The organism is Corallococcus sp. AB030 (assembly GCF_003668965.1).
Lineage (GTDB): Bacteria > Myxococcota > Myxococcia > Myxococcales > Myxococcaceae > Corallococcus > Corallococcus exiguus.
The window spans coordinates 1-46,008 of the sequence record NZ_RAWQ01000059.1 but is presented as its reverse complement, the minus strand read 5'-3'; the positions used below and the strand labels follow the sequence as shown (position 1 = coordinate 46,008).

Below are 46,008 nucleotides of genomic sequence, written 5' to 3'. Positions count from 1 at the left end.
CCCGGCGTCCGTGCGCTTCCAGGGGCTGTGGCTCTTCTCGCCCCGGGCGGACCTGAGCATCCTCGTGCTGCCCACGCTGCTGATGCTCGCCTCCGTGTGGCTCGCGAGCCTCACCGGCGAGGGCTCGCAGGGGTTCGCCCAATCCATTGGCCGGTGGACGTCGCAGTACGTCTTCCTCAACGGCACGCACGTCATCCTCACCTTCCTGTTGGTGGGCACCCGGCGCGAGTTACTGCACACCACGCCCCACCAATCCCGGCTGCTCGTGGGCGGCGCTTCGGCGGTGTTCGCGCTCACCTTCGCGCTGCTCTGGTACGGGGACAGGTACGCGCCGCTGCTCGCGCTGCTGCTGGGCGCGGGCATCCACGGCCTGGAGTACTTCTTCCTCACCGGCCGCATGCTCCAGCCCACGCCAGGGGAGACCACGACCCGCCTGCGCGGCCCGCGCGTGTGGGCGGCGATGCTGGCCGTGATGGCCCCCATCATCCTGGTGGGCGTGGTCAACAGCCCCTTCGTCACCCTGGCGGACGGCGTCACGCAGGGCGCGGCGACGGCCTTCTTCCTGCGGCAGCAGCCCCTGTGGTCGCTGGGGGTCCTCGCCACCAACGCGGTGGTGCTGGCGCACTACTTCGCGGACGCGTTCCTCTACCGCTTCCGCATCCCCCGCGTGCGCGAGGTGACGCTCCCCCGCCTGGGCCTGGGCTGAAACCGGGGCCCGGCTGCTCGCCCTCCAGGCCCGCTCAAGTCGCACCTTTCCCTGGCGCGCCCGGGAGGGTAAGCACCAGGGCGTGAAGAACCTGGCCGTCGAGAACCTCCCGCCGTCGTCCCCTGAACCTGACTCGGCCCCGCCCTCCGATGTCTCCGTCGAGGACGTGCGCCGCGCCACGGCGCTGCTCAACACGCTCGCCAAGCACCGCGTGCTCTTGCACCGACTCCCAGACGAGGACCACCACTCCCTGCTGGCCGCCGCGAGCCGGCTCGTCTACCCGGACAAGGCCTCGAAGAACCGGCTCCAGAGCGCGCTCAAGAAGGAGCGCAAGGACGCGCAGCGCGCCAACGACCGGGCCGTGCGCTCCAGCACGGAGATCCGCATGCTGCGCAAGGCGCCGGTGCTCAGCCTGCCCGCGCTGCCCGCGCCGCCGCCGGAAGCGACCCCGGAGCGCCTGCTGGAGGTGCCGCGCAAGTGCTACGTGTGCAAGGCGGAGTACCGCAAGCTCCACTTCTTCTACGACGCCATGTGCATCCCGTGCGGGGACCTGAACTACGCCCGGCGCACGCAGCGCGCGGACCTCACCGGCCAGGTGGCGCTCATCACCGGCGCGCGGGTGAAGATTGGCTTCCAGGCGTCGCTGATGCTGCTGCGCTCGGGCGCGACCGTCATCGCCACCACGCGCTTCCCCCAGGACGCGGTGCACCGCTACGCGCGCGAGCCGGACTTCGCGGACTGGGCCCACCGGCTCCAGGTGCACGGCCTGGACCTGCGGCACGCGCCCAGCGTGGAGCTGTTCGCGCGCCACATCGAACAGACGCACGAGCGGCTGGACATCCTCATCAACAACGCCGCGCAGACCGTGCGCCGGCCCCCGGGCTTCTACCAGCACCTGCTGGAGGGCGAGCTGAGCGACGCCGGCACCCTGGAGCCCCAGCTGCGCGCGCTGCTCGCGGGCCATGAGGCCTGCATCTCCGCGCTCCGTCCCGCGCTGGGCCCGGGCGATATGGGCAACACGTCACTGCCCGTGGCGACCTGGCGCAGCGGCGACCCGGCATTGGGCATCCACTCCTCCGCGGCGCTGTCCCTGATGCCCTACGCCATGGAGCAGGAGGGCGACACGCGCGCCCTCTTCCCGGAAGGCCGGCTGGACGCGGACCTCCAGCAGGTGGACCTGAGGGCCACGAACTCCTGGCGCCTGCGGCTGGGGGAGGTGCGCACCGCGGAGATGCTGGAGGTCCACCTGGTGAACGCGGTGGCGCCCTTCATCCTGTGCGGGAAGTTGAGGCCGCTGATGCTGAAGGACCGCTCGCGGCCGGGCCACATCGTCAACGTGTCCGCGATGGAGGGCAGCTTCTCCCGAGGGACGAAGACGGACAAGCACCCGCACACCAACATGGCCAAGGCCGCGCTGAACATGATGACGCTGACGTCCGCGCCGGACTACGCGCGCGACAACATCTTCATGAACGCGGCGGACACCGGCTGGGTCACCGACGAGGACCCCGCTCATCATGCCGAGCGCAAGGTGCAGGAGCTGGACTTCCAGCCCCCACTGGACATCCTGGACGGGGCCGCGCGCATCGTGGACCCCGTCATCACCGCCGTGAACACCGGCGAGTACGTCTGGGGCAACTTCTTCAAGGACTACCGCCCCACGAACTGGTGAGCCCCGGCCCTCAGCGCAACGCGCCCCAGTTGTAGGTCGCGTTGCTCCCGCCGGTCAGCACGCGCCAGTACGTGCCTTGATAGCCATACGTGTCCTTGATGGCCTTGTAGCCGCTGGACACGTTCCAGTCGTTGGGGCTCGTCGTGCCCAGGTTGTAGACAAGCGAGTCGCCCCAGATGGAGTAGATGGCCCACGGGCGCGCGTCCAACTCAGACACCGTGCCGTAACGGCTGTCACCCCAGCGCACCGGGAGCTTGTCCGTCTCCGCCAGCATGCGCGGTTTGTTGTAGCCCGCGAGCCCCGTGTAGAACTGGGCCGGGAAGTAGGGATTGCCGTGGTAGATGTCCACGCCCACCACGTCCACGCGGTCGTTGCCCGGGTAGTAGTTCCACGGGTCCCCGCCGTAGGTGCCGTCCCACTCGTACGGCGACCAGACGAAGAGGAGGTTCTTCAAACCGCGCGTCTTCACCAGGTAGTCGTGCGTGATGTTCCAGAGCTGCTTGTACTGGGCGGGGTCCTGGTTCGCCCACCAGAACGGCGACGCGCTCCCCTTCTTGTTCATCTCGTGGAAGGGGCGGTACAGCACCGGCACGCCCTGCTGCTGGAGGTACTCGAGCTTGTCCGCCGCGAAGGACAAGTCCCGCAGCAGCGCCTGGTACTCCGCCGTGTTGGCCTGCCAGTTGATGACCCGGCCGAACCAGTTGTAGTCCATCCATGACTGCCGGAAGTTGTTCGGCCAGCTCTTCACGGATGCGCCCGGATAGGACATGTGGAAGCTGAACCCCACGATGCCCTCGCCGTAGCTGAAGCGGTCTCGCGCGAAGCCCACCGCATAGTCCACGTAGGCTTCCGCGTACGTGTTGCGGTAATTGCCCGGCCCGAAGTCGAACTCCACAAAGCCTGGACGGCGGCCGGAGATGTCCCCCACCTTCACCCAGTACTCGCCCGCGTAGGCTTCCTTCTGGGCCTCGCAGTGCTGGCCCATGATGGTCTGCTTCGTCCCGCCGTCGCGGCTGTTGTTCTCCAGGTCCGTCAGCAGGTTGTAGACCTTCTGCGCCTGCGCCGTGGGGCCGGGCGTGCTCAACGTCCGGGACACCTGGGCGCTCGCGCGGCCCGCGCCCAGGCACAGCACCAGCGCGGCCAGAAGGAAGGAGAGGGATGGCTTCGGGGGGACGTGCGTCACGCGAGGACCTCCAGTGGCTGCCCGGGGAGCAGCCAGGGTGTCACCTCTCCTGCGCGAATTGCATGAATTTCAGCTTAGGCGCATCTATCCACCGGCGTGCGGGCGGGTTCGCAAGGGCCTGGATTCACTGCCAAAGGGCCGCTCCGGTGCTATCAAGCAGGCCACCATGCCTGAAACGCCTTCGCCCCTGTTCAACGCGGTCCCCGTGGAGATGGACTTCCCGGCCGAGGAGCGCCGCATCCTGGCCTTCTGGAAGGAGCGCGGCATCTTCGAGAAATCGCTCAAGGCGAACGAAGGCAAGCCCTCCTTCGTCTTCTACGAAGGCCCGCCCACCGCGAACGGCCTGCCCCACAACGGCCACGTCCTCACGCGCGTCATCAAGGACCTGTTCCCGCGCTACCAGACCATGCGAGGCCACTACGTGCCGCGCAAGGCGGGCTGGGACACGCACGGCCTGCCGGTGGAGGTGGAGGTGGAGAAGGAGCTCCGCATCCACGGCAAGGCGGAGATTGAGAAGTACGGCGTGGAGCCCTTCACGGAGCGCTGCATCGAGTCCGTGTTCCGCTACACGGGGGAGTGGGAGCGGCTGACCCAGCGCATCGGCTTCTGGGTGGACCTCAACGAGGCCTACGTCACCTATCACCGTGGCTTCGTGCAGAGCGTGTGGTGGGCGCTCTCCGAGCTCTACAAGAAGGGCCTGCTGTACCAGGGCCACAAGGTGGTGTGGTGGTGGCCGCGCGGCGGCACCGCGCTGTCCGCCGCCGAAGTAGGCCTGGGCTACAAGACGGTGGACGACCCCAGCGTCTACGTGGCCTTCCCCCTGCGCGATGCTCCGGACACGTCGCTGCTCATCTGGACGACGACGCCCTGGACGCTGCCGTCCAACATGTACGCGGCGGTGAACCCGTCCGTGGACTACGTCACGGTGGACGCGGGCGACCGCAAGCTCATCCTCGCCGCGGCGCTGCGCGAGGAGCTGGCCAAGAAGCTGAAGAAGGACCTGCCCGTGCTGTCCACGCAGAAGGGCAGCGACCTGGTGGGCAAGCGCTACACGCCGCCCTTCGACACGTACTTCGCGAAGGAGGCGGACGCCACGCTGCCCCTGAAGGACGGCGGACAGGACACGGTGGGCTGGCGCGTGATTCCGGCGGACTTCGTCACGCTGGACAGCGGCACGGGCATCGTCCACACGGCGCCCGCCTTCGGCGAGGACGACTACAAGGCCTACCGCAAGGACGCCACGCGCTTCCAGGACCCGGACGCGCTGGGCATGCGCTGCGCGGTGAAGCCGGACGGCACGTTCTCGGAAGAGGTGCCGCTCGTCGCCGGCCGCTTCGTGAAGGACGCGGACAAGGACCTGCAGCGCAACCTGAAGGAGCGCGGGCTGCTCATCCACACGGAGCAGTACCGCCACGAGTACCCCTTCTGCTGGCGCGCGGACGAAGACCCGCTCATCCAGTACGCCCGCCCCGCCTGGTACATCCGCACCACCTCCGTCATCGAGCAGGCCAAGGCCAACAACCAGCAGGTCAACTGGGTCCCGGAGAACATCAAGGACGGCCGCTTCGGCGACTTCCTGGACAACAACGTGGACTGGGCCCTGTCGCGCGAGCGCTACTGGGGCACGCCGCTGCCGCTGTGGATCCACTCGGAGACGGGTGAGACGGAGGCCGTGGCCTCCATCGCGGAGCTGCGCCAGAAGCCGGGCAACAACGTGGCCGCCGTGGAGGCGGAGCTGAAGGCGTTCCTCGCCGGCAAGCCGCACGAGTCCAACGCGGAGCACCTGCTGGTCCACAAGCCGTGGATCGACAAGGTCACGTACGAGAAGGCTGGCTCCGGTGGGAAGTTCCAGCGCGTCCCGGAAGTGGTGGACGTGTGGTTCGACTCCGGCTGCATGCCCTTCGCGCAGTGGGGCTTCCCTCACGCGGAAGGCAGCAAGGAGACCTTCAACCGCGCGTTCCCGGCGGACTTCATCTCGGAGGCCATCGACCAGACGCGCGGCTGGTTCTACTCGCTGCTGATGGTGAGCACGCTCCTCTTCGACGAGGAGACGCAGAAGCGCATGGGCCTGACGCCCAAGCGTGAGTGGCCCATGCCGTACAAGAGCTGCATCGTGCTCGGCCATGTCTCCGACAAGGAGGGCAAGAAGGAGTCCAAGTCCAAGGGCAACTACACCCCGCCGGAGATCATCCTGGACGAGGTGCGCATGGACTTCGCGGTGCTCACCGCCACGGAGGCCGGCGTCCCGGCGGAGCCCGGCGTGGCGCTCATCGCGCGCGAGGACCTGGAGGGCCTGGACACGCAGGAGGGCGCGAAGGTGCTGCTCTTCCGCCCGGACCGGCCGGACGCGCCCGTCAGCGTCACCGTGAAGGTGCACAAGAAGCTCAAGCGCCGCGTGGTGCTGCTGGCGCCGCAGGAGCTTGAGCAGCTGGGCGTGAAGCCCACCGCGCGCGGCGTGGACGTGATGCCGGTGGAGGTGCCCCGGCTGGCGGCCACCGAGCGCGTGGTGCTCAAGGACCCCGCCACCAAGGCGCCGGGCGCGGACGCGTTCCGGTGGTTCTTCTACGCGGCCAGCCCCACCTGGTCCAACACGCGCCACTCGCTGGCGAACGTGCGGCTGTTGCAGAAGGACTTCCAGGTCAAGCTGCGCAACGTCTACTCGTTCTTCACCATCTACGCGAACATCGACGGGTTCAACCCGGCGAAGGGCACCGCGTCCAGCACGGAGGCCCCGTGGCTGGCCATCCGCAAGAGCCAGGGCTGGCGCGAGGTGAAGGCCCGGCCGGTGCTGGACCGGTGGATCCTCTCCGAGGTGCAGCTCACCCTGCGCGACGTGGCCAAGGCACTGGACACGTACCAGGTCTACGACGCGGCCCAGCGGATGGTGGCGCTGGTGGACGCGCTGTCCAACTGGTACCTGCGCCGCAGCCGCGAGCGCTTCTGGGCGCCGGGCTTCGAGCAGGACAAGCAGGACGCGTACTTCACGCTCTACGAAGCGCTGACGACCATCACCGCCATGTCCGCGCCCTTCATCCCGTTCTTCGCGGATGACATGTGGGGCAACCTGGTGGGCAAGCCGTGGGGCGCGGCGCAGCCGGAGAGCGTGCACCTGGCGAGCTTCCCGGACGTGGACGCGAGCCTCATCGACGAGGGGCTGGCCGCGGAGATGGGCGCGGTGCGCGAGCTGGTGTCGCTGGGTCTCAAGGTCCGCACGGACAACCGGCTCAAGGTGCGCCAGCCGCTGTCGCGCGCGGACGTCATCCTGTCGCGCCGCGAGCTGACGGAGCGCGTGGCGGTGTACCAGGCGCTCATCAGCGACGAGCTGAACGTGCACACCGTGAAGTGGGTGGAGCCGGGCAGCCCGGAGGCGGACGTGGTGCGCTACCGCGTGCGTCCCAACCTGCGCGCCATGGGCAGCCGGCTGGGCCCCAAGCTCGCGCCGGTGCGCAAGGCGTTCGACTCGGGGGATGGCCGCGCGCTGCACCAGGAGCTGCTCCAGACGGGCAAGGTCGCCCTGAACGTGGGCGGCGAGGACATGGTCTTCCCCGCCGAGGAGCTGGAGACGCTGGTGGAGGCACAGCCGGGCTACGCCGCCGCGGGCGGAGGCGTGGGCGTGGTGGTGATGCACACGCAGCTCACGGAAGCCCTGGTGGACGAAGGCCTGGTGCGCGAGCTGCTGGCGCGCGTGCAGGGCTCCCGCAAGGACATGAACCTGGGCTACACCGACCGGATCCGCCTGTGGGTGGACGGCGATGACCGCGTGAAGCGCGTCGTCGACGCCGCCCGCGACGAGATTGCCCGCGAGACGCTCGCCTCCGAAATCCACGTGGGCCCCGAGGGGCTCACCGGCACGGAGGAGGAGGCCAGCCTCAACGGCCTGCCCGCGAAGCTTCGCGTCGAGCGCGCCTGAAACCCGGACCTCCGGATAGCAGGGAAAGACAGCTCCGGGTAATCCCATACCCGGGGCCGTAAATACAGACATCCGGTGTGATGCGGCGAGGACCGGGAGGGCGTGGGCGACTCCCGGCTTGCCGCCTCAGGGGGCGCGTGTTACGCGACAGGGCGTCCCCCTGATTTCGCAAATCATTCTCAACATGCCCACTTTGTTCCGCAGCCGTCCGCGCAGCCTCGTCCCGGGGGCGCTGCTTGGCGCCTCCATCTCCCTCCTCGCCTCCCCTGCCCTGGCGCAGGAGCCCGCCGCGCCCCAGGAGGCCCCGGCTCCGGAGACCCCGGCGCCCGCGCAGGACTCGAACCCGGAACCCGGCGCCGCGCCCGCGGACGACGGCGTCTACGACCTGCCCACGGTGGTGGTGGAGAGCGAGCGCGCCAACGGCCCGGTGCAGGGCTACACCGCGCGCCGCAGCGGCAGCGGCACGAAGACGGACACCGCGATTGGCGACACGCCTCAGTCGGTGTCGGTGGTGGGCCGGGCGCAGATGGACGCGCAGCAGGTGCAGTCCGTGACGGAGGCCACGCGCTACACGCCGGGCGTGCGCTCGGACACGTTCGGCGCGGACCCTCGCAACGACTGGTTCCTGATTCGCGGCTTCACGTCCCAGGAGGGCGGCTACTTCCTGGACGGGCTCCAGCTGTACTCCAGCAGCTTCGCCACCTGGCGCATGGAGACCTTCGGCCTGGAGCGCGTGGAGACCGTGCACGGCCCCTCGTCCGTGCTGTACGGCGGCACGTCTCCGGGCGGTCTGCTCAACATGGTGGGCAAGCGTCCGCCGGTGGAAGGGCACATCCGGCACGTGGAGCTGAGCGTCAACGAGTTCGCCAACGGCTACGCGGCCGTGGACTTCGGCGGCGCCATCGACTCGGGCAATCACTGGCGCTACCGGGTGACGGCGCTGGCGCGCGGCGGCGGCACGCAGGTGGAGGAGACGGACAACAACCGGCTCTTCATCGCGCCGGCCCTCACCTGGGCACCGTCGGACAATACGGCGCTGACGCTGTACGGCAGCTTCATGGCGGACCGCACGCAGGGTCAGAACTTCCTGCCGTACGTGGGCACCGTGGTGGACGCGCCCTATGGCCGCATCCCCACCGACCTCTTCACCAGCGACAAGAGCCTGGACCACTTCCAGCGCAACCAGTCCTGGGCGGGCTACGAGTTCTCCCACCGCTTCAACGACACCTTCACGCTGCGGCAGAACCTGCGCTACGCGCACCTGGACCTGGACTTCCAGACGCTCTACGGCGTGGGCTACGTGGGTGAGCCGGCGGACGCGCAGCTGTCCCGCGGCAACTTCGTCACCCGGCCGACCGCGAACCTCTTCTCGGTGGACACGCAGGGCGACGTGCGGTTCAGCACCGGCCCCGTGCGCCACCTGGTGCTCGCGGGCGTGGACTTCAAGAACTACGTGCTGAACGACGAGCAGGGCTACGAGGCCGGCGCGCCGCTGGACCTGCTCAACCCCGTGCGTGGCGACTACACGCCCACGGAGTCGCGCTACACGCTGAACCAGTCCACGCAGAACCAGTTGGGCGTCTACCTCCAGGACCAGCTGCGCATCGGCGACCGGCTGAGCCTGGTGCTGAGCGGGCGTCATGACTGGGTAGGCATGGACGTGGACAACGAGCTCGCGCCCACGGCCAACTACGACGGCAGCGAGAGCGCCTTCAGCGGCCGCGCGGGTCTGCTCTACCGCTTCGACTTCGGCGTCGCGCCGTACGTCAGCTTCTCCAAGTCGTTCAATCCGGTGGCCGGGACGAAGTCGGACGGCTCGATCTTCGAGCCGGAGAAGGGCCAGCAGCTTGAAGCGGGCGTGAAGTACCAGCCGGATGCATTCCCGGTGCTGGTGGGTCTGTCGGTGTTCGAGCTGAAGCGTCAGAACTTCGTGACGACGGACGGCTCCTTCAACCAGCTGCAGATTGGCGAGGTCCGTTCGCGCGGCTTCGAGGTGGAGGCCAACGCCACGCTGATGCACGGGCTGAGCCTGATTGGCTCCGCGTCGCTGTACTCGCTGGAGATCACCGAGGGCGCGGACTTCGAGCTGGGCAAGCGCCCGGTGGGTGTGCCGGAGGTGCTGGCGTCGCTGTGGCTGGACTACACGTTCAAGGACGGAGCGCTGCGCGGCTTCGGCGCGGCGGCGGGCGTGCGCGGCGTGGGCAGCTCCTTCGCGGACCGCGAGAACACGCTGGACGTGCCGGGCTTCACGCTGGTGGACGCGAGCGTGCACTTCGAGCGCGGCCCGTGGCGCGCGGCCGTCAACGCCTCCAACCTGGGCGACAAGACCTACGTGTCCTCGTGCAGCTCCGCGACGGCCTGCTTCTACGGCGAGCGCCGCCGCGCGTCCGCCACTGTCGGCTACACCTGGTAGCCATCACGCAGGCCTGAAGGGTCCTTCCGGAAGCCTCACCGCCGGAAGGGCCTGAAGCCATCACACACTGCGGAACCCCTGGGGCCTTCGCCTGGCACGTCTCCGCCAGCGAGGGCCGCAGTCGTTCCCGGGTGCCGCGCCTCGAGATTCCGGAAGCGCCACGGTCGCGCGTTGACGGGACGGCTCCCGAGCGCCAGGCCCGCGCAACGAAGGTTGTCCCCCTGGGTGAGAAGGTAAGAACCCCGACGGGGCGCCCCGTCGGCGGCGCACCGAAAAAACCTGTCCGACAGTCGGACAAGTCTTGAAGCCCATGGCGCGGGGGCTCCGCTCCGCCCGGGCAGCGGAAACCTGTCCGACTGTCGGACAAGTTTTGAAGTCCGAGGCCCGGCGGCTCCGCTCCACCCGGGCAGCGAGAACCTGTCCGACTGTCGGACAAGTTTTGAAGTCCGAGGCCCGGCGGCTCCGCTCCACCCGGGCAGCGAGAACCTGTCCGACTGTCGGACAAGTCTTGGAACCGCATGTCCAGGGTGAGCCCCTGCCCCCCGCCGAGCAGCGGAAACCTGTCCGACTGTCGGACAAGTTCTGGAACCTCATGCCCAGGGCGGGCCCCTGCCCCCTCCGATGCAGCGGAAACCTGTCCGACTGTCCGACAGGCTTTGGAAGCCCACGTCCAGGGAGGGCCTCCGTCCCGGCCGATGCGCGGAAACCTGTCCGACTGTCCGACAGGTTTGGCGGACCGCGTCGGGCAGGGGACGGACTGCATGGGAGTCCGGGGCCCGGCGCGTCCCGCGCGCATGTCAGCCTCTGTGATTACGCTTTGACGAGGGGCCCTTCGGGCGCGGCGCCACCGGACACGGGCTCCGCCGTCTTGCGCCTGCGCACACCCCACGCGAGCCCGCCGCACCCCAGCGCCATCGCGGCCAGGAACGCTTCCGCAATGAACACCGGTGGCAGACCACGCGACAGCGCAGTGAACAGGTTCGCGTCCTGCGTCACCACGTCGCCCACCACCACCGCGCCGAACAGCACCGCGGCCGCGGCGCTCAGCACGCTGCCCACCCGGCGCGACGACCCTCGCGGCACGAGCGCGATGACCACCGCGAGCGCCCACGCGCCCAGGAACAGGCCGAACTCCCAGTCGCCCCGCCGCACCAGCGCCCACGGCAGCACGCGGTTCGCGGCGCAGTACACCGCCGTGCCGAATGCGAGCCCCGCGGAGACGCCCACCGTCAGCCGCTCCAGCACGCGGTTGCCCCTATGCGTGCGCAGCGGGTCCCGGCGCTCCAGCCAGATGAGGTTTCCCGTGACGAGCACCGCGCACATCGCCAGCGAGAGCAGCGCATAGAGCGGCTTCATCAGCGCCTCCGCGAACCGGCCCGCGTGCAGGTCGAAGAGCAGCCGCTCAAAGGAGAAATTCGGCGTGCGGGACTCCACGCTCGACCCGAACGTCTCTCCACTCACGCTGTCCACGTGCGCGAAGTGGTCCGGCCCCAGCGGGGACAACTGGAAGTACACGCCCGCCCAGCCGCGCGCGTCGCCGTAGTCGTGAAGCTCCACGTAGCGGGGCGTGCCCTCCGCGCCAGGCACCGACGCGCGCGCCCGGTCCACCACCGTGTCCAGCGACAACATGGGCGCGTCCTTCCCCGCCGCCTCCCGCACGGGCACGCTGTAGCCGCGCAGCTTCGTCACCCGGTCCGCCTGTCCCCGGTACACCACGCTCCCGAAACCCTGCGCCACCAGCCCCGCCAGGCACAACACCGCCCCCGTCCACGCCAGCATCGCGGTGAACGGCAGCCCGAAGATGCCCAGCACCTTGTGCGCGTCCGACGCGGAGAAGCGCGGCTTCGCCGTGGGCCGGAAGCGCCACCACTGCGCGCGCAGGTCCTTCAGGTGGATCCACAGGCCGCTGACCAGCGCCACCAGCAGCGCCACCGACACCAGCCCCGTGAACTCCATCCCCCAGGGCACCCGGTAGAAGAAGTGCATCCAGTACAGTTCGCTCGCCAGCCGGCTGCGCTCCGGCAGCGAGGTGCCGGTGACGGGGTCCAGCCACAGCACGCGCATCCCCGTGGGCTCGAAGAGGTACGCGGTGATGAACCGCGTCTCCTCGTGCGTGAGCATCCCCACGTGAGCGCCGCGCGGCAGCGGCCCCTGCTCGCGCACCCGGTCGAGCATCAGGTCGAACGACGGCGGTGACTCCGAGGGCGGCGCGACGTGGAGCGCGGGCTCCTGCCACACCTCCAGCTCCTCACGGAACATCGCGAAGACGCCACAGAAGAAGATGACGAACAGGAACAGGCTGGCGACGACGCCCGCCCACGCGTGCAGGTCGAACTGGATGCGGAACGTCCGGGGCGACAGCTTCATCGCGGCCCCCGCACGGCCAGCGCGACGGCCACCGGCACCACCACCGCCAGGCACACGCCCCACGCCACCCGGCCATTCCGCGCCAGCGGCAGCGCGCACGCGAATCCCACCCACACGGGCAGCACCACGTGGAAGCCCAGCGCGAAGGCCCACGGCCCCGACACCGGCAGGAACGCCATCACCGCCGCGCCCACCGCGAACGCCGCGAGCGGAGCCCCCATCACCGTCGCCAGCGTCCGCGCGACGGAGTGGTTCGCCGCATTGTTACCGCGACCCGCGCTCATCGCCCCACGCCCATCAGCGCCACCGGCACCAGTCCCGCCACGCCACTCGCCCACGCGAACGTGCGCGCCCGCGAAGGCCGGGGCGAGAGCACCAGCACCAGCACCGAGGCCGCCGTCATCGCGAGCACCAGCAGCACCAGCAGCCCCGCCACCCACCCGAAATCACCCACGCAGCACCCCAGCGACGCGAGCCCCGGCACGGCCGCGAGCCACCGCGCACGGCCACCCACGCCCATCCACGACACCGCCGACACGCAGAAACACAGCGCGGCGAGGCTCAACATCGCGTCCACCGCGCGACCCCGTCTCTTGACTCGAAGTTGATAATGACTTGCATCCTCACGAGTGCCCCCAGGCCTGTCAAGGCAGGCGGAAGGCACCCGTGCTCACGGTGCAAGCGTCGACGCACGAACACCGTGCGCGCACCGCGCTTCCAGGAAATGCGGCACTCCGGATGATGGCGGGATGAGCGAAGCCGCGACCTTGAAGGGCAGCTGTCACTGCGGTGCGACGCGGTTCAAGGTGACCGTGCACCCCAAGGACGTCACCCGCTGCAACTGCACGTTCTGCTCCAAGCGCGGCGTGCTCTGGGCCTACTACGAGCCCGAGCAGGTGACGTTCACGCGCCGCGAGAACGTGGCCACCTACGCGCGCAACGAGCCCGTGGCGCACCACCACTGCCAGCAGTGCGGCTGCGGCACGTGGACGGACACGCCCGTCTGGGAAGACAACGCGCCCGTGCCCGGCAGGTTCAAGGTGGGCCTCAACGCGCGCCTGTTCGACGACTTCAATCTGGACGCGGTGCGCGTGAGGTTCGTGGACGGCCGCAACCTCTGGTAGCCGTCAGAAGCGCGGGGCCGGAGCGCGGGCCTCCGGGAAGTCGGTGGACACGGAGAGGTCCTTCCACTTCTGGTCCTCCGCCTTGAGCGCATCCAGCTTCTGCTGTGACAACTCGAACGCGTCGCTGCCCAGCACCAGGTGCAGCGGCGGGGACTCCATCGAGGCCACCTGGAGCAGCACCTGCGCCGCGCGGTCCGGGTCCCCCGCCTCCTTGCCCGTTCGCGAACGCATGTGCTGGGCCACCACGCCCACCGTGGGCGCGTACTCCGGCCGGAACTCCGGGATGGTCATGGACGCTCCCGCCCAATCCGTGCGGAAGCCACCCGGCTCCAGCACCGTCACCTTCACGCCGAAGGGCGCGGTCTCCTTGGCCAGGACCTCGGAGAGGCCTCCCACTGCCCACTTCGCGGCCTGATACGCGCCCAGCCCCGGCGTGGACAGGCGGCCTCCCACGGAGGACACCTGGATGATGTGCCCGGAGCGCTGCTCGCGGAGCACCGGCAGCGCGGCCCTCGTGACGTTCAGGACGCCGAAGAGGTTGGTGTCGAGCTGCGAGCGGAAGTCCTCGTCCGTCACCTGCTCGATGGGCGCGAGGCTACCGTAGCCCGCGTTGTTCACCACCACGTCCAGGCGGCCGAACGCATCCACTGCTGCCTGTACGGCGGCCCTCGCCTGCTCGGGGTTCGTCACGTCCAGCGCCACCGCGCGGACCCGGTCCCCGTAACGCTCCACCAGGGAAGCCAGCTGCTCCGGCTTGCGCGCCGTGGCCACCAGGCGGTGCCCGGCCGCCAGCACGGCCTCCGCGAAGCTGCGTCCCAGGCCTCGGGAGGAACCGGTGATGAGCCAGACACGGGACGTCTCAGGGGTCGCACTCATGTCAGGAAATCCTTTCAACTAACCAGTTGGTTACATGGATATATTGGCCCTCCTGACAGGGTGCAACCCGGAATGGTCTGGGGCATGGTGGGCAGGCATGGCTGGAGACGCTCAGAAGACCCGGCAGCGCCTGCTGGAAGCGGCCGCGGAGGAGTTCTCGGAGAAGGGCATCGCGGGCGCGCGCGTGGACCGCATCGCGGCGGCGGCCGGCTGCAACAAGGCGCTCATCTATTCGTACTTCGGCAGCAAGGAGCAGCTGTTCGACGCGGTCTTCGAAGCGCACGTGGCGGAGGTGGCGCGCGAGACGCCCATCGACGCGGCGGACCTGCCCGCCTACGCGGGGCGGCTGTTCGACGGCTTCCAGACCCGGCCCCAGGTGCTGCGCCTGGCCACCTGGTACGAGCTGGAGCACGGCCCCTCCGTGGACATCCCGGAGCCTGTCGCGCGCAGCAACCAGCACAAGGCGGCCGCCATCGCGAAGGCACAGAAGGAGGGGCTGGTGTCGAAGCACTTCGCCGCGGACGAGCTGCTGGCGCTGGTGCTGGCCCTGTCCAAGACGTGGGCCTTCCCGCTGTCGTACTGCGCCACGGCCACCCCGCCCACACCCGCGGAGATCCGCCGGCGGCGCCGCTCCGTAGTGGAGGCGGTCCGGCTGCTGGTGTCGCCCGTCAGTCCCACCTCGTGAACCACGTCAGGGCGCGGGCTTGAACATGAACTTCCGCCTTCCCTCGAACGCTGGCCACAGCATGCTGGAAGGGAAGGTCCGCCGGGCCGTGTCCCTGGACTCGGAGCCCTGCCTGCTGATGGAGCTGCGAAGCACCGGCACCTGCTTCCGCAGGGACAATCATGACTTCATGGAGGTCGTGGAAGACTTCGACCTCCGGCTGCCACAGGTCGTGGTGCTCCGCTCCCACTTCGACGCGCTGCTGCGAGCACTCCGGCAATGGCAGGTCACCCAGGAGCCGTTCAGCCTGGACCTGGACCATGGACGGGACGTCACCTGCACCGTCGAGGTCCGTCCCCACTCGGATGCGGCCAGCGACCGGTGGAAGCCGGACTTCACCCTCGTCTACGCGAGCCCGAAGGCGCGCATCGAGGTCAACTTCAGCGTGGACGCTTCGTGCCTGCTGGAGTGGACCGAGGGCCTGGAGCAGGCCGTGGCCATTCCTCACTGAGGGCCGCCGGAGGACGCGTCGTTCAGGGGCTGTCAGGACATCATGTCAGGCGCAGTACTGACGTGCTGCGACACATTGCCCACATATTGAGACTCATCGCGAAGCGGTGTTAGCCTCGCAATGGCTTTCAACCCGGAGGGCACATGCGCGGAATTATTTCAGCGTTGATGTTTGGGCTGCTCATTGGCTGTGGTGGCGCCATGGAGCCCGCGGCCGTGGATGACACGGCGAACCAGACGGCTCCCGACGTCACCTCCTCGGTATTGCTTGAGTGCGAGGAGTTGGATGGCATGTCCTGTCCGTCTGCTGGGGCCAACCCGCGTCAGTGTATCCGCCCCGGGGGTGTGGGCCATGCCTTCTGCTATTGCGACGGGGAAGGGTACGATTACTGGCGCTGCTATTACTGAAACCGGGACCCGCGGCTCACGCTGAAGTCTGACGCGTGGCCGCACGCCGATACGCTCCGGGCCCCACGCCCCAGCGGCGCTTGAAGGCCTTGCTGAAGGCAGGCGCGCTTTCGTAGCCGGCGCGCTCAGCGATGGTGTCCAGGCTGTCGTTGGATTCATGCAGCCAGCGCGCGGCGCGGATCATCCGCCATTGGGCCAGGTAGTGCAGCGGTGTCTCCCCCACCAGCGAGTGGAAGCGCGCGGCGAACCCGGAGCGCGACACGCCCACGGACCGAGCCAGCCGCTCCACCGTCCATGGGGTGCCGGGCTGTTCGTGCATCAGCGCGAGTGCGTTTCCGATGGCGGGGTCGGCCAGCGCCTTCCACCCCGCCTGTTTCGTTCCCCCAAGTGACGTCTGGGCCCGCAGCGCGTGGACGAGCAGCACGTCCGCCAGCCGGCCCAGAACCAGCGCGCTGCCCGGCCCCGGCAGGGCGGTCTCCGCGGTGATGAGCTGCGCGCTCGCGGACGGGAAGTCGCACGACACCGCGCATGTCATCACCGGCCCCCAGGCGCTGAGCTACGACGACCTCGCGGCCATCCTGTCCCGGGTGTCGGGCCGCTCCATCCGGCACGTGCACGTGACACCCGACGAGGCACAGCGGCACCTTCAGGACTCCGGCATGCCGGAAACCTACGCGCGCTTCCTCACGATACTCGACACGCTCATCCGCGACGGGGCGGAGGACCGCGTGACGGACACCGTGCGGCGGGTCACCGGCCGCGCTCCACGCGACTTCGAATCATTCGCCCGGGCCCACCTGGACGTCTGGCGTTGAGTCCAGGGTCGAGCGCAGGGCATCCATGCCCACGGAGGCAATGACGATGAGGGCCGTGAACGCGAGGAAGGCCCCGAGGATCATCATCGGCAGCTTCACCCAGAAGGGCGTGCGGTCCCACGGGCGTCCCGTCACGAGGCCCGTGAGGCCCGCGATGAACCAGGCGGCGCCCAGGAAGAACGTGGGTATTGCCAGGAGCTGGGGCAATACACCGTTGCCGTCAAAGCCCAACCAGACCAGCACCCCGATGATGACGGCGCCTAGCAGCACCAGTCCCGCGCCCTTCGCCAGGGTCCGCAGCGCCCGAATCCGCACGGCGCCCGGCGTGAGCGGCGCCCCGGTGCTGCCCGTCTCGTAGGACAGCCGCCGCACCCCATCCAGCAGGAGCTGGCCTTCGAGGTCGGGCTCGCGCGACGGGGACTTCGTTTCGGGGTTCATTGCCCGCGAATCTATCGGTCTCCCCTCATTGTCCGCCATCGCACGCGCCGCGCCGCCGCCTGGAGAGGATGTCCGCTGGAGGGCAGCCGTCCTTCCCTCCGGGCGGGTTGAGGGCGGGTGCCCCCGGCCGCACGTTGGAGCCCCCACCCCTCCGGGCCTGTCCGGCGGTCCTTCGCATGAGCACGCCGCCTCCTTCCGCTCCGGACACCTCTCACGAGGCGCCGCCCCCTCGCCGCCGCATCCGCTGGGGATGGCTCCTGCTGCTCGCGGGCCTGGTCTTCGCGGCCATCGTCGCCGCGCGGCTTCACCGTCCCCACACCTCCAGAGCCACGGCCGCCGGCGGGCATGGCGGCGCGGATGGAGGCGCGGGTGCGCACGGCCCGAGGCCCGTGGTGACGGCGCAGGCGACGACGCGCGACGTGCCCGTGTCGCTCGTGGGCCTGGGCGCGGTGACCCCCACCGCTTCCGTGGCCGTGCACTCACGGGTGGATGGACAGCTCATGCGGGTGGCCTTCCAGGAGGGCCAGCACGTCGAAGAAGGCGACCTGCTGGCGGAGCTCGACCCGCGCCCCTATCAGAGCCAGTTGGAGCAGGCCCACGGCCAGCTCATCCGCGACGAGGCGCTCCTGGAGAACGCCCGGCTGGATCTGCGCCGCTACACCGTCCTCGTGGAGCAGGACTCCGTCGCGCGCCAGCAACTGGACACCCAGCGCGCCCTCGTGCGCCAGTACGAGGGCATCGTGAAGGCCGACAAGGGCGCGGTCGCCGCCGCCAAGGTCAACCTCCTCTACACGCGCATCACCTCGCCCGTCCCCGGCCGCGTCGGCCTCCGGCTCGTCGACCCCGGCAACATCGTCCATGCGTCGGACACGAACGGCATCGTCATCGTCAACACCCTGCAGCCCATCACGGTCATCTTCTCCATCCCCGAGGACCGCGTGCCGGAGCTCCTGGAAAAGCTCAACGCGCACCAGCCCCTCACCGTCCAGGCCTATGACCGCGGCGCCCAGCGCCTGCTGGCGACCGGGACGCTGCTCACGGTGGACAACCAGATCGACCCCAACACCGGCACCGTGCGGCTCAAGGCGACGTTCCCCAACCGCGACTCGCGGCTGTTCCCACAGCAGTTCGTCAACGCGCGGCTCATCATCGAAACCCTGCGCGGGGCCACCATCGTGCCCACCGCCGCGCTCCAGCACGGCGTGCATGGGACGTTCGTCTACGTCGTGCAGCCCAACGACACCGTCAGCCAGCGCGCGGTGGTGACCGGCCCGGCGGACGGCGACGACACCGTCATCACCCAGGGGCTGCGGCCTGGGGAGGCCGTGGTGGTGGAGGGCGCGGACAACCTCACCGACGGCGCGGCCATCCGGCGCCAGCACGCCCCGGGCACGGGCCCCGGAGTGGGTGGCAGCGGAGCCGGGGGAACCGACGGCGGCCCGGGTGCCGCGGACGGAGGGCGCTGATGTCCGAGCCCTTCATCCTGCGGCCCATCGCGACGTCCCTGCTGATGCTGGCCCTGCTGCTAGGCGGCGTGCTGTCGTACCGCCTGCTGCCCGTGTCCGCGCTGCCGGAGGTGGACTACCCCACCATCCAGGTCCTCACCTTCCAGCCGGGCGCGAGCCCGGACGTGGTGGCCTCGGGCGTCACCGCGCCCCTGGAGCGGCAGTTCGGGCAGATGCCCGGCCTCAACCAGATGACGTCGTCCAGCTCCAGCGGCGCGTCCGTCATCACGCTCCAGTTCACGCTCCAGATGAGCCTGGACATCGCGGAGCAGCAGGTCCAGGCCGCCATCAACGCCGCCAACAACCTGCTGCCCACCGACCTGCCCAACCCGCCCATCTACAACAAGGTCAACCCCGCCGACACGCCGGTCATCACCCTGGCCCTCACGTCCAACACCGTGCCGCTCACCCAGGTGGAGGACCTGGCGGACACGCGCATCGCGCAGAAGCTCTCCCAGCTGTCCGGCGTCGGACTCGTGAGCATCAGCGGCGGCCAGCGCCCCGCCGTCCGCATCCAGGCCAACGGGCTCGCGCTGGCCTCGCACGGGCTGACGCTGGAGGACGTCCGCAACGCCGTCGCCGCCGCCAACGTGAACAGCCCCAAGGGCGGCTTCGACGGTCCCCGCCAAGCCTACACCCTCAACTCCAACGACCAGCGCCTGTCGAGCAAGGAGTACGCCCCGCTCATCATCGCGTACCGCGACGGCGCCCCCCTGCGGCTGTCCGACGTGGCGCACGTCTTCGACGGCGCGGAGAACGTACGGCAGGCCGCCTGGGCGGGGACCACGCCCGCGGTCATCCTCAACGTGCAGCGCCAGCCGGGCGCCAATGTCATTGCCGTCGTGGACAGCGTCCGCCAGTTGCTGCCCCAGTTGCAGTCCACCCTGCCCGCGACGGTGAAGGTGTCCGTGCTCAGCGACCGCACCACCACCATCCGCGCCTCCGTGCGCGACGTGCAGCACGACCTGATGTTCTCCATCGCGCTCGTCGTGCTCGTCATCTTCCTCTTCCTGCGCAACGCCTCCGCCACCTTCATCCCCAGCATCGCCGTGCCGCTGTCCCTGGTGGGCACCTTCGCCGCCATGTCGTTGCTGGGCTTCTCGCTCAACAACCTGACCCTGATGGCGCTCACCATCGCCGCGGGCTTCGTCGTCGACGACGCCATCGTGATGATTGAGAACATCAGCCGCTACATCGAAGACGGCATGCCTCCCATGGAGGCCGCGCTCAAGGGCTCCAAGCAGATTGGCTTCACCATCGTCTCCCTCACGGTGTCGCTCATCGCCGTGCTCATCCCCCTGCTCTTCATGGGGGACGTGGTGGGCCGCCTGTTCCGCGAGTTCGCCATCACCCTGGCGGTGACCATCCTGCTGTCCGCGGTCGTGTCCCTGACCCTCACGCCCATGCTCTGCTCACGCCTGCTGCGCCGTCACCGGCCGGAAGAGGCCCACCGCTTCGAGCGCGTCGTGGGCGGTGCGTTCGACCGCCTGGTCGGCCACTACGACGTCGCGCTGACGTGGGTGCTGGGTCACCGCGCGCTGACGATGCTCGCCGCCGCGGTGACGCTCGTGCTCACGGGCCTGCTGCTCTACACCATCCCCAAGGGCTTCTTCCCCGTCCAGGACACCGGCGTGCTCCAGGGCATCTCCCTGGCGCCCCAGTCCATCTCCTTCCCCGCCATGTCCGAGCGCCAGCAGGCCCTGGCCCGGGTGGTGCTGGAGGACCCGGCCGTTGAGGGGCTGTCGTCCTTCATCGGCGTGGATGGCACCAACACCACGCCCAACAGCGGCCGGATGCTCGTCACCCTCAAGCCGCTGGCGGACCGCGACGCCTCCGCCACGGAGGTCATCCGCCGCCTCCAGCCAGCGCTGGACGGCGTGCCCGGCATCTCGCTGTCCCTGTCACCCGTGCAGGACCTCACGCTGGACAGCCGCGTGAGCCGCACCCAGTACCAGTACAGCCTCGGCTCCCCGGACGAAGCGGCGCTGGAGACCTGGACCCAGCGGCTCGTCGCCCACCTGCGCACGCAGCCCGAACTGACGGACGTCTCCAGCGACCTGCAGAACGGCGGCCTGCGGCTCAACGTCACCCTGGACCGGGACACCGCCGCGCGGCTGGGCATCACGCCCCAGCAGATCGACAATGCCCTCTACGACGCCTTTGGCCAGCGCCAGGTGTCCACCATCTTCACCCAGCTCAACCAGTACCGCGTGGTGCTGGAGGTGCATCCCTCGCTCCAGCGCGTGGACACCGCCCTGCGGTCCGTCTACCTGCAGTCCGCCACCGGCGGCGCCGTGCCCCTCGCGTCCATCGTCCGCGTGACGCCGGGAACGGGGCCGCTCAGCGTCAACCGGCAGGACCAGTTCCCCGTCGCCAACGTCTCCTTCAACCCCGCGAGGGACGTGTCCCTGTCCCAGGCGGTGAGCGCCTTCGATGGGGTGCGGGAGAAGCTCCAGATTCCCGCCTCCGTGCAGACCGCCTTCGCGGGCACCGCGCGCACGTTCCAGGACTCGCTCAAGAACGAGGGCTTCCTCGTGCTGGCGGCCGTGGTGGCCGTCTACCTGGTGCTGGGCGTGCTGTATGAATCCTACGTCCACCCGCTCACCATCCTGTCCACGCTGCCGTCCGCGGCCATGGGCGCGCTGCTGGCGTTGAGGGTGTGCGGGCTGGAGCTGGGGATGATCGCCCTCATCGGCATCATCCTGCTCATCGGCATCGTGATGAAGAACGCCATCATGATGATCGACTTCGCGCTGGAGGCCGAACGCCTGGAGGGCAAGGCCCCCCGGGACGCCATCCACGAGGCGTGCCTGCTGCGCTTCCGCCCCATCCTGATGACCACGATGGCGTCCATGCTGGGCGCCGTGCCCCTGGCCCTGGGCGGGGGCATTGGCGCGGAGCTGCGCCAGCCCCTGGGCATCGCCATCATCGGCGGGTTGATGGTCAGCCAGTTGCTGACGCTCTTCACCACCCCGGTCATCTACCTGGGCTTCGCGGGCCTGTCGCGCAGGGTCCAGCACCTGCGGCGGACCTCCGTCCCCGCGCCGCCGCGGAGCCCGGCATGAACCCCTCCGCGCTCTTCATCCGGCGCCCGGTGGCCACGTCGCTGCTGGCGCTGGGCATCGCGCTCGTGGGGGCGCTGGCCTTCAACCTCCTCCCCGTCGCGCCGCTGCCCCAGGTGGAGTTCCCGACCATCAGCGTGCAGGCGGCCCTGCCGGGGGCGAGCCCGGAGATCATGGCCACGTCGGTCGCCACGCCGCTGGAGCGGCAGCTGGGCCGCATCGCGGGCATCACCCAGATGACGTCGTCCAGCAACCTGGGCGCCACCAGCATCGTCGTGCAGTTCGACCTGTCGCGGAACATCGACGGGGCGGCGCGCGACGTCCAGGCCGCCATCAACGCCGCCCGGGGCAACCTGCCCACGAACCTGCCCAACAACCCCTCCTACCGGAAGGTGAACCCCGCGGACGCGCCCATCATGCTGCTGGCGCTCACGTCGCCCCACCGGGGCCGGGGCGCGCTCTACGACCTGGGCTCCACCCTCCTCCAGCAGCAGGTGTCCCAGGTGACGGGCGTGGGCCAGGTGCTGGTGGGCGGGGGCGCGCTGCCCGCGGTGCGCGCGGAGGTGAACCCCACCGCGCTGGAGAAGTACGGCCTGGGACTGGACGCGGTCCGCACCGCGCTGGGCGCGCAGAACGCCAACCGCCCCAAGGGCCAGCTGGAGGATGGGCCCCGGGCCGTCCTGCTCACCGCGGATGATCAGATCCTCCGCGCGGAGCAGTACCGGCCGCTCGTCATCGCCTACTCCAACGGCGCAGCCGTGCGGCTCCAGGATGTGGCCCACGTCAGCGACGACAACGTGGAGGACGTGCACAGCCTGGGGCTCGCCAACGGCAAGGAAGCCATCATCCTCATCATCTTCAAGGAGCCGGGGGCCAACGTCATCGACACGGTGGATGCGCTCCAGGCGCGGCTTCCCGAATTCAAGGCCATCCTGCCAGCGGACGTGGACCTGACGGTGATGATGGACCGCACCACCACCATCCGCGCGTCGCTGCGCGACGTGGAGATGACGCTGCTCATCTCCATCGGGTTGGTCATCCTGGTGGTGTTCGCCTTCCTGGGCAACCTGCGCGCCACGCTGATTCCCAGCGTCGCCGTGCCGCTGTCGCTCTTGGGCACCTTCGCGGTGATGAAGCTGCTGGGGTTCAGCCTGGACAACCTGTCCATGATGGCGCTCACCATCTCCACCGGCTTCGTGGTGGATGACGCCATCGTGGTGCTGGAGGACATCGAACGGCACATCGAGGAAGGCCTGTCCCCCATGGAGGCGGCGCTGCGCGGCGCGCGCGAGGTCGGCTTCACCGTGCTGTCGATGAGCATCTCCCTCATCGCCGTCTTCATCCCCCTGCTGCTCATGCAGGGCATCGTGGGCCGGCTGTTCCGCGAGTTCGCCGTCACGCTGTCGGTGGCCATCCTCATGTCGCTGGTGGTGTCGCTCACCGTGACGCCCACGATGTGCGCCCGGCTGCTGCGGCCCAAGAAGCCCCGTCGCTCGCGCTCCTCCTTCCACCCCTTCACGCGGCTGAGCGCGGGCTATGCCCGCAGCCTGTCCTGGTCCCTGGGACACCCGGGGTTGCTGCTGCTGCTCACCTTCGCCGCCGTCGCGCTCAGCGGCTTCCTGTTCGTCGTCATCCCCAAGGGGTTCTTCCCGCAGCAGGACACCGGCCGGCTCACCGCCAGCATCCAGGCGGAGCAGGACATCTCCTTCGCGGCGATGCGCCAGAAGTTCACCACCTACGTGCGCATCATTGGCGAGGACCCGGCGGTCCAGGCGGTGGCGGGCTCCATTGGCGGCTCCGGCCCCAGCGGCTCCTCCAACGCGGGCACGCTGTTCATCACGCTCAAGCCGCTGGAGGAGCGCAAGCTGTCCGCGGACGCCGTCATGGGGCGGCTGCGGGGCAGGCTGCTGGCCGTGCCCGGTGCCACGGTGTACCTCCAGTCCGCGCAGGACCTGGTGATTGGCGGGCGGCAGGGCAACGCGCAGTACCAGTACACCCTGTCCTCGGACACGCTGCCGGTGCTGAACGCGTGGGCGCCGCGGGTGCTGGAGCGGTTGCAGCGGGTGCCCGGGATGCTGGACGTCAACAGCGACCAGCGCGACCACGGGCTCGAGACCAACGTCGTCATCGACTACGACACGGCGGCGCGCTTCGGCCTCACGGCCCAGCAGATTGACGGCGTGCTGTACGACGCCTTCGGCCAGCGGCAGGTGTCCACCCTGTACACCAGCCGCAACCAGTACCACGTGGTGATGGTGGTGCAGGCGGACTTCTGGCAGCGGCCGGAGAGCCTGCGCCACATCTACGTGACGAGCGCGGCCGGACAGCAGGTGCCGCTGTCGGCGTTCGCCCGCTTCGAGGACGCGAGCACGCTCCTGTCCGTCAACCACCAGGGCCAGTTCCCGTCCGCGACGGTGTCCTTCAACCTGGGGCCGGGGACGTCACTGGGCCCCGTCGTCACCCAGATTGAAGCGGCCGTGCGCGACATGGGCCTGCCGGCGGAGGTGCACGGCAGCTTCAGCGGCACCGCCCAGGCGTTCCAGGCCTCGCTGGCCTCCGAACCCATGCTCATCGCCGCGGCCCTGTTCGCCGTCTACATCGTGCTGGGCATCCTCTACGAGAGCCTCATCCACCCCATCACCATCCTGTCCACCCTGCCGTCCGCGGGCGTGGGCGCGCTCCTGGCCCTGCTGCTGTTCAAGCTGGACCTGTCCATCATCGCCCTCATCGGCATCATCCTGCTCATCGGCATCGTGAAGAAGAACGCCATCATGATGATCGACTTCGCGCTGGTGTCGGAGCGCGAGGGCCAGCTGGGTTCGCGCGACGCCATCTTCCACGCCGCGCGGCTGCGGCTGCGCCCCATCCTGATGACGACGATGGCGGCGCTCCTGGGCGCGCTGCCGCTGGCGCTGGGCACCGGCGTGGGCTCCGAGCTGCGCCGGCCGCTGGGCATCGCCATCGCGGGGGGGCTGTGCGTCAGCCAGCTCCTGACGCTCTACACCACCCCGGTCATCTACATGACCCTGGACCGCCTGGGCCGGCGCGTCCGCGAGTGGCGAGCGCGCCGCTTCGCGCCCCGCCGGGCCTGAGGCCAGGATCTGGAGCCGACGATGCGCCTTCACTTCCGTGCCGTCCCCATGCTCGCCCTGGGCCTCCTGTCCGCGTGCGCGGTGGGGCCGGACTACCAGCGCCCCACGGCCGTGGTGCCCGCGCGTTTCAAGGAAGCCACGGAGGGCTGGAAGCCCGCCGAGCCCAATGACAGACATGACCGGGGCCCCTGGTGGAAGCGCTTCGGAGACGCGGAGCTGGACGCGCTGGAGGAGAAGGTCGCGAACGCCAACCAGACAGTGGCCAGCTACGAGGCCGCCTACCGCCAGGCGCGCGCCCTGGTGGCGGAGGCCCGCGCGTCGCTGTTCCCCACCCTGGGCGCCTCCGGGTCGGCGGCACGGGCGAAGGGCGCCGGCCGCAGCACCACCATCCCGGGCGGCATCAACGCGGGCGCCAGCACGGTGGGCAACATCTTCGACCTGTCGCTGGACGCGTCCTGGGAGCCGGACCTCTGGGGCAGCGTGCGCCGCCAGGTCTCCGGGGCGAAGGCCTCCGCTCAAGCCGCGGGCTCCGACCTGGACAACGCGAAGCTGGCCGCGCAGGGGCTGCTCGCGCAGAACTATTTCCAGCTGCGCGCGCTGGATGCCACGCAACTGCTGCTGAACGACGCGGTCACCGGCTACCAGAAGTCCCTCCAGCTCACCCAGAACCGCTACGCGCAGGGCGTGGCGGCGCGGCCGGACGTGCTCCAGGCCCAGACGCAGCTCGCCCTGGCGCGGGCCTCCGCGACGGAGAATGAGATTGCCCGGGCCACCTACGAGCACGCCATCGCGGTCCTCGTGGGCGAACCCGCGTCCACCTTCTCCGTGCCGCGCGTGCCGCTGACCGCGACGCCGCCGCCCCTGCCTCTGGAGTTCCCATCCACGCTGCTGGAGCGCCGGCCGGACATCGCCGCGGCGGAGCGCCGGGCCGCCGCCGCGAACGAGCAGATTGGCGTGGCCATGGCCGCGTGGTTTCCCTCCCTCAACCTGAGCGCGTCCGGAGGCTTCGTCAGCTCCACCCTGGCGCAGTGGCTGACGGCGCCCCACCTGGTCTGGTCGTTGGGCCCGCAGCTGGTGGCGACCCTCTTCGACGGCGGGCTGCGCGCCGCGCGGACGGAGCAGTCCTTCGCCACCTATGACCAGGCCGTCGCCAACTACCGGGCCACGGTGCTGGCCGCGTTCCAGGACGTGGAGGACAACCTCGTCTCGCTGCGCGTGCTGGAGCAGGAGGTCGTCATCCAGCAGGAGGCAGTCGGCTACGCGCGGCAGACACTGGATGTCGTGTTGAACCAGTACAAGGCCGGCACCGTGACCTACCTTCAGGTCGTCACCGCGCAGAACACCCTCTACTCCGCCCAACAGACGCTGGCGAGCATCGCCGGACGGCGGATGGTGTCCGCGGTGGGGCTCATCAAGGCGCTGGGCGGCGGCTGGGACACGCCCCCTCCTCCGGCCGACCGGGCCTCCCAGCGGTCGGAGCCCTCCGAGAGGCCACGGCAGTAGGCACACGTCGCATGACACGACGCGTCCGCCCGGAGACGACACCCGGCGGACGCATGCGCGCAGGCCCCTCCAGCCTTCCATTGCCCCGGGTAGGGCAATGCGCCTATGGGAGGGGCATGGCTGACGTGCCTCTTACCGCAGCGGACTTCCCGCCCCCTTCCGTCGAGGAGTGGCGCCGGCTGGTGGACAAGGACCTCAAGGGCAAGCCCTTCACGGTGCTCCAGTCGCCCCTGGAGGGCGGCCTGTCCCTCCAGCCCCTCTACACGCCCCAGGACGCCCCGGCGCCCTCGGAGCCGCCCGGCGTCGCGCCCTACGTGCGCGGCACCCAGCCCCTGGGCCACACCGAGGGCGGATGGCTCTTGTGCCAGGAGTACGCGGGCCCTGACGTCGCCGCGACCGCCGACGCGCTCCGCGAGGACCTGGAGCGCGGCACGCAGGGCGTGTGGCTGCTGCTGGACGCGCCCCACGGCCTGGACGTGAAGGACGAGGCCACGCTGGCGCGGCTGCTCGCGCACGTGCCGATGGAGCGCACGCCGGTGCACCTGGAGCCGACCGCGGACGTGCTGCGGCCCGCGTCCCTGTTGCTGGAGGTGCTGGCGAAGAAGGCCGGCGCCGCGAAGCAGGCCCTGCGCGGCAGCCTGGGCATCGACCCCATCGCGGCGCTCGCACGCCATGGCGCCGCGAAGGTGGACGTGGCCCGCACGCTGGCGGAGGCCGCTCCTCTGGTCACGTCCCTGATCAAGGACGCACCAGGCCTGCGCGCGCTGCTCGTGTCGTCGCGCCCCTGGGCGGACGCGGGCGCCACGTCCGTGCATGAATTGGCGTGGAGCATCGCCACCGGCGTGGAGTACCTGCGCGAGCTGGAGCGCGCGGGCGTGTCCCCGGGTGAAGCCGCGCGGTCCATGCAGTTCGCCCTGTCCGTGGGCGGCCAGTTCTTCCCTGAGATCGCCAAGCTGCGCGCGGCGCGGCTGCTCTGGTCCAAGGTCGTCGCCGCTTCGGGCGGCGCGCCGGAGTCGCAGGCCATGGCGCTGCACGCGCGCACGGCCAGCGCCACCAAGACGCGGCGCGACCCGTGGGTGAACATCCTGCGCGGCACCGCGGAGTCCTTCGCCGCCGTCGTCGCGGGCGCGGACAGCGTGAGCACCGCGCCCTTCGACGAGCCCCTGGGCACGCCCGACGAACAGGGCCGGCGCCTCGCGCGCAACACGCAGCTCATCCTGCGCGACGAGTCCAGCCTCAACCGCGTCGCGGACCCCGCGGGCGGCAGCTACTACCTGGAGCAGCTCACCGGGGAGCTGGCCCGCGCGGCCTGGACGGAGCTGCAACGCATTGAAGCGCTGGGCGGCATCTCCCGCGCCATCGCGCAGGGCGACGTGGCCCGCGTCCTCACGGAGACGCGCACCGCGCGCGACAAGGCCGTGCGCACGCGCAAGCTCCCCATCGTGGGCGTCAGCGAGTTCCCCCACCTCCACGAGGCCCCCGTGCAGCGCGAGGCCCGCGCCGCCATGCCCGCGCAGGGTGAAGGCATCATCGCGCCGCCGAGCCCGGTGCGCATGTCGGAGGCCTTCGAGTCCCTGCGCGACGCGAGCGACCGCTACCACGCGGCGCACGGCGTCCGTCCTCGCGCCTTCATGGCGAACCTGGGCACCGTGGCGGAGCACACCGCGCGCTCCACGTGGATCGCCAACGTGCTCGCCGTGGGCGGCATCGAGCCCAACGAGCACCACGGCTTCGCGGACGTGAACGCCGCCGCGGAGCTGTTCGCGAAGGCAGGCACGACGCTCGCCGTCATCTCCGGCCCGGATGCCCTCTACCCGGAGGCCCTGCCCGTCTACGTCGCGGCCCTCAAGGCGAAGGGCGCCCGCACGGTCGCCGTCGCGGGCCGCCCCGGTGACCACGAGGCCGCCTTCCGCGCGGCTGGCGTGGACCTCTTCCTCTACGCGGGAGCGGACCTGTTCCAGCTCCTGAAGACGCTGCACACGCAACTGGGAGTGGCCTGATGCGCCCCACCGTTCCGGACTTCTCCCGCGTCGCCTTCGACGCCCCCGAAACCCAGACGCCCGCGTCCGTGCTGGAGCAGCAGCGCGCGCACGCGAGCCAGGCCACGGCCACCGCCGAACGCTGGGACACGCCCGAGGGCATCCCGGTGAAGCCGCTCTACACCCGCGAGGACCTGGAGGGCGTGGCGCACCTGGGCTCGCTGCCGGGCCTGCCTCCGTTCGTGCGCGGCCCCTACTCCACCATGTACGTGCAGCAGCCGTGGACGGTGCGCCAGTACGCGGGCTTCTCCACGGCGGAGGCGTCCAACGCCTTCTACCGCCGCAACCTCGCGGCCGGGCAGAAGGGCCTGTCCATCGCGTTCGACCTGGCCACGCACCGGGGTTACGACAGCGACCACCCGCGCGTCGCGGGTGACGTGGGCATGGCGGGCGTCGCCATCGACTCCATCAAGGACATGCGCATCCTGTTCGACCGCATCCCGCTCGACCAGATGAGCGTGTCGATGACGATGAACGGCGCCGTCCTCCCCGTGCTCGCGCTCTACGTGGTCGCGGCCGAGGAACAGGGCGTGAAGCCCGAGCAGCTCAGCGGGACCATCCAGAACGACATCCTCAAGGAGTTCATGGTCCGCAACACGTACATCTATCCGCCCGGCCCCTCGATGCGAATCATCGGGGACATCTTCAAGTTCACGGCGGAGCGGATGCCGCGCTTCAACAGCATCAGCATCAGCGGCTACCACATGCAGGAAGCCGGCGCGACGCAGGACCTGGAGCTGGGCTACACGCTCGCGGACGGCGTGGAGTACGTGCGCGCGGGCCTCGCCGCGGGCCTGGGCGTGGACGCGTTCGCTCCGCGCCTGTCGTTCTTCTGGGCCATCGGGATGAACTTCTTCATGGAGGTGGCCAAGATGCGCGCGGCCCGCCTCCTCTGGGCCCGCCTCATCAAGGGCTTCAACCCCAAGAGCGACAAGAGCCTGGCGCTGCGCACCCATTGCCAGACGTCCGGCTGGAGCCTCACCGCGCAGGACGTCTACAACAACGTCGTGCGCACCTGCGTGGAGGCCATGGCCGCGACCCAGGGCCACACCCAGAGCCTGCACACCAACTCGCTGGACGAAGCCATCGCGCTGCCCACGGACTTCAGCGCGCGCATCGCCCGCAACACCCAGCTCTATCTCCAGTTGGAGAGCGGCACCACGCGCGTCATCGACCCGTGGGGCGGCAGCTACTACGTGGAGCGCCTCACCCACGAGCTGGCCCAGAAGGCCTGGGCCCACATCCAGGAGGTGGAGGCGCTGGGCGGCATGACCAAGGCCATCGACGCGGGCCTGCCCAAGCTGCGCATCGAAGAGGCCGCCGCGCGCACGCAGGCGCGCATCGACTCCGGACGCCAGGCCATCATCGGCGTGAACAAGTACCCGCCGGAGCGCGCGGACAACATCGAAATCCTCAAGGTGGACAACTCCGCCGTGCGCGAGGCGCAGATTGCCCGCCTGCGCGAGCTGCGCGCGGAGCGCAACGCGGAAGACGTCCGCCGCTGCCTGGACGCGCTCACCGAGGCGGGCCGCCGCAACGAGGGCAACCTGCTGGCGCTGGCCATCGACGCGGCTCGGGCGAAGGCGACCGTGGGCGAAATCAGCGACGCCCTGGAGAAGGTCTTCGGGCGCTACGAGGCCACCGTGCGCGGGGTGACGGGCGTGTATTCAGCGGAAGCCGGACAGGCGCAGGGCATCGCGGAGGCGCGGGCGAAGGCGGATGACTTCCTGGCGCGCTTCGGCCGCCGGCCGCGCATCCTCATCGCGAAGATGGGCCAGGACGGCCACGACCGCGGACAGAAGGTCATCGCCACCGCGTTCGCGGACCTGGGCTTCGACGTGGACATTGGCCCGCTGTTCCAGACGCCGGAGGAGTCCGCGCGCCAGGCGGTGGAGAACGACGTGCACGTGGTGGGCGCGTCGTCGCTGGCCGCGGGCCACCTCACGCTGGTGCCGCAGCTCAAGCACGCCCTCAAGGCCCTGGGCCGCGAGGACATCATGGTCGTGGTGGGCGGCGTCATCCCGCCGCAGGACTACGACGCGCTTCGCGCCGCGGGCGCCGCCGCCATCTTCGGCCCGGGCACCGTCATCTCGAAGGCCGCCATCGAGCTGCTCGACAAGCTGGCCGCCGAGCAGGAGGCGGCGTGAAGCTGCTGCCCGCGGACACCTACGTGGACGGCGTGCGCGCGGGCGACAGGGCGGTGCTCGCGCGCGCCATCACCCTGGTGGAGAGCGAGCACCCGAAGCACGCCGCGCTCGCGCAGGAGGTGCTGACGAAGCTGCTGCCCTACACCGGCAAGAGCCGCCGCGTGGGCATCAGCGGCGTGCCGGGCGTGGGCAAGAGCACCTTCATCGACGCGCTGGGCATGCACCTGGTGGGCAGCGGCCAGAAGGTGGCGGTGCTCGCCATCGACCCGTCCAGCAGCATCACGGGTGGCAGCATCCTGGGCGACAAGACGCGCATGTACCGGCTGGCGCGCGAGATGGCCGCGTACATCCGACCCAGTCCCTCCAGCGGCACGCTGGGCGGCGTCGCGCGCAAGACGCGGGAGACGCTGCTGCTCTGCGAGGCCGCCGGCTTCGACGTGGTGCTGGTGGAGACGGTGGGCGTGGGCCAGTCCGAGACGGTGGTCGCGGACCTGGTGGACTTCTACCTGGTGCTGATGCTCGCGGGCGCCGGTGACGAACTACAGGGCATCAAGCGCGGCATCCTCGAAGTCGCGGACATGGTGGCCATCAACAAGGCGGACGGCGACAACCTGCCGCGCGCCACGCGGGCCCGCGCGGAGTACCGCGCCGCCCTGCACCTGATGCGCCCCGGCGCGGAGCCGGTGGTCACCACGTGCAGCGCCATGGAGGGCACCGGCATCGACACGCTGTGGGCCTCCGTGGAGGACGTCGTCACCAAGCGCGTTGCCTCCGGCGAGCTCTCGCACCGGCGCACCCAGCAGCAGGTGGGCTGGATGTGGGCCATGGTGCACGACGGCCTGCGAGCAGCCCTGCGGGCGCACCCCGAGGTGGCCGCCCTGGTACCGGTCCTGGAGCAGGCCGTACGCGAAGGCCGCGCGACGCCCACCTCCGCCGCACTGCGTGTGCTGGGGACATTCCTGCCGCAATCGCAGGCCTGACAAGGCGCGTCGTCCAACGGCCAACGCCTGTCTCAATCGCTTGCCGGGCCTGCACTGCACTCCTAGTGTACGCGCGTGCGACACCCCCAACCGACCACCGCTCCCCAGCCGTACCGGCCCCAGCACCACGTCCGCATCGTCACGGCCGCCAGCCTCTTCGACGGACACGACGCGGCCATCAACGTGATGCGCCGCCTGATGCAGTCCTCCGGCGCGGAGATCATCCACCTGGGCCACAACCGGTCCGTGGCTGAAATCGTGGACTGCGCCATCCAGGAGGACGCCCAGGGCATCGCCCTCACGTCCTACCAGGGCGGCCACGTCGAGTACTTCAAGTACATGATCGACCTGCTGCGCGAGCGCGGCGCGAACATCAAGGTGTTCGGCGGCGGCGGCGGCACCATCCTCCCCACGGAAATCGACGAGCTGCACAAGTACGGCGTCGCGCGCATCTATTCCCCAGACGACGGCCGCGCCATGGGCCTGCAGGGGATGATCGACGACCTCATCTCCCAGTGTGACTTCGAGAAGCGCCCCTCGGACTTCAAGGGCCTGCTCAAGGACCCGCTGCCCCGCGAGCCGGAGCGCATCGCGTCGCTCATCACCATCGCGGAGAACTTCGCGGACGCGGGGGAAGCGCTGCGCACCGCGCTGAAGGACGCCGGCACGAACGCGCCCCGGGTGCCCGTGCTGGGCATCACCGGCACGGGCGGCGCCGGCAAGTCCAGCCTGGTGGACGAGCTGGTGCGCCGCTTCCTGGCGGACTTCCCGGACAAGACGCTCGCCGTGCTCTCCGTGGATCCGTCCAAGCGCAAGTCCGGCGGCGCGCTCCTGGGCGACCGCATCCGCATGAACGCCATCGACAACCCGCGCGTCTACATGCGCTCGATGGCCACCCGCCAGAGCAACCTGGCCCTGTCCCGGCACGTCGCCCATTCCATCGAGGTCTGCAAGGCGGCGGGCTTCGACCTCATCGTGGTGGAGACCTCCGGCATCGGTCAGTCGGACACCGAAATCACCGAGCACTCGGACGTGGCGCTCTACGTGATGACGGCCGAGTACGGCGCGGCGACGCAGCTCGAGAAGATCGACATGCTCGACTTCGCGGACGTCATCGCCATCAACAAGTTCGACAAGCGCGGGTCGCTGGACGCGCTGCGCGACGTGCGCAAGCAGTGGAAGCGCAACCACAACGCCTTCACCCTGGCCGAGGACGCGGTGCCCGTGTACGGCACCATCGCGTCGCAGTTCAACGACCCGGGCATGAACACGCTCTACCGGGCCCTCATCGACGCGCTGGTGAAGAAGACGGGCGCGACGCTGGACAGCCGCTTCCAGCTCTCGCCCGGCATGAGCGAGAAGAAGTGGATCATCCCCCCGGAGCGCACGCGCTACCTGGCCGAAATCGTCGACGCCTGTGAGGACTACGACGGCTTCGTGCGCGCCCAGGCCGCCATTGCCCGGCGCATGTACCAGTTGCACGGCACCATCCAGGCCCTGCGTCAGAACGTGGGGAAGAAGAAGCTGGAAATCGTCGAGCCGAAGGACGCGGCCGACGTGGTGCAGGTGACGGAGCGCGTGGAGGGCGAGCCCGCGTACCTGGGCGACCTGGTGGCGCTGTACCAGGACCTGGAGAGCCGCCTGCACGCGGATTGCCGGCGCCTGCTGGCCGAGTGGCCCGCGACGAAGAAGCGCTACGCGGCGTCCAAGTACCAGTTCCAGGTGCGCGACAAGGTCATCGAGCTGGACCTCATCAGCGAGACGCTGTCGCACCTGCGCGTGCCCAAGATTGCCCTGCCGAAGTATGAGGACTGGGGCGACATCCTGACCTGGCTGCTGCGGGAGAACGCGCCGGGCGCCTTCCCGTTCACCGCGGGCGTCTTCCCGCTCAAGCGCGAGGGCGAGGACCCGGCGCGCATGTTCGCGGGCGAGGGCGGCCCGGAGCGCACCAACAAGCGCTTCCACTACGTGTCACGCGGCCTGCCGGCGAAGCGCCTGTCCACGGCGTTCGACTCGGTGACGCTGTACGGCGAGGACCCGGACCACCGGCCGGACATCTACGGCAAGGTGGGCAACTCGGGCGTGTCCATCGCGAACGTGGACGACGCGAAGAAGCTCTACTCCGGCTTCGACCTGGCGGACCCGTCCACGTCCGTGTCCATGACCATCAACGGCCCGGCGCCCATGCTGCTGGGCTTCTTCCTCAACGCCGCGGTGGATCAGCAGTGCGAGAAGTGGATCCGCGCCAACGGCAAGGTGGAGGAGGTCGAGAAGAAGATTGAAGCGCTCTACAAGGAGCGCGGCCTGCCGCGTCCGCGCTACCAGGGCGAACTGCCCCAGGGCAACGACGGCCTGGGCCTGCTGCTGCTGGGCGTGTCCGGTGACGAAGTGCTGCCCGCGGACGTCTACGCGAAGATCCGCGCGTCCACGCTCCAGGCGGTGCGCGGCACGGTGCAGGCGGACATCCTCAAGGAGGACCAGGCGCAGAACACCTGCATCTTCTCCACGGAGTTCGCCCTGCGCGTGATGGGCGACATCCAGCAGTACTTCATCGACCAGAAGGTGCGGAACTTCTACTCGGTGTCGATTTCCGGGTACCACATCGCGGAGGCCGGGGCGAACCCCATCTCCCAGCTGGCCTTCACGCTGGCGAACGGCTTCACCTTCGTCGAGTACTACCTGTCGCGCGGGATGAACATCGACGACTTCGCGCCCAACCTGTCGTTCTTCTTCTCCAACGGCATGGACCCCGAATACGCGGTGCTGGGGCGCGTGGCCCGCCGCATCTGGGCCAAGGCCATCCGGGACAAGTACGGCGGCAACGACCGGTCGCAGAAGCTGAAGTATCACATCCAGACGTCCGGCCGTTCCCTGCACGCGCAGGAGATTGCCTTCAACGACATCCGCACCACGTTGCAGGCGTTGCTGGCGCTCAACGACAACTGCAATTCGTTGCACACGAACGCCTACGACGAGGCCATCACCACGCCCACGGAGGAGAGCGTGCGGCGCGCGCTGGCCATCCAGCTGGTCATCAACAAGGAGTTCGGCCTGTCGAAGAACGAGAACCCCAACCAGGGCTCGTTCATCATCGAGGAGCTGACGGACCTGGTGGAGGCGGCGGTGCTCAACGAGTTCCGCGCCATCTCCGAGCGCGGCGGCGTGCTGGGCGCGATGGAGCGCATGTACCAGCGCTCCAAGATTCAAGAGGAGTCGCTCTACTACGAGATGCAGAAGCACGACGGGACGCTGCCCATCATCGGGGTGAACACCTTCCTGGATCCGAAGGGTTCCCCCACGGTGACGCCGCCGGAAGTCATCCGCGCGACGAAGGAGGAGAAGGACTACGCCATCACCGCGCGTGACGCCTTCTGGAAGCGCAACGCGAAGACGGCGCCCGCGGCGCTGGAGGCGGTGCGCCGCGCGGCCCTGGACAACGGCAACGTGTTCGGCGCGCTGATGGACGCCTGCAAGGTGTGCACGCTGGGCCAGCTGTCCCGCGCGCTGTACGAGGTGGGCGGCCAGTACCGGCGCAACATGTGATGCGAGCGCCGCGGTCCCGGGTTTCCTGCCCGGGACCGCGGCGTGGGTTCATTCGGGGGCCAGGACTTCGAACTGGCAGCTGGAGTCCCCGAGCGTGGCCGTGGAGTCCGTCCACAGGTCGATGTTGTAGGTCCCGGACGTGGGTGCATTGATGCTCTGCACCCAGCGTTGGCCTACATGTTCCCGGGTGGACTGCACCCAGGTGCCCAGGCCCAGGCTGACGTCCGCGTACAGCTGCACCTGCCCCGGGGTTTCCTTCCAATCACAGCTGAACTGGTAGCGCTGACCGGCCGTGCCCTGGAAGGAAAGGACGTCGTGGTCCACCGGGTCCGGGATGCGAACGGACACGGTCTGCGTTGGCCCTGTCAGCGGCGTCGCCGTGGCCAGGGTGTCGCCGTGGTCATCCGCGCCCAGGTCCTCGATCTGGAGCGTGTAGTGACCCTGCACCCAATACGCCGGCACGGCGGGACTGATGTTCACGCTCACGAAGTGCGAAGTCTGGGACGTCTTGAAGGCCGTCCTCGTGCGGTCACCCGGCGGACCGGTGAACTCGCCGCCCGGTCTGGCATTGCGAACCTCGCAGGCCTTGTCGCCGTCGATGGTGCATGCCCCCCGGTAGTGGTGACCGGCCAGGACGCTCAGGGAGAAGACGTCCGTGTCCGTGACGGTTTCAATCTTCGCCTGCACGGACGAGGTGCCCGCTCCGAGCCGGGTGGCGGTCTCCACGGTGTCGCCGTGGTCCTCCGCCCCCATGTCCTTCAGGACGCACGAATACGGCTGGGTGGTGGTGTTGTCCTGCTGGTCCTTGATGGATGCGAAGAAGACGCCCCCTGGAGACTTGAAGGCCGTGGCGGCATGGTTCTGCAGGGTTGTGTCGTTGTTCGCGACGCCGTAGCGCTGCCCGCTATCATTGATGATGGACAGGTCCCAGTACGGCGTGGGGAAGGTGCAGTCGAGCGCGTAGACCTTGCCCGCCACGGTCTTGAAGGAGAGCAGGTCCCGTTCTCCCCAGTGCTCCCCCTTGCCCACCAGGACCTGCTCCGAGGGCGTCCAGGGTGTCGCCGTGGTGGGCAGGTCGCCGTGGTCGTCCGGCCCCATGTCCACGAAGCGGAACGTGAAGGGCCGACGGGCACCCTCGGCCACCCGCGACACCTCCACGGTATGAAAGACGTTCCCCTTCAGTCCTGACCAATGCCGGGTGATGACGGAGGAGGTGGGGGGGAGCAGGCCTTCATACGCGAGCGTCGTGAAAGTCCCTTCCGCCAGGCTCAAGTAGTGGCCGTCGTTCTCCGCTTCGATGATGAAGTCGTAGTGGTGTCCGGCCTGGGTGAGGAAGGCGAACCGGAGCGGCACGCCCCAATCGCCCCACGGGACGGAGTGGACCTCCGTGAACGACGGCGTCAGCAGCGTGTGGCCCTCCGGGATGACGGGCGGTTGCTCCGTCGAACCGGCGTCCGAACCCGCGTCCGGCTCGGTCCCGGCATCGGTCCCGGCGTCGATGGTGGCTCCCGCGTCAGGCGCGGGATCGTCCTTGGAGTCACAGGCGCTCAGCGCGAAAAGACAGGCGCCGAGCATGAAGGCAGGCAGCGGACGTCTCAAGACAGGCATTGAATGGGCTCCCCCTCTGGAGGACGCCCACCCTATGCGATGGCTGGCGCTTCGCCAAACAACCCTTGCGCATTCACTCTCAGTAAGGACTCGACGTGGGGCGGATGATGATTTCGCTCACGTCCACGTCCGCGGGCTGGCTGATGGCGTAGCTGATGGCGCGGGCGATGGCGTCCGCCGGAATGGCGTCCTTGCGGAACTCGCGCATGTACTCGCGCGACGCCGGGTCACTGATGCTGTCCGCCAGCTCCGACGTGGTGACTCCCGGCGAAATCACCGTCACCCGGATGTCCGCGCCCACCTCCTGGCGCAGGCCTTCGGAGATGGCCATCACCGCGAACTTCGTGGCGCAGTACACCGCCGCCGTCGGGCTCACCGCGTGCCCGCCAATGGAGGACAGGTTGATGAACTGCCCCGCCTTCTGACGCTTCATCACCGGAAGCCCCGCGGCAATGCCGTGCAGCACGCCCCGGATGTTCACGTCGATCATCCGGTCCCACTCGTCCAGCTTCAGCTCCTCCAGCCTGGACAGCGGCATCACCCCCGCGTTGTTGATGAGCACGTCCAGCCGCCCGAACTCCTTCAGCGTGAAGGCCACGAAGCCCTCCACGTCCTCGCGCTTCGTCACGTCCAACGCCTTGTAACGAGCCTCGCCGCCCTTCGACCTCAGCTCGCCCGTCAGCGTCTCCAGCCGGTCCGTCCGGCGCGCGCCCAGCACCACCCTCGCCCCCTGACTGGCGAGCAGGCGGGCCGTCGCCTCGCCAATGCCGCTGCTCGCTCCGGTGATGGCCACCACCTTGCCCTTCATGTCCGTCGTCATCGCTTCCGTCCTCGCTCCTGGGCCCGGCACGAAGGGCGCCGGGGATGACTGCACCCTCTCAAGGAGCGTGGGGACGGCGGTATCCGGATGCTCGCGGACTCTTGCCCATTCCTGCACGAGCGCCCATCCCCGGCGGGAGTTAGAACGAACGCGCATGCCGACCGACCTGAGCCCGCACCTGTCCGAGCTGGCGACGCTGCTGGAGCGCCACACGCCCACGGACGGCATCCACGCCACCGCCATCCCCCGCATGGTGCTCATCCGCGCCTCCCAGCCCTCCACGCCCCTGCACGCGCTGCAAGAGCCGGCGCTGTGCATCGTGGCGCGGGGCCGCAAGCAGGTGCTCCTGGGCGACGAGCTGTATGTCTATGGACCGGACCAGTGCCTCGTCGCGTCCGTGGACCTGCCAGTCACGGGGCAGGTGGTGGAGGCCTCTCCCGACGCGCCCTACCTCTGCTTCCGGTTGGACCTGGAGCCCGGGCAGTTGGGCAGCCTGATGATGGAGGCGGCGCTGGAGGCTCCCGGCCCCACGGACATGGTCCGCGGCCTTGCCCTGGGTCCGGTGGGCGCGCCGCTGCTGGACGCGACAGCGCGGCTGGTGAGGCTGTTGGACACGCCTCGCGACATCCCCGTGCTCGCGCCGCTCGTCATCCGCGAAATCCTCTACCGCCTGCTGTCCGGCGAGAACTCCGAACGGCTGCGGCGCATCGCCATGGCGGACAGCCGCCGCGAGTCCGTCACCCGCGCCATCCACTGGCTCAAGGAGCACTACGCCGCGCCGCTGCGCATCGAACGGCTGGCGCGCACCGTCCACATGAGCCCGTCCGCGCTCCACCACCACTTCAAGTCCGTCACCGCGATGAGCCCGCTGCAGTACCAGAAGCAGCTGCGGCTCCAGGAGGCCCGCCGCCTGATGCTGGCCCAGGCCATGGACGCGGCCATGGCCGGCCACGCCGTGGGCTACGAGAGCCCGTCCCAGTTCAGCCGCGAGTACAGCAGGATGTTCGGTGCACCACCTTCGCGTGACATCGCGAGGCTGCGGGAGTCCCTCGCTTCCGGCCCAACGGCAGTGCGCTAGCCCCCGGGGCCGATGGCGGACCCGGCGCATCGTTTCCACGTTTGCCCCCCTTCCGTGGCCATCGCACCGGAAGGCATCCCTGGCGGGAGGGGCGCGATGTCATCTGGCGAAGGCGGAGACTGGGGACTGAAGCACACGGCGGCACAGCTCACCGCCGAGGAGTTGGAGCAGGTGGCCCGCGAGGAGCCGCCTCGGGATTCGGCCCTGCCCCCCTCGGGCAGCGCCGTGCGGTTCCTGCGGGTGCACCTCATGCGCATCGCGGGCCACCTGGGCGAGTTGCAGCCGCCGGACTTCAGGGAGCTGGTGGGCCAGGCACTCCAGACCGCGGAGGGGCCCACGCCCCTGCTCTTCGTCGCCCAGCTGCGGGAGCGGCTCGCCTTCGAGCGGACCAGCTCACGGCTCTACGCGGGCCTGCTGGTGAAGACCCATGCCCTGGGCAGCTACCCGGGAGGCCCCACGCCGGAGCGGCTGGTGGAGCTGCACAACCAGGAGCTGGACCACCTGAACCTCATCCGCGAGTGCATCTACCGGCTCGGCGTGGACGCGTCCCAGCTGACGGCGCAAGGGGACGGCGCGGATCCGCGGCCCCATGGACTGCTGAGGGCCGTGGACGACCCGTGCGCCACGCTCCCGGACGCACTGCGCGCGGTCCTCATCGCCGAAATCCTCAACAACGCCGGCTGGGCGATGCTCGTGGACCTGGCCCAGGAGCTGGGACCTCCCGACCTGGTGGACGCCTTCCGCGAAGTCCTGCGCGAGGAGACGCTCCACCTGGAAGAGGTCACCACCTGGGTCGCCAACCTGCCGGACGACGTCCGCGTCACCGACGCGCGGGCCTCCGCCAGCTGAGGCGTCAGCGGGCCACGGGCCGCCTGCGGGCCACGCGCTCCCGCACGGTGGCGATGAAGGCCGGCTTGTCCGCGCTGCCCTTCACGCCGTCGAAGTCCAGGTCCAGGTTCTCGGCGACGGCCCGGAGGTATTCCAGACAGGGCTCGTCCGCGGGCGTCTTCCCTTCCGCGAACAGCGGATGGCAGACGGGGCAGTAATTGACCACCCAGACGCGCTCGCCGTCTGGAATCTCCAGCGAGACGGGGCCGCCGTCGCTCCTGTCTTCTTCGTACGGCTCGATGCGCCAGACTCCCGTGGCGTCATCGTCGTCCATGAGCAGCTCGCGGTAGTTGAGGCTGGGGACGAACTCCCACTCGCCCCAGTCGTAGCCGTAGGGCTTCGTCTGCGTGCGGCGGGCGCGGCCCCGGGCCTCCTCGAAGGCGTCCGCGTCCTCCGGCGCCTCATCGGCGGCGAAGAAGAACAGGTCCAGGATGGCTTCGTCGTTGCCGATGCCCTCCTCCTCGCACTCCTTGCCGGTCTTCTCACCGCACTCGAACGACGAGGGAGGACCGCAGACGCTGCATCGGTAGTCGTGGACGCCCATGGCTCCAAGCCTACCCCTTCTGGCCGCGCGCCCTGGTCTCCGTCATTCGCCCTGGGGCGGGTCCTGGATGATGTTGAAGGTGCACGTGAGCTCACCGCCGTCTTCGTAGCGATAGACGAAGCGGCCCTGGGCCTGCCCATCCGCGTAGGCCCGCCGCTCCAGTGTCAGCGTTGCCTCCGTCGGGATGCCGGCGACGGAGGGATAGCCCACCAGGTTGGAGGCGATCGGGAGCCAGTCGCCCACCTTCGACGTGTCCTCGGCCACCAGCGAGTCCCCCTGCCGCAGGAGCTTCGCGGACCAGCCCCCCTCCGTCACCGGACGCAGCCCCGGCATCCAGATGTCCACGCCGAAGCTCGAGAGCCCGGAGTCGTCGTCGGGCGTGTAGAACAGGATGAGCTGCGTGCCATTGGGCCCGCCGATTGCGCCGATGCGCTCCCCGACCCTCAGCATGTTGCTCGCCAGGGGCCAGGCGACGCGCCGGGCGCCGTAGGCGCCGCGGCATTCGCCTTGGGGAGCGGAATCGCAGGCGGTAGCAGTCGAGACGCACACCAACAGCGACAATGCACTGCGGGACAGGGGTCGGAGCATCCGCCCATTTTAACCAAGGTCTCTCCCTCTCATGTCAGTCCCACCGCGTCATTCCTCGCCATCTTTCAACACGTCGAAGGTGCACGTCAGCCCGCCGCCATCCGCGTAGCAGTAGACGAGGTGCCCTTGCGCGGCATACGCCGTCGCGTCCTTCAGCGTCACCGAGCCCTCCACCGGAACACCGGGCGGGGACTGATAGCCGGTCCCCGAGCCGATGTTCCCCACCCATCGCGTCACCAGCGACGACTCCGTGGGCATCAGCCGCGCCTCCCGGGGCGTGAGGCTCACGGTCCGGTTCTTCACCCGGGCGTCCGCCACCAGGTGGATGTCCACCCCGAAGCCCTCGACGGTGCTCCTGGCGGAGCCCGGGCTCCCTGCAATTCCTGCCATCCCCTTCCCGCGGGGAGGGTGAGATGACGCGCCACGGGTGAGCATGCTATGAGGCTGTCGCCGTCTGTCTTTGCCCTTCGCGGTCCGCTCCGGTCAGACGTTGTCTCCCCGGTCGTTCCATCATCCACATTTTTCATTTCCCGCCCGGGGGAGGCGTGGGGCCGTGGGCCCTTCGTGGGCTGCCTCCGGGTTCGTGCCTGGAGTCGTATGTCTTTCCTGTCGGGTTCCGTCCGCGCCTCGCGCCTGGCCATGGCCGCGCTGACCTCCCTGTCCCTGACCCTGGGAGGCTGCGCCACGCTTCCTCCGCGAGGACAGGTCGTCATGCGCGACGTGTCCTTCCCCCTGCGTGACTTCCGCATGCCGTCCGGCCTGCGCGTGGTGGTGGAGCGCGATGCGCGCGCACCCGTGGTGGCGGTGGTCGCGGTGGTGGGCGCGGGAGGCTCCAGCGATCCGGGCGGCAAGGAGGGACTGGCGCACCTGGTGGAGCACCTGGCCTTCCGCGCGCGTCCCGCCAACGGGCCCTCCGTGCAGGCGCGGCTCAATGCCTCCGGCGCTGGGCACTCCAACGCCTCCACCAGCCTGGACTACACCGCGTATGAAGAGCTCGCGCCCAAGGAGTCGCTGGGCGCGCTGGTGAAGCTGGAGGGGGAGCGGCTGTCGTCGCCGCTCTCCAACGTCAGCCCGGAGGTCTTCGCGGTGGAGCGCGAGGTGGTGCGCAACGAGCTGCGCCAGCGCAACGAGACGGGCTACGTGGGCCAGGTGTTCAGCTGGGTGCACGCGGCGTCGTTCCCGGCGGGGGACCCGTACGCGCGGCCCGTGGTGGGTTCGCACGAGTCGCTGTCCGCCCTCACCCTGACGGACGCGCACCGCTTCGCGCGCGCCCACTACCGCCCGGACAACGTCACCCTGGTCATCTCCGGGGACGTGGACCTGGCGGAGGTGGAGGCCACGCTCCTGCAGAACCTGCCGCCCGCGTGGGTGGGCACCGGCGCCCCGCTGGCCCTGGACACGCGCCTGCCCGCGAAGCGCCCGGAGCCCGCGGTCGCTCCAGTCAGCAAGACGATGCCGGTGTACGCGGCGGCGGTGCCGTCGCCGGAGCTGTACCTGTCCTGGGTGCTGCCGCGCTCCTTCGACGAGGCCAGCGCCCTGCATGACTTCGTGGGCGTCAGCCTGGACAGCAACCTCTGGGAGGCGGTGCGCAGCGATGGCGACATCGCGGGCATCTCCACGGGGCTGGTGCCCGGCACCCGCGCGTCGCTGCTCATCGTGCGCGTGCACCTGTCTCGCGGGGACCACCCGGAGCGCAGCGCGGAGAAGGTCCTGGACCAGGTGCACAAGACCTGGAGCGGGGAGATTGAAGCCAGCGGCGTGCTGGGCCAGGAGTTCAACTTCCAGTCCCTGCGCCGCCAGGTGGTGACGAACATGGTGCTGGAGTCGGAGCGGCTGCTGGCGCGGACCCGGAGCCGCGCGCTGCTCACCCACTTCACCACGGACGTGCGCTCGTACACGCGCTCGCAGATGGCGCTGATGGGGCTGGGCGGGAGCAAGGTGACGGACTTCGCGTACCAGTGGCTCCAGCGCGACCGGGCGCACGCCATCCTCGTGCGGCCGGGAGAGAGCGGTACGCCGACGGCGCTCCCCACGCTGGCGAAGCTGCCCGGGGGCGAGCCCGCGGTGGAGGGCGGCGAGCGCGTCACGCCGTCCATGCTGGCGGCCACCACGGCGCCCGTGCAGGTGCTGAAGCTGGAGAACGGCATGGAGGTGCTGCTGGTGCCCCGGCCGGGCCTGCCGGTGGTGCGAGTGGGCGCGGCGATGGGCGGCGGAACGGCGCACGGGGTGAAGCCGGGCGTGGCGGACCTGGCGAAGTGGGGCTCCTTCCGCGAGTCGCACTTCGAGGGCCGCCCGAGCGACTGGGGCCTGCACGAGTCCACCCGCACGGCGCTGGACCACGTGCGCGTGGACATGGCCGGCACGGCGGGCAACGTGGGCAACATGCTGGCGATGCTCGCGGAGGACCTGTCCACCACCCGCACGTCGGAGGCCGTGGTGCGCTACTGGCGCGAGCAGGTGCAGCCCTGGCGTGAGGCGGTGGACACGCGGCCGGAAGTGCTCGCGCACCGCAACCTGATGCAGGCGCTCTACGGCACGCACCCCTACGCCACCGAGGCCACGGGCGCGCAGATGGCGAAGGTGTCCTGGTCGGAGGCGCAGGAGTGGCTGGAGGACGTCTACCGCCCGGGCAACACGACGGTGGTGGTGGCGGGGGAGTTCGAAGTGAAGGACGTCGAGCCGATGGTGCGCAAGTACCTGGGCGACTGGAGCCGGGGCAAGCCGCAGCCGGTGGCCGCGCCGCCCGCGCCTGCGCTGCCCGCGGCGTCCGCGAAGGTGAACACGCTCTTCACCGCGCGGCCCGGGGCCACGCAGGGCCAGGTGCAGCTGGCCTGCCGGCTGCCCACGGCCACGCCGGAGCTGGAGGCGCGCTACGCGCTGATGGCGGAGCTGCTGGAGGTGGAGGCCTACGAACGGACGCGCTCCGGAACGGGAGCGTCCTACGGCTTCGGCGCCGAGCCCTGGATTGGCCGGGGCGGCGCGGCGCACCTCCTGCTGGGTGGCAGCCTGGATGCGCAGCGGATGAGCGAAGGCGTGGCGTCGCTGCGCGAGACGCTGGCGGCGTTCGCGAAGGAGGTGTCCGAAAAGGACCTGGCGAATGCCCGCGCGCGGTTGCTGGCGCGGCAGGGGGTGTCGTTCATCTCCACGGATGCGTGGGTGGAGGCGCTGCTCGAGGCGCGCGTGCGGGGCTTCCCGGTGGAGTCGGTGGCGCAGCGCCCCGCGCACCTCCAGGCGGTGACGGCGGACGCGCTGAAGCAGGAGTTCGCGGGCTGCCTCCAGCGCCTCGTGGTGAGCGTCACGGGGGATGAGCAGCCCAGCCGCGCCGCGCTCCAGGCGGTGTCGGTGCCGTAGCGGGAAGGCCTCCGGTCCGGCGGGCACGACCCGCCGGGCCGCGTGCCTTCGTATGATGGGGCATGCGAGTCATGGACCCCCGCCGGACGCGGTATCTGCTGGGTGCGCTGCTGTCATGGGGCGCCTCCGCCTGTCACGGGACGGACGGGCCCACGGCTCCGTGCGAGGGCGCTGACTGCGCCGCGCCCGGGCTCATCCGGGCGTTCGAGAAGGGCGCCCCGTCCTCCCGGGTGCGGCCGCGCGCGGACTTCGGCGGGCTCAAGGTGCGGCGGGCCGCTGGACGCACCTTCGTGCTGGAGACGACGCAGGACGCGGAAGGACGGGACACCCGCCGGCTCACCGTGTCCGCGCGGGACGGCACGCCCCTGTGGCGGTTCGACGCGGTGGCCCGTGACCACTTGAGTGACTTCACGGTGCACCCGTCCGGGGAGGTCACCGTGGGCCTCGAGCGCACCATCGCGCCAGGGCCGACGTACGACCTGGTGCGACTGTCCTCCGAGGGGAAGGTGTTGTCCTGGGAGCGGCTGCCCATCCCCAGGACGGTGCCCGAAGCCGACCTGGGGGGAACCCTGCTTCCCCCCGCGTTCCACATGAAGTCCGCCTATGTCCACGCCCTCACCGACGGCTGGCTGCGCACGGAGGCCCGCGGCGAGGACCTGGCCGTGGCCTTCCTGTCGCTCGTGGCCGTCCCCCCTGGCGAACCTGCCAGCTGGGAGCAGGCGTCGGGCGTGATGACGCTCCAGTGGAAGGACGGGCGCTACACCGAGCAGTGGACCCGCGTCGTCGACGGGAGCCACTTCACCCAGCCGGCCGCCTGGGCCTACGACGAATTCCGCTGGCGCGAGGCCGCGCTCCGGCCGCTGCTCGCGGTGGACGCGGACGGACGGCTGGTGGTGGGGCGCACCTGGAACAGCTCCCGCTGCCTGGCCTCCAGCCGCACGTTCAATGACTTCACCTCCGTGCACTGCCGCTCCGGCGATGACGTCACCACGCCCTCGGACACCGAACGGCAGCCCTTCGCCATGACGGCCTTCACGCCGGTGGGGACGCGCATCGGGACGCACGTCTTCGTCCCCACCCGGGCAGCGGAGTTCGTCGTCTTCGACATGGCGGTGCGCGACGGAGAGGTGGCGCTCGCGGGCACCGTGGTGACGGAGGGCACGGATGGCACCATCGCCTGGTACCCGTCCGCGCCGGGCGTGGAGGACCGGATGACGCCCTATGACGGCTATCTGGGCGTGCTGTCGCTGGACTCGGGCGCGCTGCGCTTCGAGCACCGCGTGGACACGGGCCGCGCGGACCACTTCTCCGCGTTGCGCTGGACGGACGCGGGGCTCGTCGCCGTGGGAGCCTCTGGTTGGGACCGGTGGGACGGAGGGATGAGCATCTCGCGCGGTGCGGGCCCGCTGCTCGCGCTCGCGTCCACCGATGGCCAGACGGTGCGCACGCGGCGGCCCGGCCCCGAGGGCCAGGGCCGCCATTTCCACCTGCTGGGCGTGGACGCGGACGGGGACTCGCTGGTGGCGGTGGGGCTCGAGGAGGCGCCGATGACGCACTCCGGAGACAACGGTCACCTGGAGGCCATGACCTTCGGCGGGCTCACGGTGGAGCTGCGCTGAAGCCACCCGCGCGCCCTCACGGGCTCAGTGGCCCGGCGACACGTAGCAGAAGTCAGACAGGTAGGGGCAGTCCTGCGGGCAACTGGACGGCGTCTCCCCGTCGCAGCACACGCTGTCGCCGCAGACGGGCCCGAAGCCACAATCCTGCGGGCAGTTGAAGGCATTCTCCGTGCTGGGGTCGCAGGTGTAATCGCCGCAGTAGCCGGCGGGGCTGCCGCAGTCCTGCGGGCAGTTGTAGGAGTTCTCCGTGTTGGGATTGCACACGCTGTCACCGCAGTAACCGGGGCTGCCGCAGTCCTGCGGGCAATTGTAGACATTCTCCGCGCTGGGGTCGCAGATGCTGTCACCACAGACGGCGCACAGGCCGGCGGAGGACGCGGACGCGAACCCCATGGGGCTCACGTAGCAGAAGTCAGACAGGTAGGGGGGGCGCTCTCAAGCGGTCGTCGCAACAGCTGACGCGAATACTTCGGCAGGCGTTCGCCATGCAAGCGTTTGACGCGGGCGCCCGTTAAGTTCGTGCGCGATGGCGTCGAGTTGCTTGCCGGAGAGGGC

At 69.9% G+C, this 46,008-nt stretch carries 32 protein-coding genes and 2 pseudogenes; 20 read left to right on the top strand and 14 right to left on the bottom strand.

Annotated elements, in window-relative coordinates; translation table 11 throughout:
• Nucleotides 1-706: pseudogene (locus D7Y15_RS16455) on the top strand (hypothetical protein); the annotation flags it as partial.
• Nucleotides 707-788: 82 nt separating this feature from the next.
• Entirely contained in the window at nucleotides 789-2,378 is a 1,590-nt protein-coding gene (locus tag D7Y15_RS16450; RefSeq protein WP_121753178.1) for an SDR family NAD(P)-dependent oxidoreductase, read from the top strand.
• Nucleotides 2,379-2,388: 10 nt separating this feature from the next.
• Here D7Y15_RS16450 and D7Y15_RS16445 read toward each other — a convergent pair whose 3' ends face one another.
• Nucleotides 2,389-3,561: a glycosyl hydrolase gene (locus tag D7Y15_RS16445; RefSeq protein WP_121753177.1), complete on the bottom strand. Its 1,173-nt coding sequence runs from the start codon at nucleotides 3,559-3,561 to the stop codon at nucleotides 2,389-2,391.
• 166 nt (nucleotides 3,562-3,727) lie between these two features.
• Between D7Y15_RS16445 and ileS the strand changes: the two genes are divergently transcribed.
• Together ileS and D7Y15_RS16435 are read left to right on the top strand one after the other, a co-directional pair.
• Complete coding sequence (ileS, locus tag D7Y15_RS16440) at nucleotides 3,728-7,471, top strand: isoleucine--tRNA ligase (RefSeq protein ID WP_121753176.1); 3,744 nt, start codon at nucleotides 3,728-3,730, stop codon at nucleotides 7,469-7,471.
• Between the two features lie 184 nt (nucleotides 7,472-7,655).
• Nucleotides 7,656-9,884, top strand: coding sequence for a TonB-dependent siderophore receptor (locus D7Y15_RS16435; protein WP_121753175.1), 2,229 nt, complete (start codon nucleotides 7,656-7,658; stop codon nucleotides 9,882-9,884).
• Between the two features lie 810 nt (nucleotides 9,885-10,694).
• Here D7Y15_RS16435 and D7Y15_RS16430 read toward each other — a convergent pair.
• Genes D7Y15_RS16430 through D7Y15_RS16420 form a run of 3 tightly spaced genes read right to left on the bottom strand, consistent with a single transcriptional unit; the run spans nucleotide 10,695 to nucleotide 12,819 of the window.
• Entirely contained in the window at nucleotides 10,695-12,251 is a 1,557-nt protein-coding gene (locus D7Y15_RS16430; RefSeq protein WP_121753174.1) for a PepSY domain-containing protein, read from the bottom strand.
• A complete protein-coding gene (locus tag D7Y15_RS16425; RefSeq protein ID WP_121753173.1) occupies nucleotides 12,248-12,535 on the bottom strand; it encodes a hypothetical protein in 288 nt (95 codons plus the stop codon). The genes D7Y15_RS16430 and D7Y15_RS16425 overlap by 4 nt, the downstream gene beginning before the upstream one ends.
• A complete protein-coding gene (locus D7Y15_RS16420) occupies nucleotides 12,532-12,819 on the bottom strand; it encodes a hypothetical protein (RefSeq protein WP_121753179.1) in 288 nt (95 codons plus the stop codon). The genes D7Y15_RS16425 and D7Y15_RS16420 overlap by 4 nt, the downstream gene beginning before the upstream one ends.
• Before the next feature lie 181 nt (nucleotides 12,820-13,000).
• Here D7Y15_RS16420 and D7Y15_RS16415 point away from each other — a divergent pair, with 181 nt between their 5' ends.
• A complete protein-coding gene (locus tag D7Y15_RS16415; RefSeq protein WP_121753172.1) occupies nucleotides 13,001-13,375 on the top strand; it encodes a GFA family protein in 375 nt (124 codons plus the stop codon).
• 3 nt (nucleotides 13,376-13,378) lie between these two features.
• On the opposite strand, the gene D7Y15_RS16410 is transcribed toward D7Y15_RS16415, so the two are convergent.
• On the bottom strand, nucleotides 13,379-14,251 hold the full coding sequence (locus tag D7Y15_RS16410; RefSeq protein ID WP_121753171.1) for an oxidoreductase: 873 nt from the start codon (nucleotides 14,249-14,251) through the stop codon (nucleotides 13,379-13,381).
• 97 nt (nucleotides 14,252-14,348) lie between these two features.
• On the opposite strand from D7Y15_RS16410, the gene D7Y15_RS16405 reads away from it, so the two are divergent.
• The gene (locus D7Y15_RS16405; protein WP_121753170.1) at nucleotides 14,349-14,936 is read left to right on the top strand and encodes a TetR family transcriptional regulator; all 588 of its coding nucleotides are present in this window, start codon (nucleotides 14,349-14,351) and stop codon (nucleotides 14,934-14,936) included.
• Nucleotides 14,937-14,997: 61 nt separating this feature from the next.
• Complete coding sequence (locus D7Y15_RS16400; protein WP_147476027.1) at nucleotides 14,998-15,426, top strand: hypothetical protein; 429 nt, start codon at nucleotides 14,998-15,000, stop codon at nucleotides 15,424-15,426.
• Nucleotides 15,427-15,849: 423 nt separating this feature from the next.
• On the opposite strand, the gene D7Y15_RS16390 is transcribed toward D7Y15_RS16400, so the two are convergent.
• A complete protein-coding gene (locus tag D7Y15_RS16390) occupies nucleotides 15,850-16,356 on the bottom strand; it encodes a helix-turn-helix domain-containing protein (RefSeq protein WP_233604976.1) in 507 nt (168 codons plus the stop codon).
• Here D7Y15_RS16390 and D7Y15_RS16385 point away from each other — a divergent pair.
• The gene (locus D7Y15_RS16385; RefSeq protein ID WP_199745933.1) at nucleotides 16,319-16,648 is read left to right on the top strand and encodes a hypothetical protein; all 330 of its coding nucleotides are present in this window, start codon (nucleotides 16,319-16,321) and stop codon (nucleotides 16,646-16,648) included. The two genes, D7Y15_RS16390 and D7Y15_RS16385, sit on opposite strands and share 38 nt — an antisense overlap.
• Here the strand turns inward: D7Y15_RS16385 and D7Y15_RS16380 are convergent.
• A complete protein-coding gene (locus D7Y15_RS16380) occupies nucleotides 16,613-17,086 on the bottom strand; it encodes a hypothetical protein (RefSeq protein ID WP_121753167.1) in 474 nt (157 codons plus the stop codon). The genes D7Y15_RS16385 and D7Y15_RS16380 overlap by 36 nt on opposite strands.
• Nucleotides 17,087-17,262: 176 nt before the next feature.
• On the opposite strand from D7Y15_RS16380, the gene D7Y15_RS16375 reads away from it, so the two are divergent.
• The 8 genes from D7Y15_RS16375 to D7Y15_RS16340 all read left to right on the top strand — a co-directional run bounded on the left by D7Y15_RS16375 (nucleotide 17,263) and on the right by D7Y15_RS16340 (nucleotide 34,957).
• A complete protein-coding gene (locus D7Y15_RS16375; protein ID WP_158629063.1) occupies nucleotides 17,263-18,552 on the top strand; it encodes an MdtA/MuxA family multidrug efflux RND transporter periplasmic adaptor subunit in 1,290 nt (429 codons plus the stop codon).
• On the top strand, nucleotides 18,552-21,656 hold the full coding sequence (locus D7Y15_RS16370) for a multidrug efflux RND transporter permease subunit (protein ID WP_121753165.1): 3,105 nt from the start codon (nucleotides 18,552-18,554) through the stop codon (nucleotides 21,654-21,656). The genes D7Y15_RS16375 and D7Y15_RS16370 overlap by 1 nt, the downstream gene beginning before the upstream one ends.
• Nucleotides 21,653-24,745 (top strand): multidrug efflux RND transporter permease subunit, encoded by a 3,093-nt coding sequence (locus D7Y15_RS16365; RefSeq protein ID WP_121753164.1) that lies wholly within the window; start codon nucleotides 21,653-21,655, stop codon nucleotides 24,743-24,745. Before D7Y15_RS16370 ends, D7Y15_RS16365 begins: the two co-directional genes overlap by 4 nt.
• A 21-nt stretch (nucleotides 24,746-24,766) precedes the next feature.
• The gene (locus D7Y15_RS16360) at nucleotides 24,767-26,248 is read left to right on the top strand and encodes an efflux transporter outer membrane subunit (protein ID WP_121753163.1); all 1,482 of its coding nucleotides are present in this window, start codon (nucleotides 24,767-24,769) and stop codon (nucleotides 26,246-26,248) included.
• 116 nt (nucleotides 26,249-26,364) lie between these two features.
• Entirely contained in the window at nucleotides 26,365-28,248 is a 1,884-nt protein-coding gene (locus D7Y15_RS16355; protein WP_121753162.1) for a methylmalonyl-CoA mutase family protein, read from the top strand.
• The gene (scpA, locus tag D7Y15_RS16350) at nucleotides 28,248-30,434 is read left to right on the top strand and encodes a methylmalonyl-CoA mutase (protein ID WP_121753161.1); all 2,187 of its coding nucleotides are present in this window, start codon (nucleotides 28,248-28,250) and stop codon (nucleotides 30,432-30,434) included. Before D7Y15_RS16355 ends, scpA begins: the two co-directional genes overlap by 1 nt.
• A complete protein-coding gene (gene meaB, locus D7Y15_RS16345; RefSeq protein ID WP_121753160.1) occupies nucleotides 30,431-31,414 on the top strand; it encodes a methylmalonyl Co-A mutase-associated GTPase MeaB in 984 nt (327 codons plus the stop codon). Before scpA ends, meaB begins: the two co-directional genes overlap by 4 nt.
• A gap of 75 nt (nucleotides 31,415-31,489) precedes the next feature.
• Nucleotides 31,490-34,957 carry a methylmalonyl-CoA mutase family protein gene (locus D7Y15_RS16340; protein WP_121753159.1) on the top strand — a complete coding sequence of 1,156 codons (3,468 nt, stop codon included), beginning with the start codon at nucleotides 31,490-31,492 and terminating at the stop codon, nucleotides 34,955-34,957.
• Between the two features lie 48 nt (nucleotides 34,958-35,005).
• Here D7Y15_RS16340 and D7Y15_RS16335 read toward each other — a convergent pair whose 3' ends face one another.
• On the bottom strand, nucleotides 35,006-36,565 hold the full coding sequence (locus D7Y15_RS16335) for a hypothetical protein (protein WP_126935579.1): 1,560 nt from the start codon (nucleotides 36,563-36,565) through the stop codon (nucleotides 35,006-35,008).
• Between the two features lie 79 nt (nucleotides 36,566-36,644).
• The gene (locus D7Y15_RS16330; RefSeq protein ID WP_121753157.1) at nucleotides 36,645-37,385 is read right to left on the bottom strand and encodes an SDR family oxidoreductase; all 741 of its coding nucleotides are present in this window, start codon (nucleotides 37,383-37,385) and stop codon (nucleotides 36,645-36,647) included.
• A gap of 154 nt (nucleotides 37,386-37,539) precedes the next feature.
• Here D7Y15_RS16330 and D7Y15_RS16325 point away from each other — a divergent pair, with 154 nt between their 5' ends.
• Together D7Y15_RS16325 and D7Y15_RS16320 are read left to right on the top strand one after the other, a co-directional pair.
• The gene (locus tag D7Y15_RS16325) at nucleotides 37,540-38,463 is read left to right on the top strand and encodes an AraC family transcriptional regulator (RefSeq protein ID WP_121753156.1); all 924 of its coding nucleotides are present in this window, start codon (nucleotides 37,540-37,542) and stop codon (nucleotides 38,461-38,463) included.
• 96 nt (nucleotides 38,464-38,559) lie between these two features.
• Entirely contained in the window at nucleotides 38,560-39,312 is a 753-nt protein-coding gene (locus D7Y15_RS16320; RefSeq protein WP_121753155.1) for a ferritin-like domain-containing protein, read from the top strand.
• Between the two features lie 4 nt (nucleotides 39,313-39,316).
• Here D7Y15_RS16320 and D7Y15_RS16315 read toward each other — a convergent pair whose 3' ends face one another.
• From D7Y15_RS16315 to D7Y15_RS16305, 3 genes are all read right to left on the bottom strand, one after another.
• A complete protein-coding gene (locus D7Y15_RS16315) occupies nucleotides 39,317-39,895 on the bottom strand; it encodes a hypothetical protein (protein WP_120574443.1) in 579 nt (192 codons plus the stop codon).
• Nucleotides 39,896-39,937: 42 nt separating this feature from the next.
• The gene (locus tag D7Y15_RS16310; protein ID WP_120574442.1) at nucleotides 39,938-40,345 is read right to left on the bottom strand and encodes a hypothetical protein; all 408 of its coding nucleotides are present in this window, start codon (nucleotides 40,343-40,345) and stop codon (nucleotides 39,938-39,940) included.
• 186 nt (nucleotides 40,346-40,531) lie between these two features.
• Nucleotides 40,532-40,873, bottom strand: coding sequence for a hypothetical protein (locus tag D7Y15_RS16305; RefSeq protein WP_126935581.1), 342 nt, complete (start codon nucleotides 40,871-40,873; stop codon nucleotides 40,532-40,534).
• Nucleotides 40,874-41,080: 207 nt separating this feature from the next.
• On the opposite strand from D7Y15_RS16305, the gene D7Y15_RS16300 reads away from it, so the two are divergent.
• The gene (locus D7Y15_RS16300; RefSeq protein ID WP_121753154.1) at nucleotides 41,081-43,834 is read left to right on the top strand and encodes a pitrilysin family protein; all 2,754 of its coding nucleotides are present in this window, start codon (nucleotides 41,081-41,083) and stop codon (nucleotides 43,832-43,834) included.
• A gap of 62 nt (nucleotides 43,835-43,896) precedes the next feature.
• Complete coding sequence (locus D7Y15_RS16295) at nucleotides 43,897-45,453, top strand: hypothetical protein (RefSeq protein WP_148712784.1); 1,557 nt, start codon at nucleotides 43,897-43,899, stop codon at nucleotides 45,451-45,453.
• A gap of 24 nt (nucleotides 45,454-45,477) precedes the next feature.
• Here D7Y15_RS16295 and D7Y15_RS16290 read toward each other — a convergent pair whose 3' ends face one another.
• Nucleotides 45,478-45,846 (bottom strand): hypothetical protein, encoded by a 369-nt coding sequence (locus D7Y15_RS16290; RefSeq protein WP_121753152.1) that lies wholly within the window; start codon nucleotides 45,844-45,846, stop codon nucleotides 45,478-45,480.
• 42 nt (nucleotides 45,847-45,888) lie between these two features.
• Nucleotides 45,889-46,008 (bottom strand): annotated as a pseudogene (locus D7Y15_RS45755) (IS30 family transposase); the annotation flags it as partial.

Excerpts from the sequence above, each read along its gene's own strand:
- ileS (WP_121753176.1), top strand. The coding sequence starts at position 3,728 with ATGCCTGAAACGCCTTCGCCCCTGTTCAACGCGGTCCCCGTGGAGATG.
- D7Y15_RS16435 (WP_121753175.1), top strand. The coding sequence starts at position 7,656 with ATGCCCACTTTGTTCCGCAGCCGTCCGCGCAGCCTCGTCCCGGGGGCG.
- D7Y15_RS16430 (WP_121753174.1), bottom strand. The coding sequence starts at position 12,251 with ATGAAGCTGTCGCCCCGGACGTTCCGCATCCAGTTCGACCTGCACGCG.
- D7Y15_RS16425 (WP_121753173.1), bottom strand. The coding sequence starts at position 12,535 with ATGAGCGCGGGTCGCGGTAACAATGCGGCGAACCACTCCGTCGCGCGG.
- D7Y15_RS16420 (WP_121753179.1), bottom strand. The coding sequence starts at position 12,819 with ATGTTGAGCCTCGCCGCGCTGTGTTTCTGCGTGTCGGCGGTGTCGTGG.
- D7Y15_RS16415 (WP_121753172.1), top strand. The coding sequence starts at position 13,001 with ATGAGCGAAGCCGCGACCTTGAAGGGCAGCTGTCACTGCGGTGCGACG.
- D7Y15_RS16410 (WP_121753171.1), bottom strand. The coding sequence starts at position 14,251 with ATGAGTGCGACCCCTGAGACGTCCCGTGTCTGGCTCATCACCGGTTCC.
- D7Y15_RS16405 (WP_121753170.1), top strand. The coding sequence starts at position 14,349 with ATGGCTGGAGACGCTCAGAAGACCCGGCAGCGCCTGCTGGAAGCGGCC.
- D7Y15_RS16400 (WP_147476027.1), top strand. The coding sequence starts at position 14,998 with ATGCTGGAAGGGAAGGTCCGCCGGGCCGTGTCCCTGGACTCGGAGCCC.
- D7Y15_RS16385 (WP_199745933.1), top strand. The coding sequence starts at position 16,319 with ATGAGCTGCGCGCTCGCGGACGGGAAGTCGCACGACACCGCGCATGTC.
- D7Y15_RS16380 (WP_121753167.1), bottom strand. The coding sequence starts at position 17,086 with ATGAACCCCGAAACGAAGTCCCCGTCGCGCGAGCCCGACCTCGAAGGC.
- D7Y15_RS16375 (WP_158629063.1), top strand. The coding sequence starts at position 17,263 with ATGAGCACGCCGCCTCCTTCCGCTCCGGACACCTCTCACGAGGCGCCG.
- D7Y15_RS16370 (WP_121753165.1), top strand. The coding sequence starts at position 18,552 with ATGTCCGAGCCCTTCATCCTGCGGCCCATCGCGACGTCCCTGCTGATG.
- D7Y15_RS16365 (WP_121753164.1), top strand. The coding sequence starts at position 21,653 with ATGAACCCCTCCGCGCTCTTCATCCGGCGCCCGGTGGCCACGTCGCTG.
- D7Y15_RS16360 (WP_121753163.1), top strand. The coding sequence starts at position 24,767 with ATGCGCCTTCACTTCCGTGCCGTCCCCATGCTCGCCCTGGGCCTCCTG.
- D7Y15_RS16355 (WP_121753162.1), top strand. The coding sequence starts at position 26,365 with ATGGCTGACGTGCCTCTTACCGCAGCGGACTTCCCGCCCCCTTCCGTC.
- scpA (WP_121753161.1), top strand. The coding sequence starts at position 28,248 with ATGCGCCCCACCGTTCCGGACTTCTCCCGCGTCGCCTTCGACGCCCCC.
- D7Y15_RS16335 (WP_126935579.1), bottom strand. The coding sequence starts at position 36,565 with ATGCCTGTCTTGAGACGTCCGCTGCCTGCCTTCATGCTCGGCGCCTGT.
- D7Y15_RS16330 (WP_121753157.1), bottom strand. The coding sequence starts at position 37,385 with ATGACGACGGACATGAAGGGCAAGGTGGTGGCCATCACCGGAGCGAGC.
- D7Y15_RS16325 (WP_121753156.1), top strand. The coding sequence starts at position 37,540 with ATGCCGACCGACCTGAGCCCGCACCTGTCCGAGCTGGCGACGCTGCTG.
- D7Y15_RS16320 (WP_121753155.1), top strand. The coding sequence starts at position 38,560 with ATGTCATCTGGCGAAGGCGGAGACTGGGGACTGAAGCACACGGCGGCA.
- D7Y15_RS16315 (WP_120574443.1), bottom strand. The coding sequence starts at position 39,895 with ATGGGCGTCCACGACTACCGATGCAGCGTCTGCGGTCCTCCCTCGTCG.
- D7Y15_RS16310 (WP_120574442.1), bottom strand. The coding sequence starts at position 40,345 with ATGCTGAGGGTCGGGGAGCGCATCGGCGCAATCGGCGGGCCCAATGGC.
- D7Y15_RS16305 (WP_126935581.1), bottom strand. The coding sequence starts at position 40,873 with ATGGCAGGAATTGCAGGGAGCCCGGGCTCCGCCAGGAGCACCGTCGAG.
- D7Y15_RS16300 (WP_121753154.1), top strand. The coding sequence starts at position 41,081 with ATGTCTTTCCTGTCGGGTTCCGTCCGCGCCTCGCGCCTGGCCATGGCC.
- D7Y15_RS16295 (WP_148712784.1), top strand. The coding sequence starts at position 43,897 with ATGCGAGTCATGGACCCCCGCCGGACGCGGTATCTGCTGGGTGCGCTG.
- D7Y15_RS16290 (WP_121753152.1), bottom strand. The coding sequence starts at position 45,846 with ATGGGGTTCGCGTCCGCGTCCTCCGCCGGCCTGTGCGCCGTCTGTGGT.